Origin of the sequence: Kitasatospora sp. NPDC089797 (assembly GCF_040684795.1) — a bacterium.
Classification (GTDB): domain Bacteria; phylum Actinomycetota; class Actinomycetes; order Streptomycetales; family Streptomycetaceae; genus Kitasatospora.
The window spans coordinates 54,482-98,135 of sequence record NZ_JBFBGS010000016.1; the positions used below are offsets into that span (position 1 = coordinate 54,482).

Annotated in this window: 39 protein-coding genes and 1 tRNA gene (1 of these 40 only partly in view); 20 read left to right on the top strand and 20 right to left on the bottom strand. The window is 72.0% G+C overall.

Features of this window, described 5'->3' with window-relative positions; translation table 11 throughout:
• Both AB0O91_RS14875 and AB0O91_RS14880 read left to right on the top strand, forming a co-directional pair.
• Window positions 1-211 carry the final stretch of a hypothetical protein gene (locus AB0O91_RS14875; RefSeq protein ID WP_363432134.1) on the top strand. It extends 374 nt beyond the left edge of the window, so 211 of the gene's 585 nt are visible here — the last part of the coding sequence; its start codon lies off the left edge, out of view; its stop codon occupies window positions 209-211.
• Window positions 208-945: an SDR family oxidoreductase gene (locus tag AB0O91_RS14880; protein WP_363432137.1), complete on the top strand. Its 738-nt coding sequence runs from the start codon at window positions 208-210 to the stop codon at window positions 943-945. The genes AB0O91_RS14875 and AB0O91_RS14880 overlap by 4 nt, the downstream gene beginning before the upstream one ends.
• A gap of 124 nt (window positions 946-1,069) precedes the next feature.
• Here the strand turns inward: AB0O91_RS14880 and AB0O91_RS14885 are convergent, their stop codons facing one another.
• Window positions 1,070-1,849, bottom strand: coding sequence for a TetR/AcrR family transcriptional regulator (locus AB0O91_RS14885; protein WP_363432140.1), 780 nt, complete (start codon window positions 1,847-1,849; stop codon window positions 1,070-1,072).
• Between the two features lie 85 nt (window positions 1,850-1,934).
• Between AB0O91_RS14885 and AB0O91_RS14890 the strand changes: the two genes are divergently transcribed.
• Complete coding sequence (locus AB0O91_RS14890) at window positions 1,935-2,789, top strand: NAD(P)H-binding protein (protein WP_363432143.1); 855 nt, start codon at window positions 1,935-1,937, stop codon at window positions 2,787-2,789.
• A 61-nt stretch (window positions 2,790-2,850) separates the two neighbouring features.
• On the opposite strand, the gene AB0O91_RS14895 is transcribed toward AB0O91_RS14890, so the two are convergent.
• Together AB0O91_RS14895 and AB0O91_RS14900 are read right to left on the bottom strand one after the other, a co-directional pair.
• On the bottom strand, window positions 2,851-3,438 hold the full coding sequence (locus AB0O91_RS14895; protein ID WP_363432145.1) for a hypothetical protein: 588 nt from the start codon (window positions 3,436-3,438) through the stop codon (window positions 2,851-2,853).
• Window positions 3,439-3,463: 25 nt separating this feature from the next.
• Window positions 3,464-3,787, bottom strand: a complete 324-nt coding sequence (locus AB0O91_RS14900) for a hypothetical protein (RefSeq protein WP_363432148.1) — start codon at window positions 3,785-3,787, stop codon at window positions 3,464-3,466.
• Here AB0O91_RS14900 and AB0O91_RS14905 point away from each other — a divergent pair.
• Window positions 3,780-4,190, top strand: coding sequence for a hypothetical protein (locus AB0O91_RS14905; RefSeq protein ID WP_363432151.1), 411 nt, complete (start codon window positions 3,780-3,782; stop codon window positions 4,188-4,190). The genes AB0O91_RS14900 and AB0O91_RS14905 overlap by 8 nt on opposite strands.
• Before the next feature lie 89 nt (window positions 4,191-4,279).
• Here the strand turns inward: AB0O91_RS14905 and polA are convergent, their stop codons facing one another.
• Window positions 4,280-6,979 carry a DNA polymerase I gene (polA, locus tag AB0O91_RS14910; protein WP_363432387.1) on the bottom strand — a complete coding sequence of 900 codons (2,700 nt, stop codon included), beginning with the start codon at window positions 6,977-6,979 and terminating at the stop codon, window positions 4,280-4,282.
• A 236-nt stretch (window positions 6,980-7,215) separates the two neighbouring features.
• On the opposite strand from polA, the gene AB0O91_RS14915 reads away from it, so the two are divergent.
• From AB0O91_RS14915 to AB0O91_RS14940, 6 genes are all read left to right on the top strand, one after another.
• Entirely contained in the window at window positions 7,216-7,710 is a 495-nt protein-coding gene (locus tag AB0O91_RS14915; protein ID WP_363432153.1) for a hotdog fold thioesterase, read from the top strand.
• Window positions 7,711-8,393: 683 nt separating this feature from the next.
• Complete coding sequence (locus tag AB0O91_RS14920; RefSeq protein WP_363432156.1) at window positions 8,394-9,638, top strand: branched-chain amino acid ABC transporter substrate-binding protein; 1,245 nt, start codon at window positions 8,394-8,396, stop codon at window positions 9,636-9,638.
• 163 nt (window positions 9,639-9,801) lie between these two features.
• Window positions 9,802-10,731: a branched-chain amino acid ABC transporter permease gene (locus AB0O91_RS14925; protein ID WP_363432159.1), complete on the top strand. Its 930-nt coding sequence runs from the start codon at window positions 9,802-9,804 to the stop codon at window positions 10,729-10,731.
• Window positions 10,732-10,736: 5 nt separating this feature from the next.
• Window positions 10,737-12,668, top strand: a complete 1,932-nt coding sequence (locus AB0O91_RS14930) for a branched-chain amino acid ABC transporter permease (RefSeq protein WP_363432162.1) — start codon at window positions 10,737-10,739, stop codon at window positions 12,666-12,668.
• An 8-nt stretch (window positions 12,669-12,676) separates the two neighbouring features.
• Complete coding sequence (locus AB0O91_RS14935) at window positions 12,677-13,486, top strand: ABC transporter ATP-binding protein (protein ID WP_363432390.1); 810 nt, start codon at window positions 12,677-12,679, stop codon at window positions 13,484-13,486.
• Window positions 13,483-14,199 (top strand): ABC transporter ATP-binding protein, encoded by a 717-nt coding sequence (locus AB0O91_RS14940; protein ID WP_363432164.1) that lies wholly within the window; start codon window positions 13,483-13,485, stop codon window positions 14,197-14,199. Before AB0O91_RS14935 ends, AB0O91_RS14940 begins: the two co-directional genes overlap by 4 nt.
• A gap of 59 nt (window positions 14,200-14,258) precedes the next feature.
• Here AB0O91_RS14940 and AB0O91_RS14945 read toward each other — a convergent pair whose 3' ends face one another.
• A complete protein-coding gene (locus tag AB0O91_RS14945) occupies window positions 14,259-14,918 on the bottom strand; it encodes a response regulator (RefSeq protein ID WP_363432167.1) in 660 nt (219 codons plus the stop codon).
• 100 nt (window positions 14,919-15,018) lie between these two features.
• Between AB0O91_RS14945 and AB0O91_RS14950 the strand changes: the two genes are divergently transcribed.
• From AB0O91_RS14950 to AB0O91_RS14960, 3 genes are all read left to right on the top strand, one after another.
• Window positions 15,019-15,091 (top strand) — tRNA-Leu (locus tag AB0O91_RS14950).
• Window positions 15,092-15,210: 119 nt separating this feature from the next.
• Window positions 15,211-15,999 (top strand): helix-turn-helix domain-containing protein, encoded by a 789-nt coding sequence (locus AB0O91_RS14955; protein ID WP_363432169.1) that lies wholly within the window; start codon window positions 15,211-15,213, stop codon window positions 15,997-15,999.
• Window positions 16,000-16,006: 7 nt separating this feature from the next.
• Window positions 16,007-16,780, top strand: a complete 774-nt coding sequence (locus AB0O91_RS14960) for a transcriptional regulator (protein WP_363432172.1) — start codon at window positions 16,007-16,009, stop codon at window positions 16,778-16,780.
• A gap of 53 nt (window positions 16,781-16,833) precedes the next feature.
• Here the strand turns inward: AB0O91_RS14960 and pyk are convergent, their stop codons facing one another.
• Window positions 16,834-18,264 (bottom strand): pyruvate kinase, encoded by a 1,431-nt coding sequence (pyk, locus tag AB0O91_RS14965; protein ID WP_363432174.1) that lies wholly within the window; start codon window positions 18,262-18,264, stop codon window positions 16,834-16,836.
• 282 nt (window positions 18,265-18,546) lie between these two features.
• Here pyk and AB0O91_RS14970 point away from each other — a divergent pair, with 282 nt between their 5' ends.
• The 7 genes from AB0O91_RS14970 (at window position 18,547) to AB0O91_RS15000 (ending at window position 26,211) form a co-directional block, all read left to right on the top strand.
• Window positions 18,547-19,653, top strand: coding sequence for a hypothetical protein (locus AB0O91_RS14970; RefSeq protein ID WP_363432178.1), 1,107 nt, complete (start codon window positions 18,547-18,549; stop codon window positions 19,651-19,653).
• A complete protein-coding gene (locus AB0O91_RS14975; protein ID WP_363432180.1) occupies window positions 19,650-21,305 on the top strand; it encodes an extracellular solute-binding protein in 1,656 nt (551 codons plus the stop codon). Before AB0O91_RS14970 ends, AB0O91_RS14975 begins: the two co-directional genes overlap by 4 nt.
• Entirely contained in the window at window positions 21,292-21,825 is a 534-nt protein-coding gene (locus AB0O91_RS14980) for a hypothetical protein (protein ID WP_363432183.1), read from the top strand. The genes AB0O91_RS14975 and AB0O91_RS14980 overlap by 14 nt, the downstream gene beginning before the upstream one ends.
• 300 nt (window positions 21,826-22,125) lie before the next feature.
• Entirely contained in the window at window positions 22,126-23,961 is a 1,836-nt protein-coding gene (locus tag AB0O91_RS14985) for a 5'-nucleotidase C-terminal domain-containing protein (RefSeq protein WP_363432185.1), read from the top strand.
• A gap of 68 nt (window positions 23,962-24,029) precedes the next feature.
• A complete protein-coding gene (locus AB0O91_RS14990; RefSeq protein WP_363432186.1) occupies window positions 24,030-24,194 on the top strand; it encodes a hypothetical protein in 165 nt (54 codons plus the stop codon).
• A 136-nt stretch (window positions 24,195-24,330) separates the two neighbouring features.
• Complete coding sequence (locus AB0O91_RS14995; RefSeq protein ID WP_363432188.1) at window positions 24,331-25,257, top strand: NADP-dependent oxidoreductase; 927 nt, start codon at window positions 24,331-24,333, stop codon at window positions 25,255-25,257.
• Between the two features lie 21 nt (window positions 25,258-25,278).
• Window positions 25,279-26,211 carry an AraC family transcriptional regulator gene (locus AB0O91_RS15000; RefSeq protein ID WP_363432190.1) on the top strand — a complete coding sequence of 311 codons (933 nt, stop codon included), beginning with the start codon at window positions 25,279-25,281 and terminating at the stop codon, window positions 26,209-26,211.
• Window positions 26,212-26,278: 67 nt separating this feature from the next.
• Here AB0O91_RS15000 and AB0O91_RS15005 read toward each other — a convergent pair whose 3' ends face one another.
• From AB0O91_RS15005 to AB0O91_RS15070, 14 genes are all read right to left on the bottom strand, one after another.
• Window positions 26,279-27,736 (bottom strand): aldehyde dehydrogenase family protein, encoded by a 1,458-nt coding sequence (locus tag AB0O91_RS15005; RefSeq protein ID WP_363432193.1) that lies wholly within the window; start codon window positions 27,734-27,736, stop codon window positions 26,279-26,281.
• Window positions 27,737-27,784: 48 nt separating this feature from the next.
• Window positions 27,785-28,648: a helix-turn-helix transcriptional regulator gene (locus AB0O91_RS15010; protein WP_363432195.1), complete on the bottom strand. Its 864-nt coding sequence runs from the start codon at window positions 28,646-28,648 to the stop codon at window positions 27,785-27,787.
• Between the two features lie 445 nt (window positions 28,649-29,093).
• The gene (locus AB0O91_RS15015; protein ID WP_363432197.1) at window positions 29,094-30,554 is read right to left on the bottom strand and encodes a glutamate synthase subunit beta; all 1,461 of its coding nucleotides are present in this window, start codon (window positions 30,552-30,554) and stop codon (window positions 29,094-29,096) included.
• Window positions 30,547-35,133, bottom strand: a complete 4,587-nt coding sequence (gltB, locus tag AB0O91_RS15020) for a glutamate synthase large subunit (protein ID WP_363432393.1) — start codon at window positions 35,131-35,133, stop codon at window positions 30,547-30,549. The genes AB0O91_RS15015 and gltB overlap by 8 nt, the downstream gene beginning before the upstream one ends.
• Before the next feature lie 488 nt (window positions 35,134-35,621).
• A complete protein-coding gene (locus AB0O91_RS15025) occupies window positions 35,622-36,353 on the bottom strand; it encodes a VIT1/CCC1 transporter family protein (protein ID WP_363432396.1) in 732 nt (243 codons plus the stop codon).
• Between the two features lie 152 nt (window positions 36,354-36,505).
• A complete protein-coding gene (lgt, locus tag AB0O91_RS15030; RefSeq protein WP_363432200.1) occupies window positions 36,506-37,570 on the bottom strand; it encodes a prolipoprotein diacylglyceryl transferase in 1,065 nt (354 codons plus the stop codon).
• Between the two features lie 130 nt (window positions 37,571-37,700).
• Window positions 37,701-38,564, bottom strand: a complete 864-nt coding sequence (locus AB0O91_RS15035; RefSeq protein ID WP_363432203.1) for a thioredoxin domain-containing protein — start codon at window positions 38,562-38,564, stop codon at window positions 37,701-37,703.
• A gap of 62 nt (window positions 38,565-38,626) precedes the next feature.
• Window positions 38,627-39,154 carry a MauE/DoxX family redox-associated membrane protein gene (locus tag AB0O91_RS15040; RefSeq protein ID WP_363432206.1) on the bottom strand — a complete coding sequence of 176 codons (528 nt, stop codon included), beginning with the start codon at window positions 39,152-39,154 and terminating at the stop codon, window positions 38,627-38,629.
• 138 nt (window positions 39,155-39,292) lie between these two features.
• Window positions 39,293-39,538: a hypothetical protein gene (locus tag AB0O91_RS15045; protein WP_363432208.1), complete on the bottom strand. Its 246-nt coding sequence runs from the start codon at window positions 39,536-39,538 to the stop codon at window positions 39,293-39,295.
• Window positions 39,539-39,753: 215 nt separating this feature from the next.
• Window positions 39,754-40,563: a tryptophan synthase subunit alpha gene (gene trpA / locus AB0O91_RS15050; RefSeq protein WP_363432210.1), complete on the bottom strand. Its 810-nt coding sequence runs from the start codon at window positions 40,561-40,563 to the stop codon at window positions 39,754-39,756.
• A gap of 2 nt (window positions 40,564-40,565) precedes the next feature.
• Window positions 40,566-41,816: a tryptophan synthase subunit beta gene (gene trpB, locus AB0O91_RS15055; RefSeq protein ID WP_363432213.1), complete on the bottom strand. Its 1,251-nt coding sequence runs from the start codon at window positions 41,814-41,816 to the stop codon at window positions 40,566-40,568.
• 50 nt (window positions 41,817-41,866) lie between these two features.
• Window positions 41,867-42,016 (bottom strand): hypothetical protein, encoded by a 150-nt coding sequence (locus tag AB0O91_RS15060; RefSeq protein WP_363432216.1) that lies wholly within the window; start codon window positions 42,014-42,016, stop codon window positions 41,867-41,869.
• Window positions 42,017-42,026: 10 nt separating this feature from the next.
• Complete coding sequence (gene trpC / locus AB0O91_RS15065) at window positions 42,027-42,833, bottom strand: indole-3-glycerol phosphate synthase TrpC (RefSeq protein WP_363432218.1); 807 nt, start codon at window positions 42,831-42,833, stop codon at window positions 42,027-42,029.
• 242 nt (window positions 42,834-43,075) lie between these two features.
• Window positions 43,076-43,516 (bottom strand): DUF2752 domain-containing protein, encoded by a 441-nt coding sequence (locus AB0O91_RS15070; protein WP_363432221.1) that lies wholly within the window; start codon window positions 43,514-43,516, stop codon window positions 43,076-43,078.
• Window positions 43,517-43,654: the final 138 nt, after the last annotated feature.

The window sequence follows — 43,654 nt, forward strand, 5'->3', positions numbered from 1 at the left end:
TGCCCGGCTCCGGGCCCGCCACGAGGCCGACCACGACACGGCCTCCCTGCCCTGGCACCTGCACCGGGCGGACGAGCTCCACACCGTGCTGGAGTCGGCCGGGATCTCCGACCTCACCGTCGACACCACCCACCTGGCACCCGACCAGGTCGCCCACGCCGTCCTCACCGCCGCCCACTGGCCCGGCACCGCCCCCGACCACCCCGCGTGACGGCCCGTCCCCGTCCCCACGCCGGCATCCGATCCACCAATGTCGGCCGCGACTTCGGGCGCACCCTGGCCATCCGGCTCGCCGATCTGGGCGCCGAGGTCTTCCTCTCCGCCCGCACCTCCGCCGCCGCCGAGCGGGTCCGGGACGAGATCCGCGCCCGGGGGCACCAGCGCGTCCACGCCTTCGCCTGCGACCTGACGGACGCCGCGTCGATCCGCGACTTCGCGGCCGCCGTCGGCCGACAGACCGACCGGATCGACCTGCTGATCAACAACGGCTCCCGCTACCTCTCGGGCCCGGACCTCGTATCCGCCTCCGACGCCGACGTCATCGACACCCTCGCCTCCGGCGCCACGGGCACCGTCCTGACCGTGAAGAACTTCCTCCCCCTCCTGCTGGCCTCGGACAAGCCGGACGTGGTGACCATGGTCTCCGCGTGCGGAACGGCCGGCCATCACCGGTCGGAGGCGCACGACGCCTTCTACGCGGCCAAGAGCGCCCAGGCCGGATTCCTCGACATCCTCTCCAAGCGCCTGCGGCCCAGGGGAGTTCGGGTGATCTCCCTCTACCCGCCCGACTTCGACAACCCCGACCCCCTCGGCGAGGAGTGGGACACCACCCCTCGCGGGGCCCAGGACGCCCTCACCGCGCAGTCACTCGTCGACTGCGTCCTCTTCGCGGTCGACCAGCCGCGCGACTGCTTCATCAAGTCGTTCCACTTCGAGCAGGTCTGAGGCCCCGCACCGCACGCGTGCGCAGGAAGTCGGCCCCACCGACTTCCTGCGCACGCGCCCGCCCGCGCCCAGGTCCGGGTCCGGTCCGGTTCGGTCCGGTTCGGTCCGGTCCTGCCGGGCGCGATCAATCGGGCAGGGCCTGGGCGTGGTCGACGGAGCCGGGCGCCCCGACGGCTCCGGGCGCTGCCGCGAGGGCGCCCACGACGCGGTCGAGCCACTCGACGAGGAGGTGCCGCTCGGGGGTGCTGAGCACGTCCAGCTCCGGGGCGAGCGCCCGCAGCGCGACGGCCTGTGCGAGCACGCCGTCCGCGGCCCCGGCGGGGCCGTCGACCAGGATGCGGCCGAGGACCGCGTCCATCATCGCCTCGCCCAGGGCCGGGTCCCGCTGCTCCGGGGGCGTCGCCAGGAGCGTCTGCACGGTACCGACGCCCGCCGCGTGGATGAGATCGACCGCCCGGGGTTCGGCGACCCGGAGCCGCCCGGCCGCCGCCAGCCGGTGGACGCGCGCCGCCAGGATCTGCCGCCCCGTCCGGGCAGCCGGTGAGCCGAGCACGCGCTCGGGATCGCTCAGCAGCCGGAACACGGCCGGGTTGGCCAGACCGAACTCGATCTGCCGGCGCCAGCTCGCCCGCAGATCGGCGAGCGGATCGGCGGCCGCCGCCTCGGCAGCGGCCGCGCTCGCCGCCTTCTCCGTGACGAACGCGGACATGACGTGCTCGGCCACCGCCTCCAGCAGCCCGTCCTTGTCGCCGAACAGGCGGTAGATGGCAGGCGCCTGGACGCCGGCGCGCTCGGCGACGCCGCGGGTGGTCACGGCGCCGGGCCCGCTCTCGCGCAGCAGCGCGGCGGCGGCATCGACGATCGCCGCCCGGGTGTCCGTCCTGGTCTTGGCCGCATCACTCATGGAACAAGGATAACGATGGCTTGCTATCGATGATACGCGGGGCTACGGTGGCATTGTTTCCGTCGATAACAGGGAGAGCGAATCAATGATTATCGTGACCGGTGCGACCGGAGCCCTCAACGGCGCGACCGTGGACCACCTGCTGGAACGGGTCCCGTCGGGCGACATCGCGGTGGCCGTGCGCGACCCCGCGAAGGCGGAGCGCTTCGCCCGGCGCGGCATCGAGGTCAGGTACGGCGACTACGCCGTCCCCGACTCCCTGCCGGCGGCCTTCGCCGACGCCGACCAACTCCTCCTCGTCTCCTCCAACGACCCCACCGCGGACGCGACCGGCCTGCACCGCACGGCGATCGACGCCGCCGTCGCGGCCGGGGCGAAGCGCATCCTCTACACCAGCCACCAGGCCGCCGCACCGGACAACCCCTTCGCCCCCGGACGGGACCACAGCGCCACGGAAGGACTCCTGGCCGCCTCCGGCATCCCCTGGACGTCGCTGCGCAACGGGTTCTACGCCCACAGCATCCACTGGCTCGCCGGCCCCTGGCGCGAGACCGGGGTGATCGCCGTCCCCGGCGACGGACCGGTGTCCTGGACCGCCCGCGAGGACGCCGCCGAGGCAGCCGCCCTGATCCTCGCCTCCCCCGGAGCCCACGACGGTCCGACGACCCTCACCGCCCCAGCGGCCCCGACCTTCGCCGAACTCGCCGAGACCGCATCCGAGTTGTCGGGACGGACCATCCGCTACCAGCCGATGGACGAGAGCGACTGGGTCGCCGCGCAGACCGCCGCCGGACAACCCGAGCACATGACCCACTTCCTGCTGGGCTTCTACCGCGCCGCGCAGGCCGGCTTCTTCGCCGGGGTCGACCCGCTGCTCGGCGAACTCCTCGGCCGCCGCCCCCGCACCGCGCGCGACGCCCTGCGGGCCACACCCCGATGACCGCGTGGCGTCACCGCCGGGCGGACGTCGCCCGATCCGGCCGCTACGGCCGCTACGACCACTACGGCTGGTCGACGCAGGCGGCCAGCCGCTCCCGACAGGTGTCGAGCCCCTGCGCCACCGTCCCCCGGTCGTCGCCGTCCGCCGGGTCGAGCAGCTCTCCGGCGGCGGTCAGAGCCGTCCAGAACTCCGTCGGCCGGCCCGCGTGCCGGGGGCCGCGCCGGGGGCCGAAGCGCACGAGCGACCGGAAGATCTGCGCCGACTCGCCCTTGGCGAAGGCCCGTTGGATGCCGTGGTAGTAGCCGCTGCCGAGACCGCCCTGGGCCCGCAGCGCCGCGTGCAGGTGCTCGACGACCGCCGCCTCCCGCGCGTCCAGCCGCAGCGGGACGTCGAACACCCCCATCTGCTCCAGGGCCGCGGCGTACAGGTCCTCCTCGCCCGGCCGGAGTTCGGCGAGCAGCTGCGGCTCACCGGCCAACCGCCGCCGCAGCTCCGCCTCCTCGACGCCCAGCGCCCGTCCGACCGCGAGTGCGGCCTCCACCCACTGCGGCACCCGTGCGGCGAGCACGCCGCAGACCTCGACCGGGTCCGCCCCCGCCCCCAGGCGCTCCCGGGCTTCCGCCTCCAGCGCCGAACCGTGTTCCGTCATCGCGAGTTCCACCTCCCGGTCGTCGTCAGTGCGTGTGCGTGGGCCAGCCCGGCGTGGGGGTGCCCATGGACTGCCCCGGACGCAGGATCGGGGTGCCGACCTGGGTCGGGGTGCAGGTGAGGACCACGCCCGCGGCGTCGTGGATGCAGGTGTGCTGCGGGTCGGGATCCTGCGGGACGGTACGGCACTCGGTGCAGGGCACCGGGGCGATGTCGTGCGGGTCCTGCCCGGCGGGCGCCGCCGGGGCCTTCGGCTTCGAGGCCCCGCCGGCGCCCTGCGGCTTGGGAGCGGCGGGAGCGGCCGGAGCCTTCGCGGCGGGCTTCCTGGACCCGGCCGGGGCGGTGCTCACCGGCTCCTCCTCCCCGGACGGGCCGGAGGCCGCCGTCGCGCTCGGGCTCTCGCTCGGGATCTCGCTCGGGCTCGGCGACGCTGCTGCCCCGGTCGGCGTCGCGGTCACGGACGGCGACGGCTCCGCCGTCGGACCGGCCGTCGCACTCGCCGTCCCACTCGCCGTCCCACTCGCCGTCGGACTAGCTGTGGCCGCCGCGGCCGGGGCCGCCGCCCCGCCTCCGTCACCCGAGGTTGCCCACACCACCCCGCCCGCCACCAGCGCTGCCGCCGCCACCGCCGCCGGAACCACCACCCTGGCCCGCAGGCTCCCCCGACGCTCCACCGCAGCCGGGTCCGAGTCCGTCATCGCCGTTCCCCCACTCCCCGCCGCGCCCACTGCGCGACGGCCCGCCAGAGCGTAGCGGCGGGCCCGGACACTCCCGTGCCCGGGCCCGTGCGGTGGGCGCCGTCCGTGCGCGGCGGCCGTCAGCGGCGCAGCGGCCTCGCGCCGTCAGTGCGCGGCGGCCTCCCAGTTCGCGCCGACGCCGACGGACACGTCCAGCGGGGCGCGCAGCGGGTAGGCGCCGGCCATCTGCTCGCGGACGATCGCCTCGACCGGCTCGCGCTCGCCCGGGGCCAGTTCCAGCACGATTTCGTCGTGGACCTGGAGCAGCATCCGGGAGGTGAGCCCGGCCGCGCGCAGCGCCTCGTCCACCCGCAGCATGGCGATCTTGACGATGTCGGCGGCCGAGCCCTGGATCGGGGCGTTGAGGGCCATCCGCTCGGCCATCTCGCGGCGCTGGCGGTTGTCGCTGTTGAGGTCCGGCAGGTAGCGGCGGCGGCCGAGCAGGGTCTCGGTGTAGCCCGTGGCCCGCGCCTCCTCGACGACCCGGTGCAGGTAGTCGCGCACGCCGCCGAAGCGCTCGAAGTAGGTGTCCATCAGGCCCTGGGCCTCGGCGGGCTTGATGTTGAGCTGCTGCGAGAGCCCGTAGGCGGAGAGCCCGTACGCGAGGCCGTAGGACATCGCCTTGATCTTCCGCCGCATCTCGGCGTCGACGGCGGCGCCGGGGACCTCGAAGACCTGGGAGGCGACGGTGGTGTGGAGGTCCTCGCCGGAGGCGAAGGCCTCCAACAGCGCCTCGTCCTCGGAGAGGTGGGCCATGATCCGCAGTTCGATCTGCGAGTAGTCGGCGGTGAGCAGCGACTCGTAGCCGGTGCCGACGACGAAGGCGCGGCGGATGGCGCGGCCCTCCTCCGTCCGGACCGGGATGTTCTGCAGGTTCGGGTCCTGCGAGGAGAGCCGGCCGGTGGCGGCGACCATCTGGTTGAAGGTGGTGTGGATCCGGCCCTGCGGCGAGACGGTCTTGAGCAGGCCCTCGACGGTGGTGCGCAGCTTGGCCTGGTCGCGGTGGCGCAGCAGGATGACCGGCAGTTCGTTGTCGGTCTGGGTGGCCAGCCAGGTGAGGGCGTCGGCGTCCGTGGTGTAGCCGGTCTTGATCTTCTTGGTCTTGGGGAGGGCGAGTTCGCCGAACAGGATCTCCTGCAGCTGCTTGGGCGAGCCGAGGTTGAACTCGCGGCCGGCGGCGGCGTGGGCCTCCTCGACGCAGCGCTGGATCTCGGCGGCGAACTGCGCCTCCAGCTTGGTGAGCCAGTCGCGGTCGGCGGCGATGCCGTAGCGCTCCATCCGGGCGAGCAGCGCGGCGATGGGCAGTTCCATGTCGTGCAGCAGCCCGGCGGCGCCGACCTCGGCGAGGCGGGTGTCGAAGAGCGCGGCGAGGTCGAGCACGGCGCGGGCCTGGAGCATCAGCGCCTGGGCGCGGGCCGCCCCGGCGTCGACGTCGTCGCCCTCCTCCGGGGCGTCGAAGGCGAGTTGGCCGCTCTCGGCGACGGGGGCCGGGGTGAGCGAGCGGGCCAGGTACTCCTCGGCGAGCACCTCCAGGGTGAAGGTGCGGCGGCCGGGCTTCTCCAGGTAGGCGGCGAGCGCGGTGTCGGCGACGACGCCGTCGATCGTCCAGCCGCGCTCGGCGAAGGCGCGCATGACCTGCTTGGCGATGTGCAGGGCCTTGGGGGCGGCCGGGTCGGCGAGCCAGTCGGCGAAGGCCCGTTCGTCCTCCTCGGCGAGCAGCGCCGGGTCGAACCAGGCGGCCGTCTCCCCGGCGGCGAGGGCGACTTCGGTGACCTCGCCGGTGCCGAGGGCCCACTGGTAGACGGCGGCCAGCGCGACCGGCTTCTTGGCGTCGGCGGCGTGCTCGCGCAGCCAGGCGGCCAGCGTGCCCGGGTCGGTGAGCAGTTCGCCGTCGACCTCGATGCCGGGGGCGAGCTCGGCGGCCTCCTCGGCGCCCGCGGACGGGTCGATGCCGAAGACCCGGTCGCGGAAGTTGGCGTTGCGGAACTCCAGCGACTCCATCAGGGTGCCGACGGCGGCCTTGTCGAAGGACCGGCGGGCCAGGTCGGGGACGCCGAGCGGGAGTTCGACGTCGCGGACCAGTTCGGTGAGCACCCGGTTGCGCTTGACCGAGTCGAGGTGGTCGCGCAGCTTCTCGCCGATCTTGCCCTTCACCTCGTCGGCGCGGGCGACGAGTTCGTCGAAGGAGCCGAACTGGTTGACCCACTTGGCGGCGGTCTTCTCGCCGACGCCGGGGATGCCGGGCAGGTTGTCGGACGGGTCGCCGCGCAGGGCCGCGAGGTCGGGGTACTGGCGCGGGGTGACGCCGTACTTCTCGGTGACCTTCTCCGGGGTGAAGCGGGTGAGCTCGGAGACGCCCTTGGTGGGGTAGAGCACCGTGACGTGGTCGGTGACCAGTTGGAGCGAGTCGCGGTCGCCGGTGACGATGTCGACGTCGTAGCCGGCCGCCTCGGCGGCGGTGGCGAGGGTGGCGATGATGTCGTCGGCCTCGAAGCCCTCGACCGTCATCCGGGGGATGTGCATGGCGTCGAGCAGTTCGCCGATCAGGCCGATCTGGCTGCGGAACTCGTCGGGCGTCTTGGCCCGGTTGGCCTTGTAGTCGGGGAACTCGGCGGAGCGGAAGGTCTGCCGGGAGAGGTCGAAGGCGACGGCGAGGTGGGTGGGCTGCTCGTCCCGGACGGTGTTGGCGAGCATCGAGGCGAAGCCGTAGACCGCGTTGGTGGGCTGGCCGGTGGAGGTGTTGAAGTTCTCCACGGGCAGGGCGTAGAAGGCCCGGTAGGCCATCGAGTGCCCGTCGAGCAGCATCAGCCGGGGCCGCGGGCCGGCCCCGCCGCCACCCGTCGCGCCCTTGTCCGTACTCTGCGTAGCCACGTCAACGTCCGTTCCTGCCGATTCCACTACCGGCCCCCGATCCTATGGCCCGGCACCGACAAAAGGGGCGCCGCGCCGGTCCGGCCGGGCCCGCTACCAGTGAGTAGGACGGTCGTACGATCACAGGCAGCACGACGACGTGACACCCCCGAGCGGCAGGAGTTCCCCCGATGACCGACGCGGCCCCCGACACCGCCACCGGCACCGCCACCGGCACCGACAGCGCCACCGTCCTGAAGGTCCCGCAGGACGTGCTGGACCACTTCGCCAAGCTCGGGGTGGACCCGGGGACCTTCTCCGGCGGCCACCTCGGCGAGAAGCTCGGCATCCGGATCGTCGAAGCCTCCGGCGACCGCGTGGTCGGCACCATGCCGGTGGAGGGAAACCAGCAGCCGTACGGGCTGCTGCACGGCGGCGCCTCGGCGGCGCTGGCCGAGACGCTCGGCTCGATCGGCGCGATGCTGCACGCCGGCCCGGGCCGGTACGCGGTGGGCGTGGACCTCAACGCCACCCACCACCGTTCGGCCACCTCCGGCCTGGTCACCGGGGTGGCGACGGCGGTGTTCCGGGGCCGCACGGCCGCCACCTACGAGATCGCGATCACCGACGACACCGGCAAGCGGATCACCAGCTGCCGGCTGACCTGCATGCTGCGCGACCTGTAACGGGCCGAGCGCCGGGCCGACGGGCCGGCCGACCGACGGGCCGATCAGCCGTCCAACCGGCCGGCCAACCGGCCGACGGGCACCGGCAGTTCGACCACAGGGACATCAAGTCCCTTTCCCGCCCCCTTGTTTGACCATCCGCCCCGCTGGGCAGGCGTTGGTCTGGACAAGGGGGCGTCGGCATGCCCGGACGCGCTCCCGGGCGAGCCCCGGGGGTCACCGCACGGCAGGCCCTCCCTACCCCCGCGCCTGTAACGCTGCGTAACAGGCAAGAAATCCCGCAGGTGGCGGTTCCGGGACCCTCAGACACCCCGGAGCCCCTCCGTCACGCCCACTCTGTCCGCAATGCGGACGCTCACGGCCGAAAGCAGCGCACCGGACACTGGTGTCCGATTATCGACGATGCCAGCTGCAACCCGCATTTCTGGGCCTTACATCGCGCCACCAGCAAGTAAACGCCCGGTAGCGCTGGCTCGGTCGAGCCGGAACGACCACATGGTGAGACGATTAATACGTGTGCTCATAACAAGAGAATCACAGCCTGCTCGCACCACTGCCCGAGTCGCCCAACGACATCTAGAGTCACGGCCAGTCACCGCGCCATCCGGAATGGGCCACGCCCTCCGCGCACCCCGGCTCCCGCCACTCAGGCGCGGGCGCCTCCTGAACCGAAGGGGACCCTCGTGCGTCACCGTTCAGCAGTTGTCGTGAGCATTGCCGTGATCGGCGCCCTCAGCCTCACCGCCTGCGGCTCCCGCGGCGGGAAGTCCGGCGACAACGCCGGCGGCAAGGACAACAACAGCGCCACCACCACCGTCGTGATCGGCGTCGACGCCCCGCTCACCGGCGACCTCTCCGCCCTCGGCCTCGGCATCCGCAACTCCGTGGACCTCGCCGTCAAGAACGCCAACGCCACCAACGAGGTCCCCGGCGTCAAGTTCGAGGTCAAGGCCCTCGACGACACCGGCAAGCCCGCCCCCGGCCAGCAGAACGCCACCCAGCTGGTCGCCGACGACAAGGTCCTCGGCGTCGTCGGCCCCCTCAACTCCAGCGTCGCGCAGTCGATGCAGCAGATCTTCGACGACAAGAACCTGGTCGAGGTCTCCCCCGCCAACACCGGCGTCGCCCTCAGCCAGGGCGAGAAGTGGGCCAGCGGCGACAAGAAGCGCCCCTTCAAGTCCTACTTCCGCACCGCCACCACCGACGCCGTCCAGGGCCCCTTCGCCGCCCAGTTCCTCTACAACGACGCCAAGAAGACCAAGGTCTTCCTGATCGACGACCAGAAGACCTACGGCGCCGGCCTCGCCTCCACCTTCAAGGGCGAGTTCACCAAGCTCGGCGGCACCCTCGCCGGCCAGGAGCACGTCAACCCCGACGACCGCGACTTCTCCGCCATCGTCACCAAGGTCAAGGCCTCCGGCGCCGACGCCGTCTACTACGGCGGCGAGTACCCCGCGGCCGGCCCGCTCTCCCTCCAGCTCAAGGACGCCGGCGTCAACATCCCCCTGATGGGCGGCGACGGCATCCAGAGCGGCGACTACATCAAGCTCAACCCCAAGGGCCAGGGCGACTTCGCCACCGCCGTCGGCCTCCCCGTCGAATCCCTCGACACCGCCAAGAAGTTCATCGCCGACTACGCCAAGGCCGGCTACAAGGACGCCTACGAGACCTACGGCGGCTACTCCTACGACAGCGCCTGGGCCATCATCGAGGCCGTCAAGAACGTCGTCCAGGCCAACAACGGCAAGCTCCCCAGCGGCGACGTCCGCACCGCCGTCCGCGACGCCGTGCAGAAGGTCACCTTCGACGGCGTCACCGGCAAGGTCTCCTTCGACGAGTTCGGCGACACCACCAACAAGCAGCTCACCGTCTACACCGTCAAGGACGGCAAGTGGGCCGTGGAGAAGTCCGGCACCTTCAACGGCTGACGCCCCCGAGAGCCGACGCCCCGACGGCCGACCCGCCCACGGGCCGACGCCCCCCCGGCACCCGGCACCGGCACCACCCGCGCGGGGGCACCACGAGTGCCCCCGCGCGCCCCCACATCCACCACCCACGCGGACACCCCGAACGCACTACGGAGGCCCAGCGGTGCACGACCTACCGCAGCAGCTGGCCAACGGCCTGATCCTCGGCGCCCTCTACGGACTCGTCGCGATCGGCTACACGATGGTCTACGGCATCGTCCAGCTCATCAACTTCGCCCACGGCGAGATCGTCATGGTCGGCGGCTTCGGCGCCCTGACCGCCTACCTCGCCCTCCCCGGCGGCACCACCCTGTGGCTGGCCCTACCCCTCATGCTGATCGCCGGCATCCTGGTCTCCACCCTCACCGCCGTCGCCGCCGAGCGCTTCGCCTACCGGCCCCTGCGCAACGCCCCCCGGCTCGCCCCGCTGATCACCGCGATCGGGCTGTCCATCTTCCTCCAGCAACTGGTCTTCTCCTTCTACCCCGACGCCAAGAAGGCCAGGGTCTTCCCCAAGATCCCCGGCGACCCCTTCAGCCTCGGCTCCGTCACCATCCAGCGCAGCGACCTCTTCCTGATCGTCGCCGCCCCGCTCTGCATGCTCGCCCTCGGCTGGTTCGTCACCCGCACCCGCTCCGGCCGCGCCATGCAGGCCACCAGCCAGGACCCGGACACCGCCAAGCTGATGGGCATCGACACCGACCGCATCATCGTCCTGGCCTTCGCCATCGGCGCCGCGTTCGCCGCCGTCGCCGCCGTCGCCTACGGACTGCGCACCGGCCAGATCGACTTCCGGATGGGCTTCATCCTCGGCCTCAAGGCCTTCACCGCCGCCGTCCTCGGCGGCATCGGCAACATCTACGGCGCCATGCTCGGCGGCCTCGCCCTCGGCCTCGCCGAAACCCTCGCCACCGCCTACATCCAGCACCTGCCCGGCATGCACCTCTTCGGAGGCGGCGCCTGGAAGGACGTCTGGGCCTTCGTACTCCTCATCCTCGTGCTCCTCGTCCGGCCCCAGGGCCTGCTCGGCGAGCGCGTCTCGGACAGGGCGTGACCACCATGACCACCACCAGCACCGAGACCACCCCGGTCATCCCCCTGCCCCGCCCCGCCGCCACCGCCCTCACCGGCCTCGGCGCCCTCGCCACCGCCCTCTCCGCCACCATGTCCTGGACCTGGACCAGCGACTTCCCCGGCGACCTCACCTACTACGGCTCCCCGGCCGGCCTCCAGTGGCTCGCCGTCGCCGCCGGCGTCCTCACCCTCGCCCTGCTGCTCGCCACCCTCGGCACCCCCGGCCTGCGCTGGGCCGCCCCCACCCGCAGCAACAACGCCGTGCTCTACGCCGCCACCGGCGCCCTCGCCGTCGCCGTCTACGCCGTCACCGCGATCTCCGTCGAACTCGGCGGCCTCGCCAACCTCGACCCCGGCGGCTGGGTCCTCGCCGCCGGCGGCCTGCTCGGCGTCCTCGGCGCCCTCGGCCTCCCCCTCGACCGACGCACCGCCGTCCCCCTGCGGGTCCTCGACAAGCGGCTCTTCCTGCTCCTGCCCGCCGCCCCCGTCGGCTGGTTCGCGGCCCACGCCATCCCCGGCGACCAACCCGTCGCCCCGGTGATGACCGCCCTCTCCGCCGCCCTCGCCATCGCCGCCGGCGCCGTCCTGCTGCTCCAACTCGGCCACCTCGGCAACACCGGGCTGCGCCTCGGGAAGACCGACCGCCCGCTGCCCGCGCCGCGCGAACTCCCCTCCTGGGCCGAGGTCCTGCTGATCGTCCTGGCCTTCGGACTCGGCCTGTACGCGATCACCTTCGGCATCGACACCGAGTACGGCGAACTCTTCATCGGCTACCTGCTGCTGGCCGGCCCCGCCGTCGCCGCGATCGCCAGGTCCGGCCTGCTCGGCCGGCTGCGCGCCCTGACCGTCAAGTACCGCCCGGTCACCACCGGCGCCGCCTTCGCCGCCGCCGCGAGCTTCCCGTTCACCCAGAGCAGCGACCAGTACACCTCGGTCGCCACCAACATCCTGATCTTCGCCACCGTCGCCCTCGGCCTCAACATCGTCGTCGGCCTGGCCGGCCTGCTCGACCTCGGGTACGTCGCCTTCCTCGGCGTCGGCGCCTACGCCGCCGCCCTGGTCTCCGGCTCCCCCGCCTCGCCCCTCCAGGTCCAGTTCCCGTTCTGGGCCGCGATGCTGACCGGCGCCGTCGTCTCCATGGTCTTCGGCGTCCTGATCGGCGCCCCCACCCTGCGGCTGCGCGGCGACTACCTCGCCATCGTCACCCTCGGCTTCGGCGAGATCTTCCGCATCACCATGCTCAACCTCAACGGCACCACCGGCCCCAAGGTCACCAACGGCTCCAACGGCATCCCGCGCATCCCCGACCTGGAGATCCTCGGCTTCGACCTCGGCAAGACCCACACCGTCGGCGGCATCGAGCTCGGCCGGTTCTCCAACTACTACCTGCTGATGCTGGTGGTCACCGCCGTCGTCGTGCTGGTCTTCGCCCGGGTCGGCAACTCCCGCATCGGCCGCGCCTGGGTCGCCATCCGCGAGGACGAGACCGCCGCCGAGGCCATGGGCATCAACGGCTTCCGGCTCAAGCTGCTCGCCTTCGCCCTCGGCGCCTGCCTGGCCGGCCTGGCCGGCACCGTCCAGGCCCACGTCAGCTACACCGTCACCCCCGACCAGTACACCTTCGCCGACGCCCTGCCGCCCAACTCCGCCTTCCTGCTCGCCGCCGTCATCCTCGGCGGCATGGGCACCATCAGCGGCCCGCTGGCCGGCGCCACCCTGCTCTTCCTGATCCCGAAGAAGCTGGAGTTCCTCTCCGACTACCAGCTCCTCGCCTTCGGCGCCGTCCTGATCATCCTGATGCGGGTCCGCCCCGAAGGACTCATCCCCAACCGGCGCCGCCAACTGGAGTTCCACGAGGCCGACATCCCGGCCCAGCCCACCGGCGGCGACGCCGCACTCACCAAGGCAGGGGCGTGACCACCCCGATGACCACCGCAGCGAACCCCCTGCTCGACGTCACCGGCGTCACCATGCGCTTCGGCGGCCTCACCGCCGTCAACGACGTCTCCCTCACCGTCGGCGAGGGCGAGATCATCGGCCTGATCGGCCCCAACGGCGCCGGCAAGACCACCTTCTTCAACTGCCTCACCGGCCTGTACGTCCCCACCGAGGGCAGCGTCCGCTACCGCGGCACCGTCCTGCCGCCCAAACCCCACCTGGTCACCCAGGCCGGCATCGCCCGCACCTTCCAGAACATCCGGCTCTTCGCCAACATGACCGTCCTGGAGAACGTCCTCGTCGGCCGGCACAGCCGCACCAAGGAAGGCATCTTCACCGCCATCCTCCGCGGCCCCCGCTACCACCGCGCCGAGGCCGAGAGCCGCGAGAAGGCCATGGAACTCCTCGCCTTCACCGGCCTCGCCGAGAAGGCCGACCACCTCGCCCGCAACCTCCCCTACGGCGAGCAGCGCAAGCTGGAGATCGCCCGCGCCCTCGCCTCCGACCCCGGCCTGCTGCTGCTCGACGAACCCACCGCCGGCATGAACCCCCAGGAGACCAGGGCCGCCGAGGAACTCGTCTTCGCCATCCGGGACCGCGGCGTCTCCGTCCTCGTCATCGAGCACGACATGCGCTTCATCTTCAACCTCTGCGACCGGACCGCCGTCCTCGTCCAGGGCCGGAAGATCGTCGAGGGCGACCGCGAGACCGTCCAGAACGACGAACGCGTCATCACCGCCTACCTCGGCGCCCCGCTCGAAGGCACCACCCCCGCAACACCGGAGGACACCCAGTGACCGCGCTCCTCGAGGTCCAGGACCTCCGCGTCGCCTACGGCAAGATCGAGGCCGTCAAGGGCATCGGCTTCACCGTCGAGCGGGGCGAGGTCACCACCCTCATCGGCACCAACGGCGCCGGCAAGACCACCACCCTGCGCACCCTCTCCGGCCTCCTCCGGCCCACCGCCGGCCGGATCACCTTCGACGGCCAGGACCTCTCGACCGTCCCCGCCCACCGGATCGTCGCCCTCGGCCTCGCCCACTCCCCCGAAGGCCGGCACATCTTCCCCCGGATGACCATCGAGGAGAACCTCCTCCTCGGCGCCTTCCTGCGCTCCGACACCCCCGGCATCACCGCGGACATCGAACGCGCCTACACCCTCTTCCCCATCCTCGGCGAACGCCGCACCCAGGCCGCCGGCACCCTCTCCGGCGGCGAACAGCAGATGCTCGCCATGGGCCGGGCCCTGATGTCCCGGCCCCAGCTGCTGATGCTGGACGAGCCCTCGATGGGCCTCTCCCCGCTGATGATGCAGAAGATCATGTCCACCATCCTCGAACTCAAGGCCTCCGGCACCACCATCCTGCTCGTCGAGCAGAACGCCCAGGCCGCGCTGTCGCTCTCCGACCGCGGCTACGTCATGGAGACCGGCCGGATCGTCCTCTCCGGGACGGGCGCCGACCTGCTCCACGACGAGTCGGTCCGCAAGGCCTACCTCGGCGAGGACTGACCCCCCGTACGCGCGAGGGGCCCGGCAGCTCCCTGCCGGGCCCCTCGCGCGTACGTCCACTACTCCGGCTTGTCGGCCTCTTCCGCCTTCTTGCGGTCCTGGGCCTCGCCCTCCTCGATGACCGCCTCGGCCACCGCCGCCATCGTCATCCGCCGGTCCATCGAGGTCTTCTGGATCCACCGGAACGCCGCCGGCTCGTTCAGCCCGAACTTGGTCTGCAGCACGCCCTTGGCGCGGTCCACCAGCTTCCGGGTCTCCAGCCGCTGGGTGAGATCCCCGATCTCCTTCTCCAGCTCCCGCATCTCGGTGTACCGCGACACCGCCATCTCGATCGCCGGCACCAGGTCCGACTTGGAGAACGGCTTCACGATGTACGCCATCGCGCCCGCGTCCCGGGCCCGGTCCACCAGCTCCCGCTGCGAGAACGCGGTCAGCATCAGCACCGGCGCCAGGTGCTGCTCGTGGATCCGCTCCGCGGCCGACAGCCCGTCCAGCACCGGCATCTTCACGTCGAAGATCGCCAGGTCCGGCTTCAGCTCCTCCACGAGGCGCACCGCCGTCTCCCCGTCCCCCGCTTCACCGACGACGACGTACCCCTCCTCCTCCAGCATCTCCTTCAGGTCGAGGCGGATCAACGCCTCGTCCTCGGCGATCACGATCCGGGTGATCTGGGGCGATTCGGTCTCAAGCGGCTGTGCCTGCTCGTCGGCGGTGCTCACGGGGCTCCTAGTTCCGGCGGGGTACTGCATGCACGAGGGTACCTAGACACGGTATGTTTGAACTCAGCAGGGTCGGGGGCCAACCTTCGAATCTGCGGATGCCTCGGTAGTCCAGCGGAAGAGACACGCCGCTCAAACCGGCGCCAGCGTGGGTTCGAATCCCACCCGAGGCACTTTTCCTTCGATTGCAAAGTCACTTAGGTCAGCCTAACTATTGGCGATCTTCGTCAGTTCGGGTGAAAACAATCCCGTTCGCCTGCACGCTCGGCGCAGGCTGCCGACGATCATCCGTATGGCAGTTCGATCCATTCGAGAAGAAGCCGTCCTGCTCCTTCGCCAGGGCGCCCGCAACCGAGACGTCTCCCTTCAGCTCGGGGTCCCCGTCGGCACCGTCTCGTGGTGGAAGTACCAGGACCGCACCAAGCACGGAGACTTCCCCACCCCTGAGCGCACGACCACCTGCTTCCGGTGCTACGCGGACGAAGTCAACCGCCCGGCCTACGCCTACCTGCTCGGCGCATACCTGGGCGACGGCCACATCACTCACTCGAAGCTGTGTCGAACGCAGAGCTCGTTCATCACCTGCGACGACAAATGGCCGGGGGTCATGGATACCATCGAGCAGGCCATGCGCCAGGTGTTTCCGAAGAACAACACCTATCGACTTCAGCGACCTGGCTGTCACAACGTCAAGCTCCACTCCATGCACCTGACCTGCCACTTTCCGCAACACGGCCCCGGCAAGAAGCACGAGCGCGTGATAGCCCTGGAGCCCTGGCAGCAGGAGATCGTCGACGCCCACCCCTGGGAGTTCCTGCGCGGCCTGATCCACTCCGACGGCTGCCGCATCACCAACTGGGCGACCCGCACCGTCGACGGCGTCGTCCACCGCCACGAGTACCCGCGCTACTTCTTCACCAACACCTCAGCCGACATCATCGGCCTCTTCACCGCCACCCTCGACGCCGTCGGCGTCCAGTGGAAGGCCTCGATCCCCCGCCCCACCGGCCAGGTCAACATCTCCGTCGCCCGCAAGGACTCCGTCGCTCTGATGGACGCCCACATCGGCCCCAAGTGCTGACAGTGCCGTGTACGACATGGCCACACGCCAGCACGCGGTCGACCTCCACGCATCCGGGCTGACCTTCAGCCAGGTCAGCCGTGCGACCGGCATCTCCCGCTACGCGATCCGCGAGTGGGCCTCCGGCGCGGTGCCCAGCTCCCGTATGACCGCCGAGTGCCCGGTCCGCGACGGCCGGCTCGACCCCTCGCGTCCCCGTGCCGACTACGCCTACCTGCTCGGGCTCTACCTCGGCGACGGCTGCCTCAGCGAAGGTCGCCGCGAGGTCTACGCCCTCCGTATCGCCTGCTGCGACGCCTGGCCCGGGCTCATCGACGAGTGCGAGCGGGCCGTCTCCGCCGTCATGCCGCACAACAAGGTGATGCGCGTCCATGCCCCCGGCTGCACCAGTGTCGTCAGCACCAGCAAGCACTGGCCCTGCCTCTTCCCCCAGCACGGCCCCGGCAAGAAGCACCTGCGCACCATAGCCCTGCAGCCCTGGCAGCAGCAGATCGTCGACGCCCACCCCTGGGAGTTCCTGCGCGGCCTGATCCACTCCGACGGCTGCCGCATCACCAACTGGGCGACCCGCACCGTCGACGGCGTCACGAAGCGCTACGAGTACCCGAGGTACTTCTTCACCAATACCTCGACCGACATCATCGGCCTCTTCACCTCCACCCTCGACGCCGTCGGCGTCCGGTGGAAGCCCGCCTCCCGCTCCAACGGCGGCTTCAACATCTCCGTCGCCCGCAAGGACTCCGTCGCCCTCATGGACGCCCGCATCGGCCCCAAGTACTGACGGCGGCGCGGCCCTTCCGCCCGGAAGGACCGCGCCGCCCGATGCCGCACCGCTCAGTCGTCCAGCGTCCCCACGTGGTGGACGCGGACGAGGTTGGTGGAGCCGGCCAGGCCGGGCGGGGAGCCGGCGGTGATGACGACGATGTCGCCCTTCTGGCAGCGGCCGAGCGACAGCAGGGCCGCGTCGACCTGTTCGACCATCTGGTCCGTGGTCGGGGCGAACGGGCCGAGGAAGGTCTCCACGCCCCAGGTGAGGGCGAGTTGGCTGCGCACCGCGGGTTCGTAGGTGAAGGCGAGCACCGGGATGGGCGAGCGGTAGCGGGTCAGCCGACGGGCGGTGTCGCCGGACTGGGTGAAGGCGATGAGGTACTTGGCGTGCAGGAAGTCGCCGATCTCGGCGGCCGCGCGGGCGACGGCGCCGCCCTGGGTCCGCGGCTTGTTGCCGGTGGTCAGCGGGGGCAGTCCGGCGGCCAGGATGTCGTTCTCGGCCGCTTCGACGATCCGGCCCATGGTCTTGACCGTCTCGACCGGGAACTTGCCGACCGAGGTCTCCCCGGAGAGCATCACCGCGTCCGTCCCGTCCAGCACCGCGTTGGCGACGTCGGAGGCCTCGGCGCGGGTCGGCCGGGAGGTGTTGATCATCGAGTCGAGCATCTGGGTGGCGACGATGACCGGCTTGGCGTTGCGCCTGGCCAGCTTGATCGCGCGCTTCTGGACGAGCGGGACCTGTTCGAGGGGCATCTCCACGCCCAGGTCCCCGCGGGCCACCATGATGCCGTCGAAGGCGTCCACGATGGATTCCAGGTTCTCGACCGCCTGCGGCTTCTCGATCTTGGCGATGACCGGGACGTGCCGCCCCTCCTCGGCCATCACCCGGTGCACGTCGTCGATGTCGCGCCCGCTGCGGACGAAGGAGAGCGCGATCAGGTCGGCGCCGGTGCGCAGCGCCCACCGCAGGTCGGCGACGTCCTTGTCGCTGAGTGCGGGGACGGAGACGGCGACGCCGGGGAGGTTGAGGCCCTTGTGGTCGGAGACGAGCCCGCCCTCGATGACGAGGCAGCGCACTCTCGGTCCGTCGACGGCGACGACCTCCAGGGTCACCCGCCCGTCGTCGACCAGGATGCGTTCGCCGCGGCTGACGTCGCCGGCGAGGCCGGCGTAGGTGGTGCCGCAGATGTCCTTGTCCCCCACGACGCCGTTGTCGGTGGAGATGGTGAACTCGTCGCCGCGTTCAAGGAGTACGGGCCCGTGGGCGAAGGTGTCGAGCCGGATCTTCGGGCCTTGGAGGTCGGCGAGGACGCCGACGCTCCGGCCGGTTTCGTCGGCGGCCTTGCGGACGCGACGGTAGCGTTCCTCGTGTTCGGCGTGGGTGCCGTGGCTGAGGTTGAATCGGGCGACGTCCATCCCGGCGTCGACCAGCGTCTTGATCTGGTCGTACGAGTCGGTGGCAGGCCCGAGGGTGCAGACGATTTTTGCTCGGCGCATACTGCTGAGGGTAGGCATTACCGGCGCGTAACCTCGACGCGGGTCCGGACTGCGGGATGACCGTTCCGGTAAGGCGAGTTGAACAATCTGACACATCCTCGGGCGGGTGTGCGACAGCCGCCCGCGGGCCGCTGCCGGCTCCCCGGCCGATGCGATTCCGTGAAACGGTGTTCACCCCCGGTTCACCGTCGCTTCCGTCCGTGCTCCCCGCCCGGCGGGACGCTCGTCACCCCCGGGTGTCGCACCCGGGGATGACGCAGCGACGAGGGGGAGGCGCTCGCGATGAGACGCGCTCTGGGGGTGCTCGCGGCCCTGGCCCTGCTGGGCGGGGTGACGTACGCACTGGTCCCGGATCCCGGGCCGGATCCGGTGAGGAAGCCCCTGCTCACGGTCACCGGACTGATCGGTTCGGAGAAGCGGGCGTTCTTCGAGGACGCCGAGGTGAAGAAGGAGTTGGCGGAGCAGGGCCTGGCCGTGCGCGCCGACTCGACCGGCTCGTGGACGATGAGCGAGCAGGCGAGGAAGAGCCAGGGCGACCTGGACTTCGCGTTCCCGGCGAGCACCGCGCCGGCCCGGGAGATCCAGCAGAACTGGGGGCAGCAGGACTCCCCGCTGGTGGCCTTCTACTCGCCGATGGTGGTGCTGACCCACGCCCCGGTGGCGGAGGTCCTGCGGCGCAAGGGCCTGGCGGCCCAGGACGACTCCTCGGGCGTCTGGACGTTCAAGATGGACGCGTACGTGGCGGCGCTGAAGCAGAACACCAAGTGGCAGGACCTCACGACCCCGCAGGACCCGGCCGACCTGTTCGGCCCGCTGTTCATCACCTCGACCGACCCGGAGACCTCCTCCTCGGGTGCGCTCTACGTCGCCCTGCTCGCCTACATCCTGAACGACCACCAGGTGGTGTCCGACGACGCGGGGGTGGACGCGTCCCGGCAGGTGCTGCGGCAGGCGATCGCGGTCCAGGGGGGCCAGAAGAGCAGCAGCGACGAGCCGTTCCGGGACTTCACCGCGGGCGTCGGCAACCCGCTGGTCTTCGGCTACGAGTCCCAGGTCGCCTCGCTGGCGGCGCAGGGCCAGCCGACCGGGGACTGGGTCGTGATGTACCCGGACCCGACGGTCTACTCCGACCACACCATCGTCGCCCGTGACGACAAGGGCCGGAAGCTGGCCTCCGCGCTGCTGGACGACGAGCGGCTGCGCGACCTGGAGACGAAGTTCGGCTTCCGCCCGCAGGCGAACCCGGACGCCCTCAACGACCGGCTGAAGGGCGCCAGGCAGCCGGTCTTCGCCCGGAACCTGGCGGCGGCGAAGGTGAAGCAGTGGACGGTGCCCTCGCTGCCCGTCCTGGTCAAGCTGACCGCCGCGGCGAAGGGGAGCACCAAGTGAACGTCCGTACCGGGCGCCGCGGTCGGGCCGCGGCGGTGCTGGTGGCCGTCCTGGCGGCGGTGGCCGCCTGCACCTCCTCACCGGCCCGGCCCCCGCAGCCGGACCCGACCGGCACGATCGCCGGGACGCCGCGCGCGGGGGTGCTGCGGGTGCTGGCCGGCAGCGAACTCCAGGACCTCCAGCCGGTCCTGGACGACGCCCGGAAGGCGACCGGGGTGACGGTGCAGCTGGCCTTCACCGGCACCCTGGACGGCGCGGACACCGTCTCCAAGGGCCAGGCGGACGGCAAGTACGACGCGGTCTGGTTCCCGTCCGACCAGTACCTGCGGCTGGACCCGGCCGGGAAGTCCAAGGTGCTGTCGGAGACGCCGGTGATGGTCTCGCCGGTGGCGGTCGGGGTGCGCACCTCGGTCCTCGACTCCCTGGGCTGGGGCGACGGTTCGAAGGTGACCTGGGCGCAGATCGGCGACGCGGCCGCGGCCGGGAAGCTGTCGTACGGGATGTCCGACCCGTCCCGCTCCAACTCCGGCTTCTCCGCCCTGGTCGCGGTGGCCTCGGCGTTCTCCGGGGCGGGGGCGGCGCTGACCGAGGCGGACGTGCGGAAGGCGACGCCGCAGTTGCGGCAGTTCTTCACCGGCCAGAAGCTGACCTCCGGCTCCTCGGGCTGGCTGGCGCAGGCGTACGCCCGGGCCGAGCCGGGCAAGGTCGGCGCCCTGGTGAACTACGAGTCGGTGCTGCTGTCGCTGAACCGGACCCTGCCGCCGGAGCAGCGGTTGACGGTGGTGCGCCCGGTGGACGGCGTGGTGTCGGCGGACTACCCGCTGTCGCTGCTGTCCTCGGCGCGGCCGGACGAGCGGGACTCCTTCCAGCGGCTGGCCGGCTACCTGCTGAAGCCGGACGTGCAGCAGCGGATCTCGGAGCTGACGCTGCGCCGCCCGGTGACGACCGGGGCGACCCCGGCGGCGGGGCTGCCCGCCGACCGGCGCCGTGAACTGCCGTTCCCGGGCAGCCGGGCGGTGGCGGACGGCCTGTTGGCCTCGTACCAGAACGAGCTGCGCCGCCCGTCCAGGACGGTGTACGTGCTGGACACCTCGGGTTCGATGGCCGGTGAGCGGCTGAGCTCGCTGCAGGCGGCGCTGGGCCGGCTGACCGGTACGGACGACACCCGCGGGGTGCGGCGGTTCCGGGACCGCGAGGAGGTGACGCTGATCTCCTTCGCCTCCGAGGTGAAGTGGACCAGGACGCACGTCGTCCCGGCCTCGGGGAGTTCCCCGGGCCCGGAGGAGGAGCTGGCCTCGATCGACAAGGACGTGCAGTCGTTGAAGGCCGAGGGCGGCACGGCGCTGTACGACTCGCTGGAGCAGGCGTACCGGGTGATCGAGGGGCAGCAGAAGGCGGCGGGCGACGACCGGTTCACCTCGATCGTGCTGATGACGGACGGGGAGAGCAACGAGGGCGCCAGCGACGCCGATTTCCGGCGCTTCCACGACGGGCTGCCGGCCGCGGAGAAGTCGATCCCGGTGTTCCCGATCAAGTTCGGCGAGGCGGCGGTGAGCCAGCTCCAGGGGATCGCGGACATCTCGGGCGGCAAGCTGTTCGACGGCGGCGGCGCCCTGGACGGGGTGTTCGAGGAGATCCGTGGCTACCAGTGACGGGTACGGCCGGCGGCTGCTGGAGTACCTGGAGTCGGCCCGGAACCTGGTCGGCTGCGGGGCCGGGGCGGTCGGGCTGGGGCTGCACTTCGCGGGTCTGGGCGGCGGCTGGTGGCCGGGGGTGGTGGCGGGGCTGTACGGGGCCGGTGCGCTGCTGACGCCCGGCCCGACGGGGAAGGGGGATCCGCCACCACCCCCACCACCCCCGCCGCCGCCACCTCCCCCGCCGCCACCGCGGGAGAACCCCGAGCTGGACCTGCTGGCCGGCTACCTGGACACCGTCCCGCTGCCGGCCTCGGCCGGGGTGGACGCCCTGCTGGCGGCGCTGCGCGAGGCCGGGCCGGGGCCGGCGGCCGACCCGGTCGTGCGGCACGGCCTGCCGGTGGCGGTGGACGGCTACCTGCGGGCCCGCACCTGGCTGCCGTGGGCGGGCCAGGACGCGCCGGACCCGGCCGGTGAGCTGGGCCGTGAGGTGAAGCAGCTGTCCGCCGGGCTGGACTGCGCGCCGGGGGCGGGGTGACGCCCGGGGGTGACGCCCGGGGGTGACGCCCGGGGGTGGCTTGCGGCGGGGGGCGGGTGGCCGGAAATCGGTCGTCCCGCCCCATACCACCCCTTCCTCCCCCCGCCCCGGTCACGAACGAGTCGCCAAGATCTCACCTGTTGGAAACGTCGGAGGGCTATCCAGCGGCCCGACCGGCACGGCACACTTCTACGCGCGTCCTTCTACGCGCGTCACCGCATCACCGGTGACGCCACCGGACCCAACACGTACATCAGTTGACGGCCCATCGGCCGTCGTTCCCACTCGGGAGAGTCGTCCATGTCGCTGAACCGCCGTGACTTCGTCACCCGGTCCGCCGCAACCGCCGCCGGTGCCGCCCTGGCCGGCGGAGCCGTCGTCGCCGCCGCCCCCGCCGCCGCGGCCGCCGAGCCGGACACCGCGGCCGCCAAGACCGGCAAGCGCAAGCCCCACCGCCAGGCCTTCACCGTCATGGGCACCACCGACCTGCACGGCCGGGTCCTCAACTGGGACTACTTCACCGACGCCGAGTACGTCGACAAGGCACACAACGCGGTCGGCCTCGCCAAGATCTCCACCCTGGCCAACCAGGTCCGCGAGGAGAAGGGCTGGGACCGCTGCCTGCTCATCGACTCGGGCGACATCATCCAGGGCACCCAGCTGACCTACTTCTACGCCCGGATCGAGCCGATCGCCACCGACGGCGACAACGTGCCGGACCACCCGATGGCCGTCGCCATGAACCTCATGGGCTACGACGCGGCCGCGCTCGGCAACCACGAGTTCAACTACGGCATCCCCACCGTGAAGGCCTTCGAGGACCAGCTGGAGTTCCCGCTGCTCGGCGCCAACGCGCTGCACGCGAAGAACGAGAAGCCGGCCTTCAAGCCGTACGTGATCAAGGAGGTGTGGCTGGACGAGGACACCCCGGTCAAGGTCGGCATCCTCGGCCTCACCAACCCGGGCATCGCGATCTGGGACAAGGCCAACGTCGCCGGCAAGATGGTCTTCCCGGGCATCGTCGAGACCGCCGCCAAGTACGTGCCCCGGATGAAGGCCGCCGGCGCGGACGTCATCGTGGTCTCCGCCCACTCCGGCATCGACGAGGCGACCACCTACGGCGACCAGCTGCCCTGGCCCGAGGACGCCTCCGGCGAGATGGCCGCCACCGTCCCGGACATCGACGCGGTGCTGGTGGGCCACACCCACAAGGAGGTCGCCCAGCGCCTCATCGTGAACAAGAAGACCGGCAGGACCGTGGTGCTCTCCGAGCCGCTGTGCTGGGGCCAGCGGCTGAGCTGCTTCGACTTCGAGGTCGAGTTCGCCGACGGCCGCTGGACGGTCGCCTCGGTCTCCTCCCGGGTGCTGAACTCCAACACCGTGCCGGAGAACCCGGAGATCAGCGACGCCATCGTCGGCCAGCACAAGAAGGTCGTCGCGTACGTCAACCAGAACATCGGCAACAGCAAGATCGAGCTGTCCATCGCCGACGCCCGGTTCAAGGCCACCCCGATCATCGACCTGATCGGCAAGGTCCAGGCCGACGCCGTGAAGGCCGCGCTGGCCGGCGGGCAGTACGCCAACCTCCCGGTGCTGGCCCAGGCCGCCCCGTTCAACCGCACCGCGCTGATCCCGTCCGGCCAGGTCAAGCTGCGCGACGCGGCCGGCCTGTACATCTACGAGAACACCCTGGAGGCCCGCATCCTGACGGGCGCCCAGCTCAAGGACTACCTGGAGTTCTCGGCCAAGTACTTCCACCAGCTCGCCGTGGGCGCCCCGGTCGACAAGGACGCGCTGACCAACGCCGAGGACACCCCGGACTACAACTACGACTCGGTCTACGGCCTGAGCTACGACATCGACGTCGCCCAGCCGAAGGGCAGCCGGATCCTCAACCTGAGCTTCCAGGGCAAGCCGATCGACCCGAACGCCCAGTTCGTCCTCGCGGTCAACAACTACCGCGCCAACGGCGGCGGCAACTTCCCGCACGTCGCCTCCGCCAAGGCGGTCTGGACGAACTCCGACGAGATCCGCAACACCATGATCGCCTGGGTCAAGGCCAAGGGCGTCATCGACCCCGCCGACTTCTTCACCGACTCCTGGCGCCTCGTCCGCGCCGGCCAGCCGGTCTTCTAGTCGCACTCCTTTCCCTGAAGGCCGTCTGCGCTCGCGCAGACGGCCTTCAGGCTGTTCCCGGTGGAAGAATGGAGCCGATCGACCCGCGCGAGGGCGACATCACCCTCTACTCCGAGCCCTCCGACAGCGGCTACCACCAGCAGTGGCAGGGCAAGTTCGGCGACCGGGTGCCGATCCCGGCCCCCTTCGACTTCGAGCTCAGCACCGACGGCCTGGTCCGGTACTCGGCCTGAGCCGCTCGCGGCGCGAGACGATCGGACATCCGGCGAAGACTTGGGGATATTCATCCGCTCTCCCGATCTCCCTACTGTTGAGCCCAGCGAACGGCCCCACGGGGGGCCGGTGGTGAACCGGATGAGGGAGAGTGCGATGCGCGCGATCGTGCAGCAGGAGTTCGGCGGCCCCGAGGTCATGCAGCCGGCCGAGGTGGAGCGCCCCGAGCCGCTGGGCGGCGAGGTGCTGGTGCGGGTGAAGGCCGCCGGGGTGAACCCGGTGGACGTGGGGGTGCGGGCCGGCCTGTACCGGGTGCTGGGCGAGCCGCCGTTCACGCTGGGCTGGGACGTCTCCGGGGTGGTCGAGGCGACCGGCCCCGGGGCCCGCTACCGGGTCGGCGACGAGGTGTACGGGATGCCGTTCTTCCCCCGCGCGGCCGGCGCCTACGCCGAGTACGTGGCCGCCCCCTCCCGCCAACTGGCCCGCAAGCCCGCCACCTTGGACCACACCGAGGCCGCCGCCCTGCCGCTGGCCGCGCTCACCGCCTGGCAGGGCCTGGTGGACCTGGCGAAGGTCGGCGCGGGCGACCGGGTGCTGGTCCACCGCGCGGCCGGGGGCGTCGGCCACCTCGCCGTGCAGATCGCCAAGGCCCGTGGCGCGTACGTGATCGCGCTGGCGAGCGAGCCCAAGCACGCCTTCCTGAAGGAGCTCGGCGCCGACGAGGTGATCGACTACCGGACCACCGACTACACCGAGGCGGCCCGGGACCTCGACATCGTCTTCGACTCCTCCTCGGAGGGCGTCAAGGCTCTCGAGGTGCTCAAGCCCGGCGGCACCCTGGTCAGCATCATGGAGCACGGCGACCGCGAGCTGGCCGCCGCGATCGAGGCCGCCGGCCGCCGCTTCGCGGGCGTCTCCGTCGAACCGGACTACGCCTCGCTGGAGGCGATCGCCGCCCTCGTCGACGAGGGTCGGATCCGCCCGCACGTCGCCGCGGCCTTCCCGCTCGACGAGGCCGGCCGGGCGCACGAGCTGGTCGGCTCCGGTACCGTCCAGGGCAAGGTCGTGCTGACCGTTGACTGACCGGACCGCAGGGGGCGGACGATGGACATCCTGACCGAGGCCCTGGCCTCGATGCGCACGGCCCGCCCGGCGTCCGTGCGCACCGACGGCCGGGCGCCCTGGGGCCTGCGCCTGCCCCCCGTGGCCGGGGCCGGTTTCCACGTGGTGCTGTACGGCACCTGCTGGCTGATCCCGGTGGGCGACTCCGCCGACGGACCGATCCCGCTCAGCCCCGGGGACGTGGTGTTCCTGCGGGACGGCAGCGGCCACGTCCTGGCCGACCACCCGGACACCGTGCCGGTGGACGCCGAGGCCTGCCGGATCGAGGGCGGCGCCCCGATCGGCACCCTCACCCTGGGCGGCGACGGCGCCCCGACCAGCCTGCTGTGCGGCAGCTACCACCTGGACCAGGGCCGTCCGCACCCGGTGGTGCGCCGGCTGCCGGCCCTGATCCACCTGCCGACCCGGCACGGCCGCCACCCCGAATTGGCCGCCGCCGTCCAGCTGTTGGGCGCCGAGCTGGAGAACCCCCGGATCGGCTCGACCGGGATCGTCCCGGCCCTGGTCGACGCCCTGCTGCTGTACATCCTGCGGGCCTGGTTCGAGGACCAGCCCGCGGCGGGCGCGGCTGGCTGGGCGGCCGCGCTGCGGGACACCGCGGTCGCGCCCGCCCTGGCCGCGATCCACCGGGCCCCGGCCACCCCGTGGACGGTGGAGTCGCTGGCGGACCGCGCGGGCCTGTCCCGGGCCGCCTTCGCCCGCCGCTTCACCTCGATGGTGGGCGAGCCGCCGATGGCGTACCTGACCCGCTGGCGGATGACCACCGCCGCCCGGCTGCTGCGCGAGTCGGAGGCGCCGCTGACGTCGGTGGCCGCGCAGACCGGCTACGGCTCGGAGTACGCCTTCGCCAAGGCCTTCAAGCGGGAGTTCGGCCGGGCCCCCGGCGGCTACCGCCGGGAGGCCCGCGCCGCTTAGCGCGGCAGGCCTTCGAGGGCCCGACGACCCCCGAAGGCCCGGAGCCGCCCGAAGACCCCGCAGGACCCTAGAACGGGAACGGCGCCCGCCCCTGCTGCACCGAGATCCACTTCACCGTGGTGAAGGCCTCCACCGTGGACTCCCCGTTCAGCCGCCCGACCCCGGAGTTCTTCTCCCCGCCGAACGGCACCCCGGGCTCGTCCGCGATGGTCCCGCCGTTGACGTGGACCATGCCGGTCTCGATCCGCTGGGCGACCCGCACCCCGCGCTCGACGTCCGCGGTGTGCACCGCGCCGCTGAGCCCGAAGGGCGTGTGGTTGGCCAGCCGGACGGCCTCCTCCTCGCCGTCGAAGGGCACCAGCAGGGCGACCGGGCCGAAGAGTTCGCGCTGCAGGATGGGCGCGTCCTCGGACAGGCCGGTGAGCACCGTCGGCGCCATCAGGCTGCCGGTGGTGGTGCCGCGCAGCAGGGCGGTGGCGCCGCCGGCGATCGCCTGGTCGACCTGGGTGTTGATCGTGTCGGCCTGGACGGAGTTGATCAGCGGGCCGATGTGGGTGGCCGGGTCCCTGGGGTCGCCGACCGTCAGCGAGGCGACCTTGGCGACGAACTTCGCCGAGAACTCGTCGAGCACGGCGCGGTCGACCAGGATCCGGTTGGCGGCCATGCAGACCTGGCCCTGGTGGACGAAGCGGCTGAACACGGCCGCGTCCACGGCGTAGTCGACGTCGGCGTCGTCGAGCACGATCAGCGCGCTGTTGCCGCCGAGTTCCAGCACGGACCGCTTGAAGTGCGCGGCGGCGACGGTGCCGACGTGCCGGCCGATCTGGTCGGAGCCGGTGAAGGAGATCACCTTGGGCACCGGGTGCTCCAGGAAGCTGTCGCCGATCTCCGCGATGTCGGTGATCACCACGTTCAGCAGGCCGGGCGGCAGGCCGGCGTCCTCGAAGAGCTTGGCGATCAGGCTGCCGCCGACGACCGGGGTCTCCTGGTGCGGCTTGAGCACGACGCCGTTGCCGAGCGCGAGCGCCGGGGCGATCGCCTTCAGGGCCAGGTACAGCGGGAAGTTGAAGGGGCTGATCACGCCGACCACGCCGACCGGCACCCGGTACAGGCGGTTCTCCTTGCCCGGGGCAGGCGAGGGCAGCAGCCGCCCCTCGGCGGCGACCGACAGGTGCAGGCACTCCCGCAGCATGTCCTTGACCAGGCCGAGTTCGAAGCCGGCCTTGAGCGCGGTGCCGCCGAGCTCGGCCATGATCGCCGCGACGATCTCGCCCTCGCGCTCCTCGACCAGCCGCAGCGCGCGCTCGAAGACCAGTCGGCGCTGGTACGGGTTGGTGGCGGCCCAGCTGCGCTGGGCGCGCTCGGCAGCGCGGTACGCCCGGTCGACCTCGGCGACGGTGGCCACCGTGATGGTGGCCAGCTTGTCACCCGTGTAGGGGTCGACGTCGACGATGTCCCAGGAGCCGCTGCCGCTGCACCATTCGCCGTCGATGTACTGCAGCGCCAACTCGGAGAAGTACGACATCTGATCCCTCTCGTGCCCGACCTGATGGGACCTCATCGTACTGATGTGTCAAAGCTCTTGGCGTACGGAGTGCAGAAGCCCGCGGGACTCCTCCGGGCCGAGGCTCTCGGCGACCAGTCCGTCCATCGCCTGCCGGTAGGAGGCGACCTCGGCGGGCTTGTCCACGTAGAGCGCGGTGGTGAACTGCTCCAGGTAGACCACGTCGGCGAGTTCGGCCTCGGCGAAGCCCAGCACGCTGAACGCGCCGCTCTCGGCGCTCAGCGCGGCGCCGCCGAGCGGCCGCACCTGGAGCCGCACGTTGGGCAGTTCGGAGAGTTCCAGCAGCGTGTCGAGCTGGCCGCGCATCAGCCCGGGCCCGCCCCAGGGGCGGCGCAGCGCGGCCTCGTCGAGGACGGCGAGCAGCTCGGGCGGGTGGTCGGCGGTGAGCAGGTCCTGGCGCTTGCGCCGTACCTCGACCCGGCGTTCGATCTCCTCCTCGGCGCAGTGGCCGCCGGCGGCGATCACCGCGCGGGCGTAGTCGGCGGTCTGCAGCAGCCCGTGGACGAACTGGACCTCGTAGCTGCGGATCTCGGCGGCGGCCTCCTCCAGCCCGAGGTAGTTCTGGAACCAGGTGGGCAGCACGTCGCCGTAGTCGTGCCACCAGGAGGTGGCGTTGGCCTCCCGGACGAGGCCGAGCACGTTGGCCCGCTCGTCCTCGGCGTCGACGCCGTACAGGGTGAGCAGGTCGGCGACGTCGCGCTCCTTGAAGCCGACCCGGCCGAGTTCCATCCGGCTGATCTTGGATTCGGAGGCGCGGATCGAGTAGCCGGCGTCCTCCCGGCTGACGCCCCTGGTCTCGCGGAGCTTGCGCAGCTGGCTGCCGAGCAGCAGACGCCGTACCGTGGCGCCCCCGCCCGCCTGAGTCGTGCCCATCGAAGTCACCCTCCGCACTCGTGCAGCCCCCCGGCCGTCGGCGGCAGTCTTTCACCTGGCACCGACGAACAACAGCCCGTGCCGGTAGGCATTCCGGCCGTCCTGGGAAGCCTGGGAGATTGCTGGGAGTCGGCGCTCGGTGCACGGACGGAACCGCAGGTGGGAGCGCTGGTAAGAGCCTGGTGGGGGTGCCTGTGACCGGGCCGCGGCGGGCGGTCGGGGCGGTGGGTGAGAACCGCCTGGGAACGCCCATGGCGCACCGGCGGGCCGGCCTCCCGGCGGAGCCCGGGGAAACGCGACGGCGCCCGCCCTCCAACTGGTCGGGGAAGAGGGCAGGCGCCAGGAGACCGCGTTGGCCCGGCGACACTGGCGGGGGCAGCGGGTTGAGCTCCCGGCGATGCGGCGCCGGGGGTTCGGGGTGGGCCGGTCGGACCGTCAGGGCCCGTCAGACCACCAGGGGGCGGTCCGTGGGCCGGATCGGGGCGGGAAGCGGGGTCTTGCCGCCCAGGTACTTGTCCACCGCAGCGGCGGCCGAACGGCCTTCCGCGATGGCCCAGACGATCAGCGACTGGCCACGGCCGGCGTCTCCGCAGACGTACACGCCATCGACATTGGTGGCGAACCGGCCGTCGCGGGCAATGTTACCGCGCGCGTCGAGGTCCACTCCCAGCTGCTCGACCAGGCCGTTGCGGACGTCCGTGCCGGTGAAGCCCATGGCGAGGGTGATCAGCTGGGCCGGGAGGGTCCGCTCGGTGCCGGGGACGGGTTCGAACCGGCCGTCCTTGAACTCGACCTCGACCAGGTGCAGTTCCTGGACGTTGCCGTCCTCGTCGCCGGTGAGGCGGGTGGTGTTGACGGAGTAGATCCGCTCGCCGCCCTCCTCGTGCGCGGAGGTGACCTTGTAGGTCATCGGCATGGTCGGCCAGGGCTGGTGCCCGGGGCGGTCCTCTCCGGGGCGCGGCATGATCTCCAGCTGGGTGACGGAGAGGGCGCCCTGGCGGTGGGCGGTGCCGACGCAGTCGGCTCCGGTGTCGCCGCCGCCGATGACGACGACGTGCTTGCCCCGGGCGCTGATCGGGGAGTCGACCAGGTCGCCCTCCTGGACCTTGTTGGCCAGCGGCAGGTACTCCATCGCCTGGTGGACGCCCTTGAGCTCACGCCCGGGCACCGGCAGGTCGCGGGCCGTGGTGGCGCCGGCGGCGACCACGACGGCGTCGAAGCGCTCGCGCAGCTGCTGGCCGGTGAGGTCCTCGCCGACGTGCACGCCGGTGCGGAAGCGGGTGCCCTCCGCGCGCATCTGCTCGATGCGGCGGTTGATGTGGCGCTTCTCCATCTTGAACTCGGGGATGCCGTAGCGCAGCAGCCCGCCGATGCGGTCGGCGCGCTCGTACACCACCACGGTGTGCCCGGCGCGGGTGAGCTGCTGGGCGGCGGCCAGGCCGGCCGGGCCGGAGCCGACGACGGCGACGGTCTTGCCGGAGAGCCGCTCGGGGACCTGCGGGGTGACCCCGCCGCGGTCCCAGGCCTTGTCGATGATGGTGACCTCGACGTTCTTGATGGTCACCGCGTCCTGGTTGATGCCGAGCACGCAGGCCGACTCGCAGGGCGCCGGGCACAGCCGCCCGGTGAACTCCGGGAAGTTGTTGGTGGCGTGCAGGCGCTCGATCGCGCCGGTGAAGTCCTCGCGGTAAGCGAGGTCGTTCCACTCGGGGATGAGGTTCCCGAGCGGGCAGCCGTTGTGGCAGAACGGGATGCCGCAGTCCATGCAGCGGCCGGCCTGCTGGGTGATGATCGGCAGCAGGCTGCGCTCGACGTAGACCTCGTTCCAGTCCTTGATCCGGACGTCGACCGGTCGGCGCTCCGCCAGCTGCTTGGGCGTGGTCAGGAAGCCCTTGGGGTCAGCCATTAGCCGCCTCCATCATCTTGCGGGTGGTCTCGGCCTCGGAGAGGCCGTCGCGCTCGGCGGCGTCCTTGGCGGCGAGCACGGCCTTGTAGTCGGTCGGCATGATCTTGGAGAAGCGGGAGACCCCGCCGCCCCAGTCGGCCAGGAGTTCGGCGGCGACGGTGGAGCCGGTCTCCTCGTAGTGCTGCTGGACGGTGTCGCGCAGCCAGTCGCGGTCGGCGGCGGTGGGGGCCTCGATGCCCACCATGCCGTCGTTGACGTTCGCCGGACGCAGGTCCAGGACGTACGCGATGCCGCCGGACATGCCGGCCGCGAGGTTGCGTCCGGTCCCGCCGAGGATGACGACCCGGCCTCCGGTCATGTACTCCAGGCCGTGGTCGCCGACGCCCTCGACGACCAGGGTGGCGCCGGAGTTGCGGACGGCGAAGCGCTCACCGGCCTTGCCGCGCAGGTGGATCCGGCCCGAGGTGGCGCCGTAGCCGATGGTGTTGCCGGCGATCACGTGGTTCTGGGCGTCGTTGCCGATCGCCGCGGCCTCGCGGGCCGGGCGGACGACGAGCACGCCGCCGGAGAGCCCCTTGCCGACGTAGTCGTTGGCGTCGCCCTCCAGCCGCAGGGTGATCCCCTTGGGCACGAAGGCGCCGAAGGACTGTCCGGCGGAGCCGGTGAAGGTGACGTCGATGGTCCCCTCGGGCAGGCCCTCGCCGCGGTAGCGCTGGGTGACCCGGTGGCCGAGCATGGTGCCGACGGTGCGGTTGACGTTGCGGATCGGCAGCTGGATGCGCACCGACTCGCCGCGTTCCAGGGCGTCCTCGGCCAGCGTGATCAGCTGGTTGTCCAGGGCCTTGTCGAGCGCGTGGTCCTGCTCGGTGGTGCGGTGCCGGGCGGCGCCCTCGGGCAGCGCGGGCACGTGGAACAGCGGGGCCAGGTCGAGCCCGGCGGCCTTCCAGTGGTCGATCGCGGCCCGGGCGTCGATGTGCTCGGCGTGGCCGACGGCCTCCTCGATCGAGCGGAAGCCCAGCGAGGCCAGGATCTCCCGGACCTCCTCGGCGATGAACTCGAAGAAGTTGACCACGAATTCGGGCTTGCCGGAGAAGCGCTCGCGCAGCACCGGGTTCTGGGTGGCGACGCCGACCGGGCAGGTGTCCAGGTGGCAGACCCGCATCATGATGCAGCCGGAGACGACCAGCGGGGCGGTGGCGAAGCCGAACTCCTCGGCACCGAGCAGCGCGGCGATGACCACGTCGCGGCCGGTCTTCAGCTGGCCGTCGGTCTGCACCACGATGCGGTCGCGCAGCCCGTTGAGCAGCAGGGTCTGCTGGGTCTCGGCGAGCCCCAGCTCCCAGGGCCCGCCGGCGTGCTTGAGCGAGGTGAGCGGCGAGGCGCCGGTGCCGCCGTCGTGCCCCGACACCAGGACGACGTCGGCGTGCGCCTTCGACACGCCCGCGGCGACCGTCCCGACGCCGACCTCGGACACCAGCTTCACGTGGATGCGGGCGGCCGGGTTGGCGTTCTTGAGGTCGTGGATCAGCTGGGCGAGGTCCTCGATCGAGTAGATGTCGTGGTGCGGCGGCGGGGAGATCAGGCCGACGCCCGGGGTGGAGTGCCGGGTCTTGGCGACCCACGGGTAGACCTTGTGGCCGGGGAGCTGGCCGCCCTCGCCGGGCTTGGCGCCCTGGGCCATCTTGATCTGGATGTCGTCGGCGTTGACCAGGTACTCGGAGGTGACGCCGAACCGGCCGGAGGCGACCTGCTTGATCGCCGAGCGGCGCTCGGGGTCGTACAGCCGCTCCGGGTCCTCGCCGCCCTCACCGGTGTTGGACTTGCCGCCGAGGCGGTTCATCGCGATGGCCAGGGTCTCGTGCGCCTCCATCGAGATGGAGCCGTAGGACATGGCGCCGGTCGAGAAGCGCTTGACGATCTCGGAGACCGGCTCGACCTCCTCGACCGGGATCGGCGCCCGGCCGAGGCCGTCCAGCTGGAACAGGCCGCGCAGCGTCATCAGCCGCTCGGACTGCTCGTTCACCCGGTCGGTGTACTGCTTGAAGATGTCGTACCGGCGGTTGCGGGTGGAGTGCTGGAGCCGGAAGACGGTGTCCGGGTCGAACAGGTGCGGCTCGCCCTCGCGGCGCCACTGGTACTCGCCGCCGATCTCCAGCGCGCGGTGCGCGGCCGGGATGCCGGAGGCCGGGTAGGCCTTGGCGTGCCGGGCGGCGGTCTCGCGGGCGACCTCCTCCAGCCCGATCCCGCCGAGCTTGGTGGTGGTCCCGGAGAAGTAGGCGTCGACCAGGTCCTGGGAGAGGCCGATGGCCTCGAAGACCTGGGCGCCGCGGTAGGAGGCGACGGTCGAGATGCCCATCTTGGACATCACCTTGAGCACGCCCTTGCCGAGCGCCTTGATCAGGTTCCTGATCGCCTTCTCGGCCTCGACGCCCTGGATGAAGACGCCCTGGGCGACCAGGTCCTCGACCGACTCCATCGCCAGGTACGGGTTGACGGCCCCGGCGCCGAAGCCGATCAGCAGCGCGACGTGGTGCACCTCGCGGACGTCGCCGGCCTCGACCAGCAGCGACACCTGGGTGCGCTGCTTGGTGCGGATCAGGTGGTGGTGGACGGCGGAGGTGAGCAGCAGCGAGGGGATCGGGGCGTGCTCGGCGTCGGAGTGCCGGTCGGAGAGCACGATGATCCGGGCGCCGTCGGCGATCGCGGCGTCCGCCTCGGCGGCGATCCCGGCGAGCCGGGCGGCCAGGCCCGTGCCGCCGGCGGCGACCTTGTAGAGGCCGGACAGCGTGACGGCCTTCAGTCCGGGCTGGTCGCCGTCGTGGTTGACGTGGACCAGCTTGGCCAGCTCGTCGTTGTCGATCACCGGGAAGGTGATGCCGACCGAGCGGCAGGAGGCGGACTCGGCGGCCAGCAGGTTGCCCTCGGGCCCGAGGTTGGACAGCAGCGAGGTGACGAGCTCCTCGCGGATGGCGTCCAGCGGCGGGTTGGTGACCTGGGCGAAGAGCTGCACGAAGTAGTCGAACAGCAGTCGCGGCTTCTCGCTGAGCGCGGCGATCGGCGAGTCGGTGCCCATCGAGCCGAGCGCCTCGGCGCCGGTCCTGGCCATCGGCGCGAGGAGGACGCGCAGTTCCTCCTCGGTGTAGCCGAAGGTCTGCTGGCGGCGGGTGACGGAGGCGTGGGTGTGGGCGATGTGCTCGCGCTCGGGCAGCTTGGCGAGCTGGATCTGCCCGGCGCCGACCCACTCCTCGTACGGGTGCTCGGCGGCGAGGGCGGACTTGATCTCCTCGTCGGCGACGATCCGGCCCTCGACGGTGTCCACCAGGAACATCCGGCCGGGCTGGAGGCGGCCCTTGCGGACCACCTTCTCCTGCTCGATGTCGAGCACGCCGACCTCGGAGGAGAGGACGACCAGGCCGTCCTCGGTGATCCAGTAGCGGGCGGGGCGCAGGCCGTTGCGGTCCAGCACGGCGCCGATCCGGGTACCGTCGGTGAAGGTGACGCAGGCCGGGCCGTCCCAGGGCTCCATCAGGTTGGAGTGGTACTGGTAGAAGGCGCGGCGGGCCGGGTCCATGGTGGCGTGGTTCTCCCAGGCCTCCGGGATCATCATCAGCACCGAGTGGGGCAGCGAGCGGCCGCCGAGGTGGAGCAGCTCCAGGACCTCGTCGAAGGAGGCGGAGTCGGAGTGGTCCGGGGTGCAGATCGGGAAGATCCGGCTCAGGTCGCCGGGGATCAGGTCGGTGGCGAGCTGGGACTCCCGGGCCCGCATCCAGTTGCGGTTGCCCTTGACCGTGTTGATCTCGCCGTTGTGGGCGACGAAGCGGTACGGGTGGGCGAGCGGCCAGCTCGGGAAGGTGTTGGTGGAGAACCGCGAGTGCACCAGGCCGATCGCGGACGCGTAGCTGCGGTCCGACAGGTCGGGGAAGAAGGGCTCCAGCTGGCCGGTGGTCAGCATGCCCTTGTAGACGATGGTGCGGGCGGACAGCGACGGGAAGTAGACCCCGACCTCGCGCTCGGCCCGCTTGCGGACCACGAAGCCGATCCGGTCCAGTTCGATCCCGGCCTTCTCCCCCTGCGACAGGAAGAGCTGGCGGAACCGCGGCATCACGCTGCGCGCGGTGGCGCCGAGCAGGTCCGGGCTGACCGGCACGTCGCGCCAGCCGAGGACGGTCACGCCCTCCTCGGCGGCGATGCCCTCGATCCGCTCGACGGCGGCGGCCGCGGCGTCGTCCTCGTCCGGGAGGAAGGCGATGCCGACGGCGTAGCGGCCGGCGGCCGGGAGCTCGAAGTCGACCTTGCCGCGCAGGAAGGCGTCCGGGACCTGGGTGAGGATGCCCGCGCCGTCGCCGGAGTCCGGCTCGGCGCCGGTGGCGCCGCGGTGCTCCAGGTTGCGCAGGACGTTCAGCGCCTGCTCGACGATCGTGTGGTCGGCGACGCCGGTCAGCGTGGCGACGAAACCGACGCCGCAGGCATCGTGCTCGTTCCGCGGGTCGTACAGGCCCTGAGCAGCAGGTCGTGCATCCGGCACGAGCGCGTACGGCTGGCGGGCGGCGCCGGCCTGAGGCTCGTTGGCGGAGTGCATGGATGCAGACAGCATCGGCTCTCCCGTCGTCGTCTTTCGGCAAGTTGATGCAAGGAGGGACGACGTTGGCCCTGATGCGATGGTGCGGTGTCGTGCAAGTTACATGATGCCCAGGATCCCGAGAAGCGGAATATCCCGTCCACATCGCGGACGGACGCGCAGGTCAGGGGGCTGGAGAAGAGGACGTGCCACAGTGCACGTCCCGACGATTGTGCCCAACCGTCCCCGGCCTGAAACAGGGGCGAAACCGGATCGCCACACGGGCCGATCATGGTCGCCTGGGATTCCATTCCGGGACCAGGCCCGGCGGATGCGAATCAGCGGCTCAGAGGCCCGGATGATGAGACGATGCCGGGCAGCGCGCGACGTCCATGTGCGGAACGTCACGCGCTGCCCGGCATAATCATGCAGTGCTATCGATGGCCCTGCGCTATCGCCCGGGCGAAGGGCGGGCCCGGGGAGGGGCGGGTTCGGGCGACCGGCGGGTCCTAGCCGATGTGCCCGCCGATCAGCCACCCGAGCAGGTAGGTCACCCCGGCGGCGACCCCGCCCAGCGCCAGCTGCCGCACCCCGCTGTACCACCAGCTGCGGGCCGTCACCCGGGCCACCACGGCGCCGCAGGCGAACAGTCCGAGCGCCGCCAGCAGCAGCGCGGGGAGCAGCGTGGTCGCCCCCAGCAGGTACGGCAGCAGCGGCAGCAGCGCGCCGAGCGCGAAGCACAGGAAGGAGGAGGCGGCCGCGACCAGCGGCGAGGGCAGGTCGTGGGGGTCGACGCCCAGTTCCTCCCGGGCGTGGATCTCCAGCGCCAGCTCCGGGTCCCGGGAGAGCTGCCGGGCGACCTCGTGGGCCAGCTCCGGCTCCACCCCGCGCGAGACGTACAGCTGCGCCAGTTCGGCCAGCTCGCCGTGCGGGTTGCGGCGCAGCTCCAGCCGCTCGGCCTCGATCTCGGCCTGCACCAGCTCCCGCTGGGAGGCCACCGAGGTGTACTCCCCCGCCGCCATCGAGCAGGCCCCGGCCGCCAGCCCGGCCAGCCCGGTGAGGATCACCGTGCCGTTGGACGCCGCGCCGCCCACCACGCCGGTCATCAGCGCGAAGTTGGAGACCAGGCCGTCCACCGCGCCGAACACCGCGGGCCGCAGCCAGCCGCCGTTGACGTCCCGGTGGTGGTCGGCGGCGGGTATCCGCGGGTGCTGGGCGGGCTCGGCTTCCAGGGTGGTCACGGTCACGGTTCGTCCCCTCCGTCTTCGTTCGTCGCCTTGACCGTAGCCCTTCTGACCTGGGCATTTCCAGCAAAGTAAGGCTTCCCGAACGATGCTGAGGCTGCCCTTCGCAGTTCGTGCGAAGGGCAGCCTCAGTCAGTGGAACCGCCTGCTCAGATCGGGTTGGGGGCGTCCTCGCCGGTCTTCTCGGCGACCGCCGCGGCGGCCCCGGCCGGCTTCCCGGCGGGCTTTTCGGCGGACTTCCCGGCCGGATCCGCCGCCGGGCCGTCCATCAACGCGGACGGCTTGTCCCCGTCCACCGTCTCGCTCCGCTTCTCGCCGGCCCCGGCGTCGGGCTTCCCGTCGGTCGTGCCGGCGGACTTCCCGTCGGCCTGCTCCGCCTCGGCGTGCGCGGCCGGGTCGATGCTCGCCGGGTCCTCGCGCCCGGGCCGCTTCTTCCCGACGATCACGAAGTACGCCACGGCGCCGACGAACACCACGATCGACGTCCAGTCGTTCAGCCGCAGGCCGAGGTAGTGGTGCGCCTCGTCGATCCGCAGCCACTCGATCCAGAACCGGCCCACCGTGTACGCGGCCACGTAGACCGCGAAGGCCCGGCCGTGGCCCAGCTTCCAGCGCCGGTCCACCCAGATCACCAGCAGCGCGACACCGACGCACCAGAGCGACTCGTAGAGGAAGGTCGGGTGGTAGACGCCGGTCACGACCTCGCCGTCGGGCAGCGTCTTGTGGATCTCCAGGCCCCAGGGCAGCGTGGTCGGCCGCCCGTACAGCTCCTGGTTGAAGTAGTTGCCCCAGCGGCCCATCGCCTGGGCGAGCACGATGCCCGGCGCGATGGCGTCGGCGTACGCGGGCAGCGGTACGCCCCGGCGGCGGCAGCCGATCCAGGCGCCGACCGCGCCCAGCGCGACCGCGCCCCAGATCCCGAGGCCGCCCTCCCAGATCTTGAAGGCGTTCCAGGGGTTCTTCCCCTCGCCGAAGTACAGCTGGTGGTCGGTGATCACGTGGTACAGCCGGCCGCCGACGAGGCCGAAGGGCACGGCCCAGACGGCGATGTCACCGACGGTGTGCTTGGCACCGCCCCGGGCGACCCAGCGCTTGCTGCCGAGCCAGACGGCCGCGACGACCCCGAGGATGATGCAGAAGGCGTAGGCGCGCAGCGGGATCGGTCCGAGGTAGAGGACGCCCCGCGACGGGCTGGGAATGTAGGCGATATCCATGGCGGTTCCGACGCTACAGGGTTCGGCGTCCCCATCCGACACCCCCGGGGTCACAGAAACCGAACAACGGACGGCGCCGCCCCCTCCGGTCGGGAGGGGGCGGCGCGGCGGACGGCGGCGGAGGTGCGGCTCAGCCGGCCGTCGGGGAGGGGTTGTTGGCCTCCGAAGCGGCGGCGGTGGGCGCCGGGGTCTGCCCGTGCGTGCCCGGTGTGCCCAGCTGCTTGCCCTGGTTGGCGGCGTCCACCCACTTCACCAGGTTCGCCGGGGTGATCTCCTCGTCGCCGTTCTTCGGGTAGATCGGCTGGCCGTTGAGGAGCACGGTCGGGGTGGACTTGTAGCTGGACTTGTCGAAGTCCTGCTGCACCGCGGACACCCAGCCGCCGTACTTGTTGTCGTTGACGCAGGCCTGGAACGCCGGCGTGTCGAGGCCGTCGACCTGCTTCGCGAGGTTCAGCAGGACGGCCTTGTTGCCGAATGCGTCGTTGGTCTCGTCCGGCTGGTTGCGGTAGAGCACGTCGTGGAAGTCCCGGAAGTGCCCGGCGTCCTGGGCGCAGGCCAGGGCGTTGGCGCCGTTCTTCGAGCCCTTGCCCGGCACCGCCCGGTCGATGAAGGAGACGACGTGGGCGTTGGTGTAGATCTTCCCGGCGTCCTCCAGCTGGTCGATCGTCGAGGAGAACTCCCGCTCGAAGATGCCGCAGGCCGGGCAGCGCGGGTCCTCGTACACCGTGAGGACGGAGGGCGCGTTGCTGGCGCCGACCGGGACGACCAGGTTCTTGTCGCCGATCGTCCCGGCCGGGGCGGCGGTCGGCGTCTCCGGCTTGGAGCGCTGGTTCTGCACCACCACGCCGGCGATCACCGCGGCGGCGATCACCGCGAGCACGGCCCCGCCGACGATCAGCTTCTTCCGGCGCCGGGAGGAGACCTCCTCGGCCGCCCGCTGGTCCAGCATCCGCTCGCGGGCGGTGCGCTTGCCTTCTCGGTTCTTCTCGCTCATTGCCTTGACATCCACGGTCGGGGGGCCTTCGTCGGGTGCGGGGGTGGGAGGGTCCGGACGGGTCAGCTCGCCAGCCAGCCGTCGGCGGAGAGCCGGGTGCGGGGCCGCCACAGCAGGAAGCCGGCCAGCAGCAGGAAGCCGGTGTCGCGCAGGATCTCCTGGAGGTACTCGGTCTGCGAGGCGTCCACGTGCCCGCCGCCGCCGAAGCAGCCGCAGTCGATCGAGATGCCGCGCGCCCAGGCCGAGGCGATCCCGGCGATGAAGGTGAGCAGCAGCAGCGCGGAGACCCCGGCGACCAGCCGGACGCCGAGGCCGATCACCAGCAGCAGGGCGAGCGCCAGCTCCAGGAAGGGCAGCCCGTAGCCGATCGGCTTGACCAGGCCCTCGGGCAGGATCTCGTACGCCCGGACCGCCTGGGCGGCCTCCGCCGGATCGGCGATCTTGGCCAGTCCGGCCCACCCCCAGACGACCGCCAGGCCGAGCCGCACGGCGGTGCCCAGCCACTCGCTCCAGGCCGGGACCGGCCGCCGCGCCGCCGGCGCGGGCGCGGCGTCGGCGGGGTCACCGGGCTGCACTGCCGGGCCGGCCATCAGGGAACCCCCCTCGGGAAACTCGTTCACTTCCTGAGGAACCGTAAGGGATGAAGGGTGGTTCCTCCGGATTCAGGAATTAAGCCGTATGGGTGACATCTGATGACGTTCTGTCCGATTCCGTCGAGCACCCGTACGTCAGTGGCACCCCGGCAGCCGCCCCGGGTCGAACAGCTCCGGCCGCCCCTCCCGCGGCACCCGGGCGGCCCGCTCGGCCGCGTCCCAGCGCTCCGCCTCCGCGCAGGCGACCGCCTCCCGCTCGGCCCGCTCGGCCCCCCGCTTGGCCAGCGCCTGGCCCACCTCGGTGTGGGCGCCGACGGCGGCGCCCAGGGCCAGCGCGGCCGCCGCCGCCCGCAGCAGCACGGCCTGATGGAGACCAGCCACCGGCTCACCCCTTCGCTCGCTCGGGAACCCCCGTGCACGTGGTCCGTGCACTCGTCCCTCCACTCAACGCCGGTCAATCCCGCCTGATGCGTGTCGCCGCCGCTGTTCACTCGTTCGGGGCCGCCCCGAAGTGGACGTCGGGCGAATCGGGCGGGGCCGGGCACGACGACGGCCCGCCACCCCGAGGGGTGACGGGCCGTCGGACCGGCTCCGGGTCAGCTCCTGCGGACCCCTGCGGCGAGTTCACCGGCCAGCGCGCGGACGGCGTCCAGCGCGGCCTCCTCGTCCTCGCCGACCTCCAGGATCCGCTTGACGAAGGCCGAGCCCACGATCACCCCGTCCGCGAACCGGGCGACCTCCGCCGCCTGGACGGCGTCGGAGACGCCGAGCCCGACGCAGACCGGCAGGTCCGTGACGGCCCGGGTCCGGGCGACCAGGTCCTCGGCGAGCGAGCCGACCGCCGAGCGGGTGCCGGTCACGCCCATCACCGCGGCCGCGTACACGAACCCGCTGCCGGCCGCCGTGACCTCGGCCAGCCGGGCGTCCTTGCTGCTCGGGGCGACCACGAACACGGTGTCCAGCCCGTGCTCGTCCGCCGCCTTGCGCCACTCCTCGGACTCCTCCACCGGCAGGTCCGGCAGGATGCAGCCCGCCCCGCCCGCCGCGGCCAGGTCGGCGGCGAAGCGCGCCACGCCGTACCGGTCGACCGGGTTCCAGTAGGTCATCACCAGCACCGCCGCCGCGGGGTGCGCGGCGGCGACCTCCTGGACGGTGCGCAGCACGTCCTTGATCCGCACCCCGCCGCGCAGCGCGATGTCGTCGGCGGTCTGGATGACGGCCCCGTCCAGGACCGGGTCGGAGTGCGGCAGCCCGACCTCGACCACGTCGCAGCCGCCCTCGAGCAGCGCGTTGACGGCCCGGATGCCGCCGTCGACGGTCGGGAAGCCGGCCGGGAGGTAGCCGATCAGCGCGGCCCGGCCCTCGGCCTTGGACGCCGCCAGTACGGCACTCAGCTTCGAAGCCATGATCACTTGCCCCCCTCGGCGTCGCCGCCGGCCGGCTCGTCGTACAGCCCGAAGTACTGGGCCGCGGTGTGCATGTCCTTGTCGCCGCGCCCGGAGAGCGAGACCAGGACGGTCGCCTCCGGCCCGAGCTCGCGGCCCAGCTCCAGCGCCCCGGCGAGCGCGTGGGCGCTCTCGATGGCCGGGATGATGCCCTCGGTGCGGGACAGCAGCCGCAGCGCCTGCATCGCCGCGTCGTCCGTCACCGGCCGGTACTCGGCGCGCCCGGTGTCCTTCAGCCAGGCGTGCTCCGGGCCGACGCCCGGGTAGTCCAGGCCGGCCGAGATGGAGTGCGACTCGACGGTCTGCCCGTCCTCGTCCTGGAGGACGTACGTCCGGGAGCCGTGCAGCACCCCCGGGTCGCCCTTGGTCAGGGTCGCCGCGTGCCGCGGGGTCTCGGCGCCCTCGCCGGCGGCCTCGCAGCCGATCAGCCGCACGCCGGCGTCCGGGATGAACTCGTGGAAGATGCCCATCGCGTTGGAGCCGCCGCCGACGCAGGCGACCACCGCGTCGGGCAGCCGCCCGGTGCGGTCGAGCACCTGCTGCCGCGCCTCGACGCCGATGATCCGGTGGAAGTCCCGGACCATCATCGGGAAGGGGTGCGGCCCGGCGACCGTCCCGAACAGGTAGTGGGTGGAGTCGACGTTGGCGACCCAGTCCCGGAACGCCTCGTTGATGGCGTCCTTCAGGGTCCGCGACCCGGACTTCACCGCGACGACCTCGGCGCCGAGCATCCGCATCCGGGCGACGTTGAGCGCCTGGCGCTCGGTGTCGACCTCGCCCATGTAGATGGTGCAGTCGAAGCCGAACAGGGCGCAGGCGGTGGCGGTGGCCACCCCGTGCTGGCCGGCGCCGGTCTCGGCGATGATCCGGGTCTTGCCCATCCGCCGGGTCAGCAGCGCCTGGCCCAGCACGTTGTTGATCTTGTGCGAGCCGGTGTGGTTGAGGTCCTCGCGCTTGAGCAGGATCCGCGCACCGCCCGCCTCGGCGGAGAAGCGGTGCACGTCGGTCAGCGGGCTCGGCCGACCGGTGTAGTCCTTGAGCAGCCCGTCGAGCTCGGCGGCGAAGGCCGGGTCGGCCTTGGCCTTCTCGTACTCCTCGGCGACCTGCTCGACCGCGGCGACCAGCGCCTCGGGGATGAAGCGGCCGCCGTACGCGCCGAAGTAGCCGCGGGCGTCCGGCACCTGGGCGCCGGGCAGGTAGTCCTTCTCGGACATGGTGGTTTCCCTTGACGGAGATGGATGACAGTGACGTCTGATCGGCTGGTTCAGCCGCGCGCCACGCGCCATCGCCGTCCCGGCACCTGCCCCGGCTCGCAGCCGATCACGTACCGCACCCGCCGCCCCAGCACCCGGCGTGCGGGCGCGCGGCAGCCGCGCGGGCGGCAGCCGGGGGCGAGTCGGGTGGCGATCTTCATCGGGTTCGGGTCAGTCCTTGTGCCGGACGGCGGGGTGGGCCCCGGCGGCGACCAGGTCGGCGACGGCCGCCCGCGGGTCCTTGCCGGTCACCAGGGACTCGCCGACCAGCACCGCGTCGGCGCCCAGGTTGGCGTAGTTGATGACGTCCAGCGGGCCGCGCACACCCGACTCGGCGATCTTGACGATGCCGTCCGGGATCGCGTGGACCACGTTCCCGAAGGTGTTGCGGTCGACCTCCAGGGTCTTCAGGTTCCGGGCGTTGACCCCGATGATCCGCGCCCCGGCGTCCACCGCGCGCTTGATCTCCTCCTCGTCGTGCACCTCGACCAGCGGGGTGAGGCCGATCGACTCGGCCCGCTCGATCAGCGACACCAGGGCCGGCTGGTCGAGGGCCGCGACGATCAGCAGGGCGAGGTCGGCGCCGTGCGCGCGGGCCTCCCACAGCTGGTAGGCGGTGACGATGAAGTCCTTGCGCAGCAGCGGCGTGTCCACCTCGGCGCGGACCGCGTCCAGGTCGGCGAGCGATCCGCCGAAACGACGCTGCTCGGTCAGCACGCTGATCGCGGCGGCACCGCCGGCCGCGTAGTCGCGGGCCAGTGCCGCGGGGTCGGCGATCGAGGCCAGCGCGCCCTTGGAGGGGCTGGAGCGCTTCACCTCGCAGATCACCCGGACCCCGTCGCCCTTGAGGGCGGCGACGCCGTCCTTGGCCTCCCGGGCCTTGGCCGCGAGCGCCTTGAGCTCGTCCAGGGAGACCCGGGCCTGCCGCTCGGCGAGGTCCTCGCGGACCCCGTCGATGATCGAGTCGAGCACACTCACTCAGGAGCCCCCATCACTTCTGCTGGTTCGCCGGCGCGTGGTTTCGCCGGCGCGAGCCGGACGGGCGGGGCCCGCCGACCCTTCGATGGTATCGGCACCCGGGTGCGCGCAGCGTATCGGTCCGACCCGCGTCTCGCGGAACGGGACGCTCCCTCCGGCGGCTCCCAGCTGCGGCTTCACCGACTCTCCACCGCGCCGCCCAGCACACCGGCCGTCGGCCGCTCCGGGCCGAACCGGGCCGGTCAGACCACCGGCGGTGCCAGCCCGGCCCCCACCGGCAGGTTGCGCACCACCTCGAACACCAGCACCAGCAGGCAGATCAGCGCCCAGCGCCGGCCCCCGACCGAGACCCGGACCGGCTTCCCCCCGGTCAGCGCCGCCCAGGCCCAGCGCAGCCAGAGCACCGCCAGCACGCCGAACAGCAGGACGGCCACCGCGTTGTCGTGCAGCGCGCCGGTGAGGTCCCCGTGCGCCAGCGCGTGGACGCAGCGCAGGCCCCCGCAACCGGGGCACCACCAGCCGGTGGCCGTCAGGAAGGGGCAGTCCGGGTAGTGCCCGGGGGCGTTCGGGTCCACCACCGCGACGTACCCGGCGGGGAGGGCCACCGCCGCCAGCGCGGTCAGCGGCGGGCCCATCCGGCGCAGCACGGTCGGCGGGGCGGAGGCGGCGGGGGCGGCGTTCACGCCCCGATTGTGCCCGGGCCGGGCCCGGACGGAACGGAACGGCGGGCGCGTCGCGCCCGCCGTTCGGTTGTGCGAATCCGGTGTCGTGGGGGGGGGGGCGCGCCGGCGGCGGGGGGGGGGGGGGCCGGCGCCCGGGCC

Bases quoted from the DNA above. Each gene is read 5' to 3' on its own strand.
- AB0O91_RS14885 (WP_363432140.1), bottom strand. From the start codon at position 1,849: ATGAGTGATGCGGCCAAGACCAGGACGGACACCCGGGCGGCGATCGTC.
- AB0O91_RS14890 (WP_363432143.1), top strand. From the start codon at position 1,935: ATGATTATCGTGACCGGTGCGACCGGAGCCCTCAACGGCGCGACCGTG.
- AB0O91_RS14895 (WP_363432145.1), bottom strand. From the start codon at position 3,438: ATGACGGAACACGGTTCGGCGCTGGAGGCGGAAGCCCGGGAGCGCCTG.
- polA (WP_363432387.1), bottom strand. From the start codon at position 6,979: ATGCTGCTCGACGGGCACTCGATGGCCTACCGGGCCTTCTACGCCCTG.
- AB0O91_RS14915 (WP_363432153.1), top strand. From the start codon at position 7,216: ATGACCGACGCGGCCCCCGACACCGCCACCGGCACCGCCACCGGCACC.
- AB0O91_RS14930 (WP_363432162.1), top strand. From the start codon at position 10,737: ATGACCACCACCAGCACCGAGACCACCCCGGTCATCCCCCTGCCCCGC.
- AB0O91_RS14935 (WP_363432390.1), top strand. From the start codon at position 12,677: ATGACCACCGCAGCGAACCCCCTGCTCGACGTCACCGGCGTCACCATG.
- AB0O91_RS14955 (WP_363432169.1), top strand. From the start codon at position 15,211: ATGGCAGTTCGATCCATTCGAGAAGAAGCCGTCCTGCTCCTTCGCCAG.
- pyk (WP_363432174.1), bottom strand. From the start codon at position 18,264: ATGCGCCGAGCAAAAATCGTCTGCACCCTCGGGCCTGCCACCGACTCG.
- AB0O91_RS14970 (WP_363432178.1), top strand. From the start codon at position 18,547: ATGAGACGCGCTCTGGGGGTGCTCGCGGCCCTGGCCCTGCTGGGCGGG.
- AB0O91_RS14985 (WP_363432185.1), top strand. From the start codon at position 22,126: ATGTCGCTGAACCGCCGTGACTTCGTCACCCGGTCCGCCGCAACCGCC.
- AB0O91_RS14990 (WP_363432186.1), top strand. From the start codon at position 24,030: ATGGAGCCGATCGACCCGCGCGAGGGCGACATCACCCTCTACTCCGAG.
- AB0O91_RS14995 (WP_363432188.1), top strand. From the start codon at position 24,331: ATGCGCGCGATCGTGCAGCAGGAGTTCGGCGGCCCCGAGGTCATGCAG.
- AB0O91_RS15000 (WP_363432190.1), top strand. From the start codon at position 25,279: ATGGACATCCTGACCGAGGCCCTGGCCTCGATGCGCACGGCCCGCCCG.
- AB0O91_RS15005 (WP_363432193.1), bottom strand. From the start codon at position 27,736: ATGTCGTACTTCTCCGAGTTGGCGCTGCAGTACATCGACGGCGAATGG.
- AB0O91_RS15010 (WP_363432195.1), bottom strand. From the start codon at position 28,648: ATGGGCACGACTCAGGCGGGCGGGGGCGCCACGGTACGGCGTCTGCTG.
- AB0O91_RS15015 (WP_363432197.1), bottom strand. From the start codon at position 30,554: ATGGCTGACCCCAAGGGCTTCCTGACCACGCCCAAGCAGCTGGCGGAG.
- gltB (WP_363432393.1), bottom strand. From the start codon at position 35,133: ATGCACTCCGCCAACGAGCCTCAGGCCGGCGCCGCCCGCCAGCCGTAC.
- lgt (WP_363432200.1), bottom strand. From the start codon at position 37,570: ATGGATATCGCCTACATTCCCAGCCCGTCGCGGGGCGTCCTCTACCTC.
- AB0O91_RS15035 (WP_363432203.1), bottom strand. From the start codon at position 38,564: ATGAGCGAGAAGAACCGAGAAGGCAAGCGCACCGCCCGCGAGCGGATG.
- AB0O91_RS15040 (WP_363432206.1), bottom strand. From the start codon at position 39,154: ATGGCCGGCCCGGCAGTGCAGCCCGGTGACCCCGCCGACGCCGCGCCC.
- trpA (WP_363432210.1), bottom strand. From the start codon at position 40,563: ATGGCTTCGAAGCTGAGTGCCGTACTGGCGGCGTCCAAGGCCGAGGGC.
- trpB (WP_363432213.1), bottom strand. From the start codon at position 41,816: ATGTCCGAGAAGGACTACCTGCCCGGCGCCCAGGTGCCGGACGCCCGC.
- AB0O91_RS15060 (WP_363432216.1), bottom strand. From the start codon at position 42,016: ATGAAGATCGCCACCCGACTCGCCCCCGGCTGCCGCCCGCGCGGCTGC.